Here is a 53,209-nt window from a genome sequence, read left to right as displayed (position 1 = left end):
GGCGGAGATGAAGGATATGAAGAAGGCGGAGATGAAGGATATGAAGAAGGCGGAGATGAAGGATATGAAGAAGGCGGAGATGAAGGATATGAAGAAGGCGGAGATGAAGGATATGAAGAAGGCGGAGATGAAGGATATGAATAAATAATAATAATATTACTATAAATAAAAAGAGACCTCTAGGGTCTTTTTTTATTGATAAAAAATATTATTTCTGTTATACTATTAGATATAATTATTTATATAAGGAAATTTTTATGATGAATCCTGAAGAACAAATGAAAATAATTAAAAAAGGAGTAGTAGACCTACTTCCTGAAACAGCTTTACTAGAAAAATTAAAAAAAAACATACCTCTCAAAATAAAATTAGGTGCAGATCCTTCTGCTCCAGATTTACATTTGGGTCACGCTGTTGTTCTTAGAAAATTGAAAAAATTACAAGAACTTGGACATGAAATAATTTTTCTTATTGGTGATTTTACAGCAATGATTGGAGATCCTAGTGGTAAAAGTGAAACTCGAAAACCGTTAACGCGTGAAGAGGTTCTTAAAAATTCAGAAACATATAAAAAACAGTTGTTTAAAATTTTAGATGCTGAAAAAACAACAGTAAAATTTAATTCGGTATGGTTAGATGAGTTGAATTTTCGAGATCTTCTAAAATTAACTTCTTGTGTAACAGTTGCTCAACTTTTGGAAAGAGATGATTTTTCCAAACGCTTTAATGAGCAACGCCCAATTTCTTTAGTTGAGTTTATGTATCCTTTAGCTCAAGCTTATGATTCTGTAGCGTTAGAATCAGATCTTGAAACAGGTGGTACTGATCAAAAATTCAATCTCTTATTTGGACGAACATTACAACACTCGTTAGGACAAGATCCACAATGTATCTTGACAATGCCTATTATTGAAGGTACTGATGGCGTTCAAAAAATGAGTAAATCTTTGAATAACTATATTGGTATTACAGAAACTCCTGAAAATATGTTTGGTAAAATTATGAGTATACCTGATACACTTATTCAGAAATATTTTGAATTACTTACAGATATAGATATTGACCTTGTTAAAACTCGTTTAACTAGTGGAGAAAATCCAAGAAATTTAAAAGTTGAATTAGGTCAAGATATTGTTACACAATATCATTCTAAAGAAGATGCAGATAGAGCTTTAGTACATTTTGAAAATCTTTTCAAAAAAGGTGGAATTCCAGATGAAATGCCCGAGTTCATCATTAATACTGAGATATCTATTGTAGATTGTCTATTAGAAGCTGGATTAGAAAAAAGTAAAGGGGCAATTCGTCGCCTTATTACTCAAAACGCTATTTCTGTAGATGGAGAAAAAATTCAAGAAGATTATATAATAAACAAAGAATGTGTTATTCGTATGGGCAAATTAAAATTTCTTAGAATTAAAAAATAACAATATTTAAATTTATCAATTAGAGGAAATTATGCAATTAACAAATTATGACAAACTAATGGATATGCTCTTAAAGGCAAATAATATTGTAGCTTTAACTGGTGCTGGAATATCTACATCTGCAGGAATTTCAGATTTTCGTAGTCCTAAAGGTATCTATGCTGACCCTTCTATTGATGGAGAAAGAGTCTTTGATATCAATGTATTTAAAGAAGATCCTACTATTTTTGGTCGTTTTTTTGCTAAATTATATCCTCAAATAAAAAACGCTCAACCAACTAAAGGGCATAGAATGCTTAAAAAATTGGAAGAAATGGGCAAATTAAAAAGTATTATTACTCAAAATATTGATGGTTTACATACTAAAACAGGTAATAAAAATATTATTGAAGTACATGGACATGTGAGAGAATATGTTTGTGTCAATACTATGCACCATCGTTTGAATACAGCTGATCTTTCTGATACAAAAATCGCTAGTGGAGAAGGCGTAATCTGTACAGAATGTCATGGCTTGATGAAGCCTGATGTGATTTTTTTTGGAGAGCATGTTAAAGATTTGGAAAAAGCATTAACAGAGGTTCAGCGTGCTGATCTTATTTTAGTGATGGGAACCTCATTAACTGTCTATCCTGTAGCAGGTTTGCCTGAATATTGTAAGGATAATACTAAATTAGTTATTATTAATGCTATGCCTACTAAATATGATAATTTAGCAGATCTTGTTTTAAGAGATGATATTGATATGATTGCTGAAAAATTAGGACTGATCTCCAAATAAATCTTAATTTTAAATAAGTTTATAATAAAAAATTAGAGCTAAAAGGCTCTGATTTTTTTTTGTTGTCTAAGACATAATTTTTGTACATCACAATAAGAACATTTCGTATCATTTTCTCTTGGAAATTTTTCTCCAAATTTGTCAATAAATAAATCTGTCAATTCAATACCAATATCTGAGTCTGAAGTAAAAGGAGAAAAGTTTCCTTCCTCTAATAAAGTAAGCAATCTTGTTATTTCTACACATTTGAAATGTTGCATATCATGGATAGATTCATAGACAGCTTTTTTAGAAGATCCTCCAGGAAATTCTTGGAAAACAGTTGATTTTTCTAAAAATATATAAGAAATAGCACTGATAGGTCCTTTATTATTGTTTCTTAATAGCTCACTATACAGAAATCCTTGAAAAAGATTGAAGGGTGTTTTTTGGTATGATTTATAAGATGATAGATCACTTTTTTTGTAATCAATAATAGAATAATTATTATTTAGTGTATTGAAATTCACTCTATCTATTCTACTAAAAACATTTAAAGATTTATTATTATTTAATGATACTGTTTGATAAGATAGTTCATTAGATCCTGATGATAACTCAAAATAAACAGGTTTTTCTTGATCTCTAAACGTAGGTTCTATAGAAATAATATATTCTTTTAAAATAGTATAAATATAATTATAATCAATTTTGAATACATTTTCTTGAGGTGTATCTACTATACATTGATCTAGATATTTGTGTAATAGAGACTCGTCAAAAATAGAAGAATCTATATTATCTATGTTTTTTTTGATGTATAATTCTAGCACATTATGGTATAAATTTCCATAATCAGCAGCTTCTGGTTTGTAAACAGGTAATTTGTGAGCTTTTAATTTCCAAAAATCTTGCCAAAGACCTTGATAACGACAGCGTCCTAGTTTTTCTAAACGAGTAGGCGAAACATAGACGATATCGGCTGAATATTTTTGGGTTACTTTTGTAACTGTAGGAATATATCCAAAATATGCTAATAAATGATTATCTGGTAATTTTTGAATATCAAAATTTTTATTAGCCTTATCGATATTTTGTGTATATTCAAAAGATGCTACTGTATCATGTGAGGAATTATTATTTGTCTTGAAGAGAGATAAGGATGTCAATTCAAAATATTCTTCAGCACTATGTTTTTTTGAAAAAATCATAGGATTTTGCCCTTTTATCATAGGGGTGATAGTTTTTGGTAAATGAGTGATCTGTATATTTTTTTCTAAAATACGGCGTAAAAAATGAGAAATATTAAAATAACTACCTCTTTCATTAACAGGAGTTCGAGAGAAAAATATTTTTTCTGTGGATCTTGTCAATGCCGTTGCAAAAGATAGTTGTTGTTCATCGAAATAGTCAGTATCTGTACGCCATAAAGAAAGTCCTAATATTTTGTGAGATAAAATATTTAGTTGATTTCTATCAAAATTATCAAATAATTCAAATTTAGGAATTACGGGAAATTCACCCTCATTTAATCCTAGAATAAAAATAGATTTAGCAAAGATACCACGACTATCTTTTGAATTAAGAATTCTAAGAATATTTTTTTGAGGAATTTCACTTCTATAACGAGTCTCCTCTGTAATAATTCCAAAGAAAAATAAAAATGATATAGAATTGAGTTCCTTATGTCCTATATTTTCAAGAGATTTTCGTAAATCTTGCAAAATTTCTTTTAATTTTAATAAGGCTGAATAATCCTTGGCTATAGAGATATCAATAATATTTTTGTGCTTTATTAAGGAGTGAGTTTGTGATAAGCTGGCTTGTACGCCTAAAAATTCTAATAAATCAATAAGGGTATTAATATGGGTAGTTATTGTGTAATTTTTATAAGGATCTAAAGAAAATAGCTTGTTACATAATGATAGAATAGTATTTTCTAAACATTCTAATTCATTTTTGGATATAGTGTTATCTTCATCCTTTAATAGATCTTTTTGACGTTGGAATCCATTTTTCCATGCCAATTCTTTTCCTTGAATTGCTAAAGGAATTAATTCTGGAGCTTTACCTAAGGTTATTCTAATAGAATTTTGGATATAGTTGGATTGTGCAAAAAATTCAATATATTCATGATCTAGTTCTTGAGTCATAATTTTGAGACAACGCTTGATAAAAATAATGAGAGGATTACTGGATAATTTGTCATCTTTTCCAAAGCCAAAAGGAATATTTGCTTTTCGAAGGGCGGAAGTGAGTAGAGGGGCATAAGTATCTTGTTGATCTGTTATAATTAAAATATCTTCTAATTTTTGAGAATTAATAAGACATAATTTTTTGATTTGATTTGTTACATATTCAATTTCTTTATTTTTACCAAAAGCTTGTATTTCGTAGATATCTAAAGAGTTTTTTGGTATTTGTGTATTTTCTAAAAAAGAATTTGCTAGAAGACTACTTTCTAATTTTTCTTCCAAATATATACATTCAGCGTAAGGAAAGATAGATTTGAAATGAAGAATAGTTTGTTGACAAATATGATGATTAATATTAGTCAAACTAATATTAATTTGTTTTTTATGAGTTTCTATAAATTGAGAGATGTGTTCAATTAATTTGAATTGAGTAGCTGTATAATCTACAAATCCATCAATAAATATATAATCTGCAAAAAAATCTGGAGAAATTTTTGAAATATTTTGACAAATAAGATCTATTTCAAATTTGTTATCACCCATATTTTTTTCTATTAAAATTTGTTGATATTGAGATAGAATTAATTGTATATCATGAATTTTGTCTGCTAATTCTAGAGATGATTTTAGTGTTTCAATATCTTTGTCTCTCAATGAATGAATCAGTCGATAAATCATTTTAATCATTTCTGGTCTTTGTTGAATATTTTGAAACTTTTGAAATTTATCAGTATTTTGAGTAATAATAGAAGAAATAATAAGAAATTTTTCAAAATTACTAATAGTTTGAGGCCTTTCAATAGGGATAGGAAATAAATGTTCTATTAGTTTTTTTTGAAATTCTGTTAAAGTGAAGATGGGTAAACCAATAAGACCAGATTTTTGTTTTAATAATTCTAAAAGTAATTGATCTTTATGTCTACGAGAAGGAACAATTATTAAGAATTGTTGATTCAATTCGATAAGATTAATAATTTGTTGGATAATAAGTGTTGTTTTTCCTGATCCAAAATTACCAAGGATAAATTGCATAAAAAAGTCCTTTAACTAGAAAAATTATTTAACAGAAATAGTAAAAGTTTTGGTGATCGTATCATAACTCGTTTTTGAACTAGGTTCTATACGAATTTTACGTAATTCTGTACGGAAGATACTATCTATACGAGGATCTCCTGAAGTTCTTAATAATTCTACAGCTGATACCCAACCTTGAGGACTGAAAGTGATTTTAGCAGTTATAGAGAACCCATAACCACGAGATTTATATTGTTGTGGTATACTAGCTATAAGATTTGGAAATAATAGAGTTTTTCTAGGAGTTCCAGACCATTGAGCATCTGCTAAAACATCAGAAGACGCTTTTTTCTGAGTTTTTTGATTTAATAAATTATCTAATGTATCACTTATATCTTTTGTTTTATCTACTAATTGTTGTGTTGGGTTAGGAATAGACTCCACAGTATCACTTTGTATAATTTGAACTAACTCAGGGGTGGGGACTTCAAGAACTGGAATTTGTGTTTGAACAGGAGTTTGAGCAACTTTTTTAGGAATGGTAGGTTTTGTTTGAATAGGAGTTTGAGCAACTTTTTTAGGAATGGTAGGTTTTGTTTGAACAGGAGTTTGAGCAACTTTTTTAGGAATGGTAGGTTTTGTTTGAGGAATAATAGGAGTTGGTATTTCTTGTAAAGGTGATGATATTTGGTTTTGTATATCATTAATTTGAATAGAAATATTAGTATTTTTTATTTTAATAAATTTTGGAGAAAAAACACTGAAAGTAACTAAAGCTATAAAATGAATACCTAAAGAGATCGTGAGAAATAATGATAATGGAGAATATTGTTGAGGGCGAGGCAAAGTCATGATTACTCCTATTTTTTTAGTATAGTAGCAAGACTTAGCTTGTTTAGACCAGCCCCACGAGCTTGATCCATAATCTCTATTAAATTACCATAAGAAATTCCCTCATCTCCTTGTATAACAAGTGTTGCGTCAGGATTTTGTTGTGATAATTCTAATAATTTTTGAGGAAGATCTGTAATAGATATTTCTTGTTCGTTCCATGTGATAGAGTTATTTTTGTATAGGGTAATAGTGTTTTGTTGATCTTGAATACTGTCAGAGGTTTTTGCTTCAGGAAGATCAATATTAAGAGAGGAAGTTTGGATAAAAGTAGAAGTAATCATAAAAAATGTTAATAATTGAAAAATAATATCAATCATAGGGGTCATACTTATATCAGCTGATATAGTGTGTTTTTTTTTATATTTAGAAAACATCTATATTCCTTCAATTTTATTTTTGATTATATATAATAAGATAAAATTGAATTTTTATCAAGAAATAGATTGAATATTATTTTAAAAAAATTGAATTGAAATTAAATATTAATCCACAACATGGGCTTGAATTATTTCGTATAACTCGTTGATATTATTAGTAGTTGCAAGAAATTCTTGAATGTTTTTGGAATGAGTAATTCCGTATTGAATATATTCAGTTTCAGAAATTCCAAGAGATGTATAAAAATCTTCTCTTTTTTTGTTCATATAGGCATTGACATCTTCATCTGTAGTGTTTTTTTTCTGAGAAATAATATAATAATTAGAGTTTTGTGATAATGTAAAGAGAATAGAGATTTGTAAGAACTTTTTTGGGCTATCAAGAGAAATTTCATCGCCGAGTTTAAAATCAATCAAATTAGAAATCATCATATCTATTTCTTGAGAGGAAGTCTTGGGAGTTCCAGTACTTGAAATAGATATACTATCAGTAAATGTAGGAATAGATGTGGAATCAGAATATTTTAGTATAGATTCATCTAAGGGGGTAGATTGTTTTTTGTCACAAAAAGTGGTCAATAGTAGTACAGTAAATATAATAATATAATGCATAGAAAAACTCCTGTCAGATAACATTAATAGTATAGTATATTTATAATTTTAATACTAGTGTTTTTTATTAAATAGTCGATAAAAATATTATATTTTAAAAGTTGACAGTATCATAGATATCTGATATTATATATAATACATTTGAATGTTAATGAGGATACATATGGAATACCCAAAAATTTCACTAGGTCAATATTTAAAAAATGAAAGAGAACAAAGAGGTCTCTCTATTGATGAAGCCGCTATAGAAACAAATATTGCAAAAAAATATATAGAAGCTTTAGAAAAAGATGAGTATGGTTTTTTTCCTGCAGAAATGTACGTTATAGGTTTTTTATCGTCTTATATTGAAATGCTTGAATTAGATAAAGAACTGGTACTTTCTATGTACAAAAGAGCTATTAGTAAAGAACAAGAAGCTCCTTTAGAGGTTTTTTATAATTTACATAGTACTACTCAAAATACAAAAAAATATATTAAATGGCTTGTGCTTGGTATACCTATAGTATTAATATTTTTTGTAATCTTGGTATTTCACACGAAATCAATATCTTCTTCTCAAAAAAATAATAATACACAGATTTCTGATTATAATACCAGACAAAATTCTACAATTATAAATATTTCTCTAATAGAATTAGCTCAAAATAATCAATTTTCTATAGGTGTGAAAGATACGATTGTACTTATGGATGAAGAACAAGAAATCGCAAAAATCGAGTTTTTTGGTATTGTACAGAAAAATAAAAAAATTAAATTTCATATCAAACAAAATCAGTATATTTATAAAAAAGGTGATGTTTTACATACAGATATTAGTGGAAATGGTGTGAATGATCTTTCTTTAGAAATTATTTCTATTACAGATAAAAAAATTGAATTGGTTATAAACTTTAAAAAAGATGTTATTCAAACAACATTCTTTGATACAACACCTTATATAAATTCTATTAGAAATACGGTACCACTAGCGGTAGTTAATAATAAAGCTATTTTTAATGTTACTATTACTGCTACAAGATCAATTTGGGTTGGATATCAAGCAGATACTGTTGAGGAACAACAAAAAATATTAAATGTTGGCGAGTCTGTAAAATTTAGTTTTATTGATGGAGCAAAAGTATCTCTTGGTAATGCAGGAGCTGCAGTAATTACATTTTCAGAATTTACTAATGTTATTCGTGGTGGTGCTATTGGTGAAAGTTCTCAATCGATTTTTTATAAAAAAACAAGTGGTGCTGATACTACATTATATAGAGCTCAACTTAAATAATATCTTGACTATCATAATAAAATATATTACACTAATACTCATACTATTTTAGTATGAGTATTTTTATTTTAAATTGAAAGGTTATATAATATATGAAAATATTCTTTGATGCCTTAGGGTGCCCCAAAGCTTTGGTAGATGCTGAAAAAATGTGTGCTCATTTATTTGATACAGGTGAACATCATGCTGTATTTGATCCAGAAGAGGCAGATGCTGTGATTGTTAACACTTGTGGATTTATTGAATCTGCAAAACAAGAATCTATAAACGCAATTCTTGATCATGCTGAATTAAAAAGAAAAAACCCTGATTTAATTTTAGTTGTTTCTGGATGTATGGTAGCTCGTTATCATGAGGAATTGAAAGAAGAAATACCAGAAATTGATGCGTTTATTGGGGTAAAAGATCCTTCTAAAATTAAAGATATTTTTATTCAGCGTAAAAATAAATCTATGCTAGATCAAGGTGAATATAAAGATACTGGTCAAAGTAAAAGATCTCTTTTGTTTTCAGGTTTTAAACATGCTTGGATTAAAATCGGAGAAGGTTGTAATAGAGCTTGTGGATTTTGTGCTATTCCTATTATGCGTGGGAAACAAAGAAGTCGTATTGAACAAGATATTCTGGATGAAGCAAAAATGCTTCTTGATCAAGGTATTAGAGAATTAATTGTAATTACTCAAGATCCTGTTAATTATGGAACAGATCTTAACAATACACGATCACTTATTCCATTATTACAAAAATTAGAAACAATAGGATTTGATTGGATTCGAGTACAGTATCTTTTTCCTGATCCTATGTTAATAGAATTAGCTGAATTATACAACAATTCTTCAATTTTTTGTAATTATATAGATGTGCCTTTGCAACATATTTCAGCTAATGTCTTAAAATCAATGAAAAGATACGGTGATTTTGATTCAATGGCACAATTATTTAGTGATATAAGAACTGCAAATTCAAATATTGCATTGAGAACTTCTTTTATTGCTGGATATCCAGGGGAAACAGATCAAGATGCCAATCAAATCTCTCAATTTCTTCAAGAAGTTCAGGCTGATAGAGTAGGTTTTTTTACTTATTCTCACGAAGAGGATACAAGTTCTTATACAATGGATAATCAAGTGCCAAATTCTGTAGCTCAGGATAGGGTGACTCAATGGGCTGCTATTCAACAACAAGTGTCTACCAAAAGATTAAAGAGGTTAGTTGGGAAGAATTTGATTTGTATTGGAGAAGGTATCTCAGAAGAAAAAGATGGAGAGTGTACAATGAGTATGCGTTCTGAATTTGATGCACCAGAAATTGATGGAATAGTTCGTGTAAAAGTTCCAAAAAATATAAATATAGAATTACTAGAAATGGCAGAAGTAAAAATAATAGGCTCTGATGATCATGATCTTGATGCTATTTTTGTGAAAGAGATTTAATATGCCTATATTTATATTAAATATTCCCAATACTATTACTATTTTTAGATTTTTGATGATTCCTATGGCTTGTATTCCTTTGTTACCTATCTTTGGAACACATAGTTTTAATACTTTATTAATGACAAGTTTTTTTTTTATTTTTGCAGCTAGTACTGATTTTTTGGATGGATATTTTGCTCGTAAATTAAATCAAATGACAGAATGGGGAGCCTACATGGATCCTCTTGTTGATAAATTTCTTATATGGGGCTTATATCTAGTTTTTATTTTTATACCTGATTTAAAAATTCCTGCGTGGACTTTTATGATAATTTTATTACGAGATTTTTTAGTCACTCAAATGAGAAATTATGCTTTACGATATAATATTTCTTTTAAAACATCCTTTTTAGCCAAAATAAAAACAGCAGGGCAAATGATAATTGGTGGATTTGTCTTACTTTTTTTATTAGTAAGCTATCATTTGAATAGTATTGCTAATATTCCTCAAGAGAATTATCTTACTTATTGGCAAAATAATTACTATTTAGCAAATCTTCCTTCTTTTTTAGTCATTTCAGTTACTATCTTTACAGGTATTACAGGAGTGGATTATGCGTATGCTCTTTATCGACAAATAAAATCTAATCACAAAAAACACCCTAAAAAATAGGGTGTTTTTTTTTGATTATATGTTATTTTTATTTTTGAATTCTACTTTGTACCTCTAGTGCTAACGGGAAATTAGGATTTACAGATAATACTGTAGAAAGCACTTTTTTTGCTTCTACATAATTTTTTTGATTTTCTAAAGCAATAGCCAAGTAAGTTTGGTACATAAGAGTAGTCGGGGTGTTTATGGGTGAATATGCAATGGCAGATTTGAATGCTACCTCTGCCTTGTTGTAGTATCCAATTTTTAACAAGGCTAGACCTAATCTATTAAAACTAGTAGCTGAACGAGGATTAAGGCTTACGGATGTTCTAAACGAATTTATAGCATTATTGAAATCTTTAGCTTCCATATAGGCATTTCCCATAGCTGTATGAATTTGAGAGCGAGATCCTAAGGCATTAAGAGCTTCTGTACCTATTTTCATGATTTGTTCTCGTGTTGTTGCTAATTGGATTAATTGGGAATAAGCTGAAATATTTTGTGGATTTTGTTGGATTTGTTTTCTTAGCTCATTTTCTGTATTTGCAAAAGTATTGCTAGAAAAAAATAACAAAGTAATAAGTAATAAAATATTCATAATAAATCCTTTTAATTATATATATTTTATTATAATATATATTATAATAAAACTCAAATTTTTATATAATATCTATCGTATTCTTGCATAAGATAGATATATGATTTATAATAAATAATATTATATATTAAAAGGAGAATTCTATATGCTCTATTCCAAATCATATATTTTCACTTTAAAAGAAACTCCACGAGACGCTGAAATCATTAGTCATCAATTGATGTTGAGAGCTGGATTGATTCGTAAATCTGCAGCTGGTTTATATACTTGGATGCCTCTAGGTAAGAGAGTTTTAGACAAAGTAATAGCTATTACAAAACAAGAAATGGATAAAGTTGGTGCCTTAGAAGTATTATTACCATTTGTAACACAAGGTGAACTTTGGCAAGAGTCTGGACGCTGGGATACTATGGGAAAAGAAATGCTTCGTTTTAAAGATAGACATGATCATGATTTTGTCTTAGGGCCAACACATGAAGAAGCTTTTACTCAAATTATTAGAGATACTGCCCAGTCTTATCAAGATTTACCAGTAAATTTATATCAAATAAATACTAAATTTCGAGATGAAATTCGACCTCGTTATGGAATGATTCGTTGTCGAGAATTTATTATGAAGGATGCGTATTCTTTTGATCTTGATAGCACTGGTTTAGATAATAGTTACCAAGCAATGAAACAAGCTTATCTTAATATTTTTCATAGAGTTGGATTGACAGTAGATCCTGTATTGGCTGATTCAGGCAATATTGGAGGTAGTGGCTCAGAAGAATTTATGGTACCCTCGGCTGTTGGCGATGATGATATTGTTAAATGCTCTTGTGGATATGTGGCAAATTCTGAAAAAGCAGAATCTATTATTCCTAAAAGAGAAATAAAATTAGAACAACAAATTGAAAAAATTCATACTCCTGGAGTTAAAACAATAGAAGATTTAGCAAAATTTTTTAATTGTGATACAAAAGATTTGGTGAAATCTTTTGTTATTGAAGCTGATGGAAAATTAGTGATGGCTTGTATTCGTGGAGATTTGCAAATTAATGAAACTAAATTACAAAATTTGTTGAATGCTATAGAGATGACTATGGCAGAAGCTGATGTGATCTATGATCAGACTAAATCTCCTATAGGATTTTTGGGAGCAAAAGATTGGCCTACAGATGTAGTATTAGACGAGTCTATTCTTGATATGCATGATACTGTGGTTGGAGCTAACGAAAAAGACATGCATTGGAAAGGTGTATCTGTACTTAGAGATTGTAAAAAGACGCTCACTGGTAATTTTCATAATGCAGAAGAAAATCATCTATGTATCTCTTGTCAAAAACCTCTTCAGACTTATAAAGGTATAGAAGTTGGGCATATTTTCAAATTAGGTACAAAATATGCAGAAGCAATGAAAGTAACAGTATTAGATAGAAATAATCAGGAAGTATATCCTGTCTGTGGTTGTTATGGAATAGGTATTGGTAGAGTAATTGCTGCCGTTGTAGAACAAGGATCAGATGCAAATGGTATTATTTTTCCAATATCTATTGCTCCTTATCATGTAATTATCACTCCAATACTTGTTGAAGGTGAATTATTTGAAGAAGCTAAGAATATCTATAAAATATTGCAGGACAAACAAATAGAAGTTATTCTAGATGATAGAAAAGAAAGAGTTGGTTCTAAATTCAAAGATGCAGATCTGATTGGAATTCCAATCAGAATCACGGTAGGTCGTTCTTGGCAAGACAAACAAGAGTTTGAAGTAAAAATTCGTCGTACTGGTGAATTGCTATCAATACCAAAAGATGTACTATTACAACAAATAGAAGAATTAATATCAAAAGAATATGAGGTTTTTAATAGATAAATGCAGCTAATTTTAAAAATTATTTTTTTTATTGTTCTTGGACTAAAATTGTCAATTCCTTCTTATTCTTTTTATGATATTTATGGAGATATACTGTATTTATATGATGTTGAGTTTACAGGCGAAGTAATTATATCTTCTAAGTATTTTAGTTATACTAATACGAATGCTCAATTTAATTTTGATTATTCATTATCGACTAGTTCTGAATTTACTGATACTCAACAAATAGTTATAGATTGGAAATTTTCTCCTTTAACTAGTTCAACATTACCATCTATTTTTATTGATCTATGGCAATCATATATAGATAGTAAAACAGATAATATTGCTTATATAGTAAAATTAGAATCAGATCATTTTTTAGTATTTGATAAAAATGGAAAAAGACATCCTTTAGGATATGTTTTTGAAGTTTTATTTCCTATTATTGATATGAAAAATAATCAATATAATCAAACATATTCTCTTAATGTTCCTAGTGAATTAGAAACAGATTTGATTTCTATGGTTGTTTCTGGATGGGATTTTTTCAAAATTTCTCGTGCATTAAATTCTGACCCTCTTATTCTTTTAGAAACAAATATTCAATTAATTAATGACATCTATTCTACTTATGCTTATAGAAATAATAATAATATACCAACTGTTTTTTGGATGCAAAATATTAATATTTTGCAGGCTAATAGATATAAACAAATAAAACATGAAGCAACACTTACAGGGATGTATTTTTTAGAATTAGATGAGAAAATATTATCTAAGTCTATAATTATAAGTAAAGTTTCTGTAGAATTACCATATCAATATCAAAATTTTAAAGTGCCTTTCAACTTAAAATTAGAAGGCAAGTTTGATATTAATTTAAAAAAAGAAGCAGATATAGCTACAGTAAATAATAAACACTATAGTAATAGTACTTCTTTGAATAATGATAAATTAATAAATGAAAATAATAATAGGAATACAAATCAATGAGAACTTTTATTTCATGGAATATAAATGGTATTAGAGCAGCTACTAAAAAAGGATTTTTGGATTGGTTATATGAATATGATGCTGATATTGTAGGGGTACAAGAAATTAAAGCTGAACCGCAACAATTAGAGTCGCCTATCAGGAATCCTCAAGATAGATTTACTTATTGGAATCCTAGTCGTACTAAAAAAGGATATTCAGGAACAGCTTTATTGAGTAAAGTTGAACCTAAAGTTGTTGATTTAGGGTGGGGTGAAGAAATATTTGATCAAGAAGGTCGTACAATTATGGCTGATTATGGTGATTTTGTTTTTTTTACTATTTATTTTCCTAATGGAGATAGTTCTCCAGAGCGTCTTCAATATAAATTAGATTTTTATGATTCATTTTTAGAATATATTATTAAACTCAAAAACGAAGGTCGTAGTATTATTTTTTCTGGAGATGTGAATACTGCTCATAAAGAAATTGACCTAGCTAGACCTAAAGAAAATAAAAATGCTTCAGGATTTCTTCCTATTGAAAGAGCTTGGATAGATAAAGTAGTCGAAGCTGGTTTTGTAGATACTTTTCGAATAATTAATCCTGATACAAAAGATCAATATTCATGGTGGAGTTATAGAGGTGGCTCAAGAGATCGTAATGTTGGGTGGAGAATTGATTATTTCTTTATCAGCGAAGATTTAGTTCCAAAATTGAAAAACGCTTTTATTCTTAGTGATGTACAAGGATCAGATCATTGTCCTGTTGGAATAACGATTGATTTATAATAATAAAAATATTTATCCTATAGATCAAGTATTATTAGCATTATTAACATCTAAGAATCAATATGTGTCTGGTGAAAAAATTGCTCAATCGCTTTTGATCTCTCGTGCTGCTATACATAAAAAAGTAGAAAAATTAAGATTAGATACTTATAATATAGAAGCTGAATCCAACAAAGGATTTATTTTAAAATATCCTTTACCCTACAAACTTATTCCTGAGAAAATTTTTCAAAATATTTCAATCCCAAATTGTCCAACAATATTATTTATGAAAAACACAACTTCTACAAATACTATTGCCAAGCAAATTATAAAAGAACAAAAAGAACCTTTTATTTTGTTAACAAGAGATCAGGTAATGGGTAGAGGTCGAATGAATAGACCTTGGCAGATGTCTGCAGATAAGGATATTGCTATGAGTTTTACGATACCTTGTAATATCTCGCATTCTTTATTATTTTCTATTATTAGATTGGTTTCTGTTGTTGTTTGTCAATTATTAAATAAGTACAGTGATAACAAATGTATGATAAAATGGCCTAATGATATTATTACAAAAGATAATAAAAAAATATGTGGTATTTTAACAGAAAGTGTACTAGAAGATAACGAAATTAAGTATATTATAATTGGAATAGGAATCAATATTAATAGTAGTGATTTACCCGATTATGCAGATTCTTTAAAAGAATTAACAGGTAAAGAATGTGATATTAATCAATTTTGTAGTGAACTAATTGAATCTTTGATAATTTTATGGGAAGATTTCCCAAGTAATGAAGAGACAATTGTAAAAAAATGGGAACAACTTTTTATTTGGAAAAATGAAGAAGTTTTGTTGATACATAATGATCAAGAATATAGAGGTATTTTACAGTCGGTTCTTCTGGATGGATCACTAATTTTGGAAATTAATAAAGAACAAAAAACATTTTTATCTGGTGATTTATCTAAGATAAAATTGAATAAAATATAGAAATATATTAAATAAAAAAAGTATTAGATATTATCTAATACTTTTTTTATTTAATATATTATTGATTTTTAATAGTACTACGATGTTGGTGACGATTTGACAAAGCAATAGCACTTCTAATATTATACACATCTTTAGACATAAGTTTGTTATTTTCGACACTTAATGCAGAATCATTTGCAATAATATAATCTATATATTTTTTCCCTATTATAGGATCTAATCCTATAAATTGAATAATATCAGTAGGTGACATTTCAAAAGAATATGCTAATCCTTTTTTGATAGGAACACGATTGTTTAACAGTAGTGTTTGTAAAGCATCGTAAATTTTTGTAATAGGATCTATAATTAATTGATTTGCTAATCGTTTATAAATAAGCCAAATTCTATCTGATAATAATTGAATAATACGACGAGCAATTTCTGGATGAGTACGAATATATAATTCAAAATTTTGTTTATTAATGCGTAATAGAGTTACTTTGGTGACAGCAATAGCAGATGCCGAACGAGGGCTATTTTCTAATATTGCCATTTCTCCAAAAATATCTTTTTCTTTAAGCATAGCTAATAAAACTATCTGATTATTAGTGAATTTTGTGATTTTTACAAATCCTTCTAAAATAATATATAAATCAGCACCTTGTTCATACTCGAGAAATATAGGATTACCGGCTTCGTAAGTTTCTTGAATTCCTTGTTGAATTGGTAAATGAGATTTCTCATCATAGTTAAGAATTTTAAGATAATTTTGTACTTCTAAAACAGAACTATCGTTAGGATAGTTTTTTATAAAATTAGAAAAAGCATATCCTGCAATATTATTTTGTCCAAGACTTTGATAATATTCTCCCAATTTGATTAAACTAGTGAGAGTATTTGATTCTATTTTTGATGTAGATCCTTGTGTCAACTGAGCTAATGTTGTATTATATTTTCTAAGTCTTTGTGAGAAGTACCTAATGATTTTTATTGCAACAGGAGCCATTTGAGTAATTAAAGTTTCAAATTGATCAAATCTTACAACAATTAATACAGTATCTTCAAGAGCTCGAATACTAGATAATCTAGCTCTTCTACTCATACAATCTAAAACACCAAAAAAATCACCTGTTTTGATGATTAAATTACTTTCTTGAGTTAGATTATTAAGAGGACTTTCTTCTATTAATGATCCTTGTCTTACAATATAAAAAGCTGCACTATCTGTTTGTTCTTCAACATATACATATGTTCCAGTTCTAAAACTTACAGTTTTAAATTTGATAGGTTCCATTTTGATCCTCGACTAATACTCTTTTTTTTATGAATGATAGATATGAAAATGTGTGCATAGTTCTAAAATTTCTTGTTTGATTTCTTTTTGAATATTTTGATTGTCTTTGTTTTTAATTAACTTATCAAGCCATTGTGCTATTTGTATCATTTCTTGTTCTTTCATACCTCGTGAAGTAATTGCTGGTGTACCAATTCTAATGCCAGAAGGTTTCATAGGAGAAGCTGGATCGAAAGGAATGGAATTTTTGTTTAAAGTGATATTTATGGTATCACATAATGTTGATATTTCATTACCATTAGTATTATGTGTACGAAGATCTACAATAAATAAATGATTATCTGTTCCATTACTAATAATAGAATGCCCTAAATCTGCTAATGTTTGTGATAATGTCTGAGCATTAGTAATTACTTGTTGTTGATATATTTTAAATTTAGGTTGTAAGGCTTCTTTAAAAGCTACAGCTTTAGCTGCAATAACATGCATTAAAGGCCCGCCTTGAATACCTGGAAAAACAGTCTTATCAATAGCTTTAGCAAATTCTTGTTTGCAGAGAATCAATCCACCACGAGGACCTCGTAATGTTTTGTGAGTTGTAGATGTTACGACATCAGCTACTGTAACAGGGTTTGGATGTAAGCCTACAGCTACTAATCCAGCTATATGTGCCATATCTACCATGAGATAAGCACCAACCTCATCAGCAATTTTTCTAAATTCATTAAAATCAATAATTCTTGAATAAGCAGAAGCTCCAGCTATAATAAGTTTGGGTTTTATCTCTAAGGCTTGTTTTCTGATTTCATCATAATCTAAAAGATATGTTTGAGGATCTACTGTATAACTATGAGCTTCGTATAATTGACCAGAAAAATTCAAATGAAATCCATGTGTTAAATGTCCACCAGCACTTAGTCCCATTCCGAGAATTTTGTCACCAGGTTGTAGTAAAGCCATAAAGACAGCCATGTTAGCTTGAGATCCTGAGTGAGTTTGCACATTAGCATGTTCGGCATTAAATAGTTTTTTTGCTCTGTCTATAGCGAGTTGTTCAGAAATATCAACATATTCACAACCACCATAGTAACGCTTGGCTGGATATCCTTCCGCATACTTGTTAGTGAGAATACTGCCTTGTGCTACTAATACAGCTTTGGAAACGATATTTTCAGAGGCAATTAATTCGATAGTATTTTGTTGACGGAGAAGTTCATTTGAGATAGTATTATATATTTCAGTATCAAAATCTTGTAATTCTTGTGGTAAAAAAGGAAATATCATAAATCCCTCCATAATATAAAAGTGTGAGTATATTATATATTATATTTGATATAAAATCAATGATCTTTTATCAAATATAATATATAAATTTACAAAAAATTAAATTAAAAGTATTGACAAATATATTTTAAATGATATATAATATATTATATGCTCCGGTGGTGGAACTGGTAGACACGCTAGCTTGAGGGGCTGGTGGCCTTTTTGGCCGTGCAGGTTCAAGTCCTGTTCTGAGCAATGACTTTATAAGTCAAAAATTCGTACAAGCTTTGATATTTTCAAGGCTTGTTTCTTTTTTAAAAACTTCATAATCCCAACTGTGTATAGATTGTGTATGAATTGTGTATATGGTTTAGGACGTGAATTATGGGATTATATCAAAGAGAAAACGGAATTTTTTATTTACAGATTAAAATCAATGAAAACAATAAATCTCAGTATAAACGCATATCTTTAAATACTCGTGATATTCGTTTAGCTCAAAGAATGTATGATAATTATCTATTATCAGAAATTAATCAAAAATTACACCCTACAAAATCCACTCATACAGAATTAACTCAATCAACTGTCAAAAGCTCATCTAATAAAAAAGAAATCAAGAAATATAGTATAGACAAATCTTATACGGAATATCTTGATTTATGCGAGAGTCAAAAACTAAGTAAAGGAGTGATACGATTTAAACAATCTCTCTTCACCCACCTTAAAAAAGAGAATATTAAATATGTTTGTGATATTACTCAAGAAGTTATTAATCATATTACAAAGACTTTTAAAAAAGACTATTCTAATAAGCATATACGAAATTTAAAGGCTTTTCTAAATTTCTGTATTAAGAAGAAATATTATAAACGTGAAGACTATGAAAGTTTGACGTTTTTGATGACTAAGGATTCAACAAGAGATATTATTATAGAAGAAAATGATTATAAGTACATGCGTACGGCAATAACAGATAAAGATTTTCTTCTATACATAGATACATTATGGGAAACAGGTTGTAGACCTAATGAGATAACTCAATTAAAAAAAAGTAATATTGACTTTAATAAAGGAACTGCTAAGATTTATCAGAATAAAACCAAGAAATACAAAACGGTGTATTTAACCGATGAGCTTTTAACTATCTTCGATAGGATTCAAAACAATTATATCTTTATAGGATGTGATAAAAATGATACACATTATTCAAGAAAATTCAAAAAGTTAAAAGATGAGCTTGAATTAAATAAAGAATATTGTTTGTATGCTTTTAGACATAGTTTTGGCACAAGGATGTTAAATAAAACAAAAGATATTCATCTTGTATCAAAGTTACTTGGACATAGTGATATAAGTATAACGGCAAAACATTATATTAATCGTAGTGATAGTGAAATAAGAGAAAAATTGATAAATTAAAAAATATCCCCCTGTAAAAATACAAGGGGATATGGTATTAGATAGTCTTATTTAAGACTAATCTGTTAGGATTTGGCCAATACAGTATTTATTTGTTGATAATTATAGATATAGGGCAAAGCCCTTCCCTCTATAGGTGTTGAGTAAGTATAGAGGGATAGCAGTTTGTATAATTTTAGTCGTCGTAGTATAAAAAAAACTCATGACAAACTGTCATGAGAATAATTATTGAATCTAAAACAATAAAGCTCATAACAGCTGTATTGCTTAATATCCTAATAAACAAAGTTTTAAACATTTCTATCTAAACCAATTGCACGGATATACAACTGCTATGAGCAATATATATAAATTTACCGTGCAATCGGCAAATAGGAAAATATAGTATCACTAGTAATAATGATACATAGGTATTCATACTTTAAAAATAAAAAAGAATTGTATATAAACAACTCTCATCTTTATTTTAAAGTATGAGATAGAAAATAAACTATTTCTAGTTTATTAGGATATTAAGCACTTATATTATAGCATATTTGAATTTAGTTGTCAATCAGTTTTATAAAAAAGTGGATCAAACGGCACGTTTGTAGGTAAAGAACAATGAATAAGAAAACAAAATATAGAAAAGAATTTGAAAAATTGATATATGAGTGTATAGTAGATAAGTTTATGTACTTAAAAGATATAGCAAAAGTCATGAATGTCAATTATGATACTCTTAATGAATGGTTAAAAGTAGATAGTAAATATTTTAAATCCGAGTTATCCGAGTCTTATCATAGGGCTTTGAAAGACAAACAACAAAGAATTATAGAGAAAACACAAGAACAACTTTATAAATCGGCATGGGGATATGAATACAAAGAAGTCAAACAAGATAGTCAAGGGGATATTATTTATACGGTAACCAAACAAGCTCATCCTAATGCAAAGGCTTGTCTTGATATTTTAGCAAGATTGAACCCAAAAGAATGGGATAATAGTATTAAGATTATTGAAGTTGAGAAAAATAATTATGACAATATGACAGAAGAAGAAATTGACAGAGAATTACAACAATTCAAAGATGAAGAACTATTACAAATGCTTAGAGATGAGATAGAAAAAGAAAAAAATATTCAACGAAGTTGATTGAAAAGAGGCGAATGCCTCCCGATATATTTATTTACGATATTATCGGAGTTGATTTATGAATGATGTTATTGAAAATAAAATATCTATAATAAGATATAGAATATATAACTTATTAGAAAATAATAATCTTATCGAAATTAAAGGATTAAATTTTATCAATGATGAGCAAAAGAAAAAAGATTATATTGATTTTATTTTACTAACATTATATAAAGATTTAGATCATTTTCAAACACAACGTTATACATATAAGCAATTTATGACAAATAAACCTATTACAAAAAAAGAAATTAGTAAATTAATAAAGCAAATGGAATATATAGAAAGTAATCTATTACATTATATGCCTGCTATTGTATTGAATACAGAAAGACAAGAAAATCAAATGCTTTCTAATGTTGCTCATAAAGTAAAACAAGAACTCGATATATATCTGAATAAAACAAAAGAAATTATCCAACATTTTAATAACTATGAAAATGTACTTAATTCTAAAAAACACACTCATTTTTGTAATTTTTATACAAGAGAAATAGATCAAGAATATGTGATTAGAAATCTGATTTTAAGATATTTAAGTTTGATTACTCAAATTTGTTTTGGAGAAAATTGTAAAAACAAGCATAAGTTATTTTATGATTTATTAGTACAAATCACAGGTCAAGAATGGGATAATTTTATCCCTGAAGAAGTGAAAAATATTGTAAAGAATATTAGTATTACTAAAGATATTGATAAATTGAAAATTTGTTTTGATAGTGTACATCTATCATTACCTATTACAGATAACACGAATAAAGAAGTTTTTAATAAGTTAGTAAATGGGATAGATATTTATAACAATGAAACAACGAAATACTATGAGCGTTTTATTTTTCATAATCAATTTTTTAAGAGCTATGTATTATTTAAAGAAAAAATAGGATTGGCTTTTTTAGATAGGTAAATTGAATTTAAAAAATAATTTTGAGTTTACCAAGATTAAAAATTAAAAACCTGTGATAATATTGTGTAATTACAATAAAAATCACAGGTTTAATTTTATGGGTATATATAAACGTGAAAACGGTATCTATTATCTCAACAAAACAATAAATAAACGCACTTATCGATTGTCTTTAGAAACAAAAAACTATCATGAAGCAAAAGAACGCTATGAGATGTTTTGTAGTAAGCTATTTTATAACAAAGTACATAATATGTCTGAAATCCCTTTAATCATGCGAGAAAGTGCCTTTAAATCGTCAAAAGATCATCTCGGGTCTATGCAGACAGCACAAACTAAAAACATCAATCGGGTATATCAAGATTACTTAAAAATAGCTAAATATAATGGAATTACAGAAGAAACAATCAAAGTTAAAGAAGTAGGTTTAATAGTATTAAAACAATATAATCTCGAATGGAATACAATTAATAATGATACGATGTTAGAAATACAAACAGATTTAAGACAAAAGTATTCTAAACACTATGCTTATAAAATTACAAAGAATATCAGAGCTTTTTTGAATTATGCAATCAAGCAAGGGTATTATGATTATAACGAATACAAAAAACTAGAGTTTTTTCAAGCTCCAAAACCACAAAAACGAAAAGTGATTATTTCGATGGATGATTTTAAAGATATGTTATTATATTGTGATAGGGTAGGGAACTTAGATTTTAAGTATTATTTAATGACATTGTTTTTCACAGGCTCACGACCTCGAGAAATTGTCAATTTGACTTACAAAGATATAGACTTAAAAAACAATCGTATCTCTATATGGATGAATAAAACTAAGAAATTCAAAACTGTCCCTTTAAATCCTATGTTCGCAAGGGAATTAGTAAATATTATAAAATTTAATGAATTGACAAACGGATGTCTATTCATAGGGTCGATTAAAAGTGATAAAGGCTTTTATTCAAGACAATTCAAAATCATGAAAGAAGAACTAAATCTTAATAGTGATTATAGTCTATACTTATTCAGGCATACATCAGGAAGTTTAGCACTTGAAATATCAAAAGACATCCACAAAGTAAAAGCTTTACTCGGACATGAGAGTATCAAAACCACCGATCAATACTATATGCTTGAAAATCCTGAATCTTTACGAGATACACAGGATGAGCTTGTTCATATGGTGTATAAATAAATAGTGTTTATTCTTGAAAATTGTGTACATATTGTGTATAATGTCAAAGAATTTTATCTAAAATAGAGGGTATATGTTTAAATTCATACAAAAAATACGATGTTATTTATCTAAATCTAATCCAACAAACATTGTAAAATTTTCTTTTGAGTGTCGTAGCTGTAAAAATCCAATTAATTTTCCTAATGCAAATGCTTTTTTTATTATTTTAGGTGTACTAGCTAATAATAAATATACTAAGGTTATTTATGAAAAAAATCAAAAGCAAGGTGCTAGAGGTAATCAGTATAGAATTGAAATTTATACCATGAATGTGTATTTAAAACAATATTTGCAGATCAACTTCACTGCTGGATTAGGAAATCAAATTTTATGTCGCGTGTCTTGTAAAGAATATATTGAATATCTAATAAATAATTTTCATGTTAATGCTCCTAGTACATATAACTTAAGCCCTATTATAAGTACTCAAGATAAAAATCTGATTAGAAATACTATACAAACAAAATATCCTCAATATTTAACATGTTTTGATTTAGGATTTAATTCATAAAAGGTTATAAAATGTCAACTAAACTTACTTACATTTCTCTCTTTAGCAGTGCTGGTATTGGTTGTTATGGATTCAAACAACAAGGTTTTGAATGTATAGCGACTAATGAATTACTAGAAAAAAGAATGTCGATTCAAAAATATAATCACAAATGTAAATATGAAACAGGGTATATTATTGGAGATATAGAAAATTCAGATACACAAGATCGTATTTTATCTGAGTTGGATTTTTGGTATAAAAATGAAAATATAAAAGAATTAGATATTCTAGTAGCTACCCCACCTTGTCAAGGAATGTCTGTTGCAAATCATAAAAAAACAGATAATGAGATTAAAAGAAATTCTCTAATATTACAATCAATTCTCTTAACTAAAAAAATTCAACCTAAATATTTTGTCTTCGAAAATGTTAGGGCTTTTCTTAAAACTCTATGTGCTGATATAGATGGAGTTGATAAAAGTATAGAAGTTGTTATTAAAACACATTTAGAGAGTATCTATAATATAGAGTACAAAATTATAAACTTTAAAGAATATGGAGTACCATCAAGTAGAACTCGAACTCTTATAGTCGGTGTACGTAAAAATATATACGATATTTCACCTTTAGACTTGTTTCCTAAAGAAGAATCTCAAAAAATATTAAAAGAAGTAATAGGAGATTTTCCATCATTAAAAAATATGGGGGATATTTCAGATAAGGATATCTATCATTTTTATCGTTCTTATGATCGTAGAATGTTACCATGGATAGAAAAAACCAAAGAGGGATATTCAGCTTTTGATAATGAATTATTGGAGTATAAACCTCATAAAATTGGTAAAGATGGAGAAATTATTTTAAATCAAAATAAGAATGGTGATAAATACAAAAGAAACTCATGGGATGCTATTGCTCCATGCATACATACAAGAAATGATATACTAGCTAGTCAATCTACAATACACCCATCAGATTCAAGGGTATTTAGTATACGTGAATTAATGATAATAATGAGCATACCTAATTCTTTTCAATGGTCAGATATATCAGAGAATCGGCTGAATAATTTTTCATTAATAGAAAAACGAGCATATTTAAAAACTAATGAATTAAACATCAGACATTCAATAGGTGAAGCTGTACCTACATATATTTTTAACCAAATTGCAAAAAACATTATTAACGTTACAAATGAATCTAGTATTAATAACGTAAAGAAAATCATAAATGAAAATGAATTAGATAAATCTTTTAAAACATTAAAAGATTTTGTTTTACGTTCATTAGATATATATTCTTTTAAGACACTATCAAAAATTATTGAGTTTTCTAATGCTCAACGTACTCTCTTGTCAGCTTATTATACGCCCTCAAATATAGTTCACAATATCGTATCTCATTTGCCGAAATTAAAAACAAAAAAAGAAATCTATGTATTAGAGCCGTCAGTTGGTATAGGTAATTTTTTACCAAGTATTATTGACAAATATGCAAATCAAAATCTAATAATTGATGTTATCGATATTGATTCTGATATGATAGAATTATTATCAATTTTATTTGATCATTTTTATCCTAATGTAAAAATAAACTATATCAATTCTAATTTTTTATTATTTAATTCTGATAACAAATATGATATTGTGATAGGGAATCCACCTTATGGAAAATCAGATAAAGATAATTTGTTTTTCAAGAAAAACATGTATAACACGATGAGTTGTAATATATTTACTTTTTTTATTGAAAAAGCAAAATCTTTAGGAAAACATGTAGCTTTTGTTATACCTAAAAGCTTTCTATCATCGCCTGAATACGATAAAACAAGAGAATTACTTGAACGAGATACAAGCATTCTTAGTATATGCGATTATGGAGAAAAATCTTTTTATAATGTTAAGATAGAAACTATTGGATTGATCTTTTATACAGAAAAAAAAGAAAACACTATAGTGATTGATAGTTTTGTTAATAAATCATTAAATATAAAGCACTATTCTAAAATTTTTGATAAAGAGTTTAATATGTGGTTATTATATACTGATGACTTCTTTTACTTAGTTAAACAAAAATTAGAATTTGATATTTTTAATTTTTATAGAGATAGACAAATTACAAAAAAACATACTAAAAATTTAGGTAAATATAGAATTTTAAAATCTAGAAATATTGATAATTTATCTATTAAAGATATACCTGATTATGATTCATATACAGACGAAATCGAAAATTTATCTGTAAAAAAATATTTAAATACTAATTCTGTACTTATTCCAAATTTATCTTATAATCCTAGAGCTTGTTTTTTACCTAAAAATATGATTACTGATGGCTCAGTGGCAATACTAACTCCTGTAGTTGATATTACAGAAAAAGATTTAGAATATTTTTCAACTGATGAATTTAAAACATTTTATATGATTGGTAGAAACCACTCTAAAAGAAGTTTAAATATAGATCGTAATTCTATACGTTTATGGGGTAAATATGTTAGACTATAATCTAGTTCCAAAAATCATTACAGATCATTTTGATAGAATTAATTTAGACATACGAAAAACACCTGACAAATCATTACGCTTTTCAGATCAAAAAATTACTCCTGATGTTGTATCTTTTATAGCTGATTGTATAGTAAATTTCATTGATTCTAATACTAATACATTTACAAGAAAAAATATCGAAGAAAATAACTATTTTAAAGCGAACCTTAAACTTATATTTAATAAAGCATTATCATATAATGAACTAGATAAATTTATTAGTCAACCTTTAGCAATGTTAACATATTCAGGTATTTTATCACGTCAAAGAATTGGTAAAAAATTTCATTATTCTATACAAAACAATGAATTACTAGAGTACATTGCTTTAAAAGATTCAAATACATATTTGTTTTTAATTGTTTATTTTTATAAATTTTTTATTGATTCAAATTTTAAAGGGTTTAAAATTTTTATTGAAATAAAAGATAAAACAAATAATGATTATGATTTATTAAAGAAAAATTTTGTTAAATTTATGGTTGCATATACTAATATTGGTCAAAAAGGCTCGTCTAACCCTGAAATAGAAATCTATCGTATATTTACTAAGATTATTAACATATTCTCATGTTATTATACTACTTTAGGTTCAGTAAAAGGAAATTTATCTAAATACAATATTACATACAGAGATTTAATGTATAATGAGCTTAATTTCAGAGATATTGCAAGTGGTAAAGAAAAAGGGATGTCTCGACAAGAACACGCTCAAAAAAAATCAGACGAGGGTACCACTCACGAATATACAGATAACCTAATACAACGTGCAATTAAACAAATTAAAAAGATTCATCCATACAGTGAGGTAAATGATAAGTTAGCTGGAAATACAGAGCATATACACCATATTTTTCCTAAATCACTTTATCCATCTATTAGTTATTATTTAGAAAACCTTATAGGTTTAACAAGTGGTCAGCATTTATCTAAAGCTCATATTAACGGAGCTACAAGAAAAATAGACAAATCCTATCAATTAACTTGTCTATATGCAAAATGCGAAAATATTTTTAAACATCCACAATATTATACGATTCCTAATTTTATACATGTTATCAATACAGGATTAGAATCTAGTGATTTTCATACTACTATGAACCAAGAAGATATCAAAACGCAATTACGTATAACATATCAACTATTAGCTTAGTATAAAAAACCCATCCTAAGCGATGGGTTTTATTTTTATAAGATGAGCCTTGATATTTTCAGAAAACTATGTTACAATAAATACAGAAATAACCAATAAATAAAGCTCATCAAAAGAGTTTATTTTGAGGTTGAAAAATACAAAAAACAGCCTGTGTATAGATTGTGTATAATTTGTGTATGGTGGTTAGAAGTTTTTGAAGCAGTTAAATTCGTTTAAGTGTAGACTATATCGAAAGATTGTAAATTTATCTAAGAAAAAATCAAAGTATGTTCTGAGCAATGACCTTAGGGTCTAAATATTTGGACAAATCTTTATTATATATGGATTTGTCCTTTTTTAATCAAAAATAATACTTTCATAAAAAAATTCCCTATAATGGGGGTTTTAATAAATTTATTAGATATATAGGTATTAAGAGACAAAATCTAAGGTGTTTTTTAATTATTTAATGGAAACATCAGTTTTATCATCAGGATGTATGTTATTAGTAAATAATTCAGATTTGTCACTTGATATATAGATAAATGATGTCTTACCGCCATAATAAATATTTAAAAAATTATCGAAACCATCAATTTTACTTTTATATATGCCTTTTGTTTGGATATACTTTCAATAAAAATTGCTATCTTGTGTTCATCTATATTTATCTTTTTTCCATCAGAAGAAAAATCATAATATTTTATACCATCTCCAAAAATAAATTGATCCCCCTCGTCTATGCTCTCTACGGACTTAGTGATGAATGAATTCCAAATAGTAGAGGTAAGTAATGATGGTATTACAGGAAACATCAAGGTATACAATATACTTGATAAAATTCCATATATTGACTACTTTAGTAATAATACTATATCAAATTAAGGAAACATTAATATGAAAAAAATGTTAATACTTTTAACACTAATAACAAGCCCGTTAACAGGACAAGAAGAGAAGAATTTTCTATATATTAATCACTCATTAAAACTTTATGCAGCTTTAGGATTACCTACTGGAATAGGTTTTTTATATGCTCCTGAGATTCGAAGCTCTATTGATGATAATGTGCTTCATGTTTTAAATTTCGATCTAAAATGGTTAGGAATAGAAAGAACAGGGAATTTAAGTGGTGGAAGTTTTAATAAACAAATATCCGTAGGATTTGCATCTAGTTTCCAATATAGTGTAGGGTCTATTTTATCTGATGGTTCACGTTTTTATATTGATCTTATCGGAGTTGGATATCAAAGTGGTTTGATAGATACAGGTAGCTTTGTATCTATTTATTTATTAGGGTATCAAAACACCTTATTTAATGGTTTTTACTGGGGAATAAGAACAAAAATGAATTTAATACGTGATCCAAATCAACAACTTATCGTTGGTTTTGGAGGATATATTGCGATGGGGTATGATTTTGGTAAAAAATTAAATCCTAAAGACTATGATTCAAGAATGAAATAAATAAATATCAAATGATTAGCCTTATAACTTTAAACGAAGAATATGCATTTGATATTTTTTCTATTTTAAATGATAGGGGGTTAAGCTTATCTCTTACAGATATAATTTTATCTAAAGTAAATAAGGATAAAAAAGTTGATTGTACTCTGTATAGACTCACACTTGAGGAGATTAGAATTGTAGAGAATGGGCTAGTGAATAAAATATATAGTGAATTATAGAAAAAATTTGTAAAATATGGTATAATATCAAGATATATAATGTTAAGGAGTTTTAATGATTTCCCATATTACTAAGTATTACAAATCCATAGACAAAGAAAAACAACAAGGTGCTAATAACGAACAGAATCTCAGACCACATTTTTATGAATTACTAAAACATTATCTTAATAGCGAAGGATTACATCTTCAGTATGAGCAGAAAGAGAGAAATGGCTTGTTCAACAATTATCCCGATGCCAAAATTAGTCGTGAACAAATCCCCGTCGGACATATAGAAAACAAAGATACCAAAGATGATTTCGATCTGGAGATACGCCACAAACTCGAAGACAGGGGTTACCCTAGCTTTAATATTCTGTTTGAAAATACTGAGAGAGTAGTCTTGTATCAAGCTGGTAAAAAAGTTGTTGATATAGATATGACTGATGCCGAGGAACTTAATAGAGTGCTTTTGAAGTTTGTGCAGTATCAGACTGACGACCAAAAAAAATTCCTCGATGCCAAACAAACTCTCAAAATCCAAGTCCCCCTCCTCGCCGATGAGATGCGTAGGGATTTTGCGGAGGAAGAGACCACCAACAAAGCCTTCGAAAGCAAATTAAATGAATTTCTGGAATTATGTCAACAATCAATAAACAAAAATCTTGAGAAAGAAGATGTCCTCGAAATCGTTATTCAACATATTTTGACAGAAGATATTTTTATTCAATTTTTCTCAGATAATGATTTTCACAAAGAAAACACCATATCCCGTACCGTAGATGAATTGATGAATACTTTGGGTGACAAAAAACGCGACATAAAAGCACGCATTCATGACTCCATTATTTCCATGAAAAATTACATACACCAAATGAGTAAAGAAGACAAAAAAGATGTCCTCAAAATATTTTATGAAGATTTTTATACGGCACTCAACAACAAAAAAGCCGATATCCAAGGGGTAGTCTATACGCCTTTGTCTATAGTTCGTTTTATGATAGAAGCTACCAATGATCTCTTGTATACGCATTTTACCAAAAACCTCAGCAGTAAGGGAGTCAAGATTCTTGATCCTTGTACAGGGACGGGGATTTTTATGTCTGAGTTAATAGAAAAACTTCCCAAAAAAGATCTTGAGTACAAATATGAGAATGAGCTCTTCGTGAATGAGATAGATATTTTGCCTTATTATATTGCGAATCTTAATATAGAGTATAGCTATAGAGAAATGACGAACACTTACAAATCTTTTGAGAATATTTGTCTTATTGACACTTTGGAATTTCAGTCCAAACAAGAAGATGGACACCTATACGGCATAGCGAATTTAAATGATGAGAATTTGGAGAGAGCGATACGCCAGTACGAGCAAGAGATCTCCGTCGTGATCGGCAACCCTCCCTATAACGCCAACCAACAAAGCGAAAACCACAATAACAAAAACAAAATCTACACCACCGTCGATGCTCGTATCAAAGATACCTACATCAAACAAAGCACAGCACAAAAAACAAAACAATTCGATATGTACAAGCGATTTATACGCTGGGCTAGTGATAGGATCAAAGATCATGGGATGATCTCCTTCATTACGAACAACGCCTATCTGGACGCAAGACAAGACGACGGCTTCCGCAAATGTCTCCAAAAAGAATTTGATTATGTCTATGTCATCGATCTCAAAGGTAATGCTCGAAAAAATGACAGAAAAGAAGGACAAAGCGTCTTTAATATTATGGTGGGAACGGCTATTATATTTTTGATAAGAGATTCGGCGATCAAAGACAAAAAAGCAAAGATCCAATACTACACGATGAAAGATTTCGCTACGAGAGCAAACAAATTATTCAAGCTCACGGAGCTTACTGAGAATTTCAACAAAATACCTTTTGAACAGATCCTGCCCAAGGATAATGGACAATGGCTAGGACAGACGGATAATGATTTTGACAGCCACCCAGAATTGATTAATAAAACTGTCAAAAACAAAGGGATACTCATTAAAGACGGAGCCGATCATAAAGCAATTTTCAAACTATTCAGTCTAGGGGTAGCTACTAATAGAGATCAATGGGCTTATGATAAAAATCCTACACAATTAGCTAACAAAGTACAAAAACTCATCACCGTCTATGATGTAGAAAGATCCAAACACAAGGGTAAAAAATTAGACGATTACCATATGAAAAAAGAGCTTGACTATTCTATAAAATGGGTAGGTGATACTATCGATTATATGTGTAAAAATAAAGAAATACTCTTTGATGAGAAAAAAATTAGAAAAAGTCTCTATAGACCTTTTTGTCAATCTTATGTCTATTTTGAATATCCTTATGTACAACGATTATATAAAAATCCCAAGATCTTTCCTGAGGGCACGGATGCCCGAAACACAGCGAGCACAGGAGGTGCAGGAGCGATGTCAGGCACGGATGCCCGAAACACAGCGAGCACAGGAGGTGCAGGAGCGATGTCAGGCACGGATGCCCGAAACACAGCGAGCACAGGAGGTGCAGGAGCGATGTCAGGCATAGCAGGTGAGAATCTGTGTATTAATATGCCTGTACCAATTTCTAGAAGACCCCAAGAGGTCATTGCTAGTAAAATGGTTTCAAATCTTGATATCTTTGGAAATGCTAGTGCTATATCAATCCCACTATATGTGTATGATGAGCATGGGGCGAAGAGCTCGAACATCACCGACTGGGGACTCAATCTCTTCAGAGAGAAGTACGGGGATCAGCTGTCACCCCTAGACATCATGCAGTATTGCTATGCTGTGCTATCCTCGCCTGCCTACCAGTCCAAATACACCGACAACCTCAAAACCGACTACCCGCGTATACCTATGTACGACAGTCATTCGGCTGGTTTCTCATCGATTAGTAGCCTTAGCGAAAATCAGCAGGATAAAGATCAAATAAATACTGATAGTATGGTCGCTGATAGTATGGTCGCTGATAGTATGGTCGCTGACTGCATGGTCGCCGACCGCATGGTCTTTGAGTTTTATAGATCTCGTGGCGAGAGATTGATTGTGTTACATGCAGATTATATGAATATAGTTCCATTGGCAGATCTTAAAATTACGAGAGATGATGATTATTTGCCTACTGGGATAGACAATCCTAACAAAAATCATGTTACTCATCCTATGAAAATTGACAAAAAGAGTGGGGTGCTTATCCTTGATAATCATAACAAAATCGAGAATATCCCCCTAGAAGTATTCAACTACAAAATCGGATCTCGTTCGGCATTGGATTGGATCGTAAAATACCACAAATTCAAAAAGCTAAATCCTGAGAAAGAGCTTCATCATGCTACTCTCATCAACGAGGGACTAGATACCTACGATTGGCAAACTATACGAGCGGGGCTTTTTGATCTCATTCCGAGAATAGTGCGTGTGAGTTTGGAGACCTTGGAGATTTGTAGGGAGTTGGATAGTAAGATAGCAAGTAAGTAAATAAATAAGATTAGAGATTTATAGAATAATAGCAAAAACACCCCATTAATTAAGTGGGGTGTTTTTGGGTATACTTATTTGAAAGAACTAACAAGCTAAATAAGATTTCCTTTAACATAAATAGATTTGAGATTTAAATCATTATCTAAAATTAAAAAATCTGCGTAGTTATCTGGCATTAAATAGCCTATAGACTTTTCCATTCCTAAAGAATTCGCAGGAGCGCTAGTATAGGAAATCAATGCTTCTTCCAAAGAAAATTCACAATAGTTTACAAGATTTTGGAGACATTCAATCGGAGTTATCATCGATCCTGCTAATCCTCCGTAATCTCCTATACAATGATTTTTTTCGTTAATATGAACATTTTGAAAACCTAATTTGAATGTTGTCATATCTGTTCCCATAGCAACAATTCCGTCGGTAATTGTAATCAAGCGTTCTCCTAAGCACTTGTGAGCCATAATAATAGAGTTAAAATCCGAGTGAATACCATCTGGAATAATAGATGAGAAGGAGTTTTTACTGGTTAATAAAGCTCCAACAACATTGGGTTCTCTAGAAGAAAATCTACTCATACCATTATATAAATGTGTACCCATAGTCGATCCAAAAGACTCTGCAATCCGTACTTGATCTAAAGTTGAATTTGTATGAGCAATAGATACCTTAATACCTGCATCTGTTAATCTTCTGATATATTCTAATGGAGCAACTTCTGGAGACAAAGAAACTATTTTCACTTTAGATTTACAAATTTTATCAATTAATTCTGGAGAGAGAACTCTAATTAATTCTGGATTATGTGCACCTTTATGTTCTTGAGAAAACATAGGACCTTCAATATGTAATCCCAATACTCCTATGGTATCTAAATCGGAAATACTATTAATCAAATCCAAAGCTGTATTAATATCTTTATCAGAGCTAGTAATCAGTGTTGGACAAAAAGATGTACATCCGTATTTATTTAAAGTTTGAGCCATAATTGTTAGATTTTCTAAAGTGAGTCCTTCTCCATAGAAATTTGCACCACCAGCTCCATTTACTTGTATATCTACAAAGCCAGGAACAATGATATTAGGTGTGGAAATAATATTATGTTTTTCAATATTATATAGAGATAGAATACTTTGATTACCAATATTAACAATACGATTGTTATTCCATACTATAACAGCATCATGAATAAAGATACTACCATTAAAAATTTTACTTGCTTTAATACCTTTCATTGATATATCCTATAATAATTTATAATATTTTTAAGAAAGAAAGTACCAAGCTAATAGCAATAACAAACCAAATAATTGTTGTAGGAGTAAATCCTTTTTTAGCAATCAAATGATAAATTCCTAATGTAACAAGCAAAGGTAACAAATTAGGCATAATAGCATCTATAATTTCTGTTTGAACATTAACTATTTTTTCACCAACATTAAATTCAAGAGCCAACTGTATACGGACAAAAGAAGCTATTAACGCACCAACAACAGTTACACCAATAATACTAGCAGCTTTTTGAACATGAACAGTTATGTTCTTTAAAGTATCAAAAGCTTTTAATCCAAAAGCATAGAAATAATGTATAAGTCCAAAGCGTAATGGAAGATGAACCAAATTAAAAAGAATAATAAATAAAAATGGTCCTAAAATATTTCCTTGTAATGCTAATCCTGCTCCCAAAGAAGCTGTTATTGGAATTAAAGTAAACCAAAAAATAGCATCTCCAATCCCACCTAAAGGACCCATCATTGCAATTTTCAATCCTCGTATGAGTTCAGGATCTTCATTTTTTTCTTCCATAGCTAATACCAATCCCATAATAGAGGTTACTAAAAAAGGGTGCGTATTAAAAAATTCCATATGACGTTTCAAAGCATTTTGAAAATCTTGTGGCTGGTTTTTATATATTTTTTTTAATCCTGGAAGAATAGCAAAAGACCATCCACAAGCCTGCATTCTTTCATAGTTAAAGGATGCTTGCAAAAACATAGAACGAAATGCTATTGTATTTAAATCATGTTTGTTTAATAATTGTTTAGATTCCATCATTATCTCCTGGTGTTTGATTTGTATTTCTTTGATTGCCAATTTCTTGAGCAAGGTAAAATTCGATAAATGCAATAATTATAGCAATTCCTGCAACAGGTAGAATTTGTGCATTAAAAAATGTAACTAAGATAAAACCTAATGCTAAATAAATAGCATATCTAGTAGAAAACATTATTTTTAACAAAATAGCAAGTCCAACAGCTGTCAATATACCACCACCAACAGACAATCCATGGGTAATCCATTCTGGTAATTTAGTGACTAAATCAGCTGTTTTTGTACCACCGATAGTAAGAATAGTCGTAACAAAAGCATATAATACAAACAATATAAACATTCCGAAATAATTAGCAGAAATAATAGCAGATTCACCATTTCCTGCTTCAATCTCAGAATCTACTTTATGCATAACAGGAACAAAAGATGTAAAATATAGAGTAATAAGACTTTGCATAAATACTGCAAAAGGAATTGCTATACCAACAGCTGCTTGAGGCTCTAATCCCGAAGTAATTGCTAATACAACACCTGATACACCACCTATAACTACGTTAGGAGGTTGTGCTCCACCAACAGGCATAGCTCCTAATAAAATTAATTCTAAAGTAGCTCCTGTTATAAGACCAGTCGGTAAATCTCCTAAAATTAATCCAATAACCATTCCTGAAAATAACGGTCTATGAATATGAAGTAATCCATCAAAAAGATCTACTCCAGCAATCCCTGTCCATACCGCAATTAATATAATTTGTAATATTGTAGGTTCCATATAATATCCTCCCTATAATTTAAATTTTTTGAATGATTTCATTAAGATGATCTATAGAATCAACTGGTAATTGTTGAAAATCTACAATAACACCTAATGATACTAATTCTTTTAGAGCTTGTATTTCTTCTTCTGAAGCGTAAGCAGCCTTAGCTAGTGATTTTTTACCATCACCACCATGCATATTTCCAATATTAATATATTCTATAGGAACTCCATTGTTCTTCAACCATAAAGCATCTATGGGACTTTCTAGAATTAGAAAAATATGTTGAGAATCTGTAGCTTTATGAATAACATCTGCTGTTTTTTGGAGTGAAAAATATCTTGTCTGTACATGTCCTGGCACAATGGTATTCATAAGATCCTGACGCATGGTATTAGTTGATACTTCATCATTAGCTACTAGTACTAAATTTGCTTTAGTATGTTGAATCCATGATGTTGCGACTTGTCCATGAATTAATCTATTATCTATACGAATTAAGTTAATATTTGGCATAATATATCCTTTTATTTTTTATTTGATTTATTTATTAAATGGGTAAATAATCACCCCTTGAACAACTCTGTTAATAGTACCTGAAGTACTAGGAACATCTGGTGATAATCCTAAATATAAACTCTTAAAGAACCCTAGCATTTGTACAATTACTATAGAAGGTAGAAGTCTAAAAAAGTTATCACATTCTCCTGTAGAATATGATACTAAATTCAACAATTCTACTTCATTAGGATTATTTCCAATAACAATATAAGCATAACCCTGATTTTTAGATTTTAATTCTCTAAGCATGTCTATTTCATATTTTCTTACATAAGGATCTATGGACAATATGGCAACAACTACAGTATTTTTATTAACAAATACTTGTGGACCATGTCTTAATCCTAGAAAAGAATCTATTCTTGTAGCAATACGCCCATCTGTCATTTCTAACATTTTCAAATGACCTTCTGTAAGCAACCCATAAGCATCTGATGACCCCAAGTATTGAATACGCTCAATATTTGGATTTTTCATTATTAGTTCTAATTGCTCAACAACATTAGTAAAAATAGTATCTGTATATTGACAAACCTGCTCGATAGCTCTATATGCATATTCTTTATCAGTAAAATAACTACATAATACAGCAGCTAATATCATAGAAGAAAAAGAACTAGTCATAACAAGAGATTGATCATTTGTTTCTTCTGGTAAAATAATACAAAATGTGTTCTCATTTTTCATTTTTGCTAATGCACCATCTTTATTACAAGTAATAATAAGATGTTTAGTTGTAGGACACACCTGTTTCACTAATTCTACAGATGCTACAGATTCTGGACTATTTCCAGAACGCGCAAAAGAAATCATCAATGCAGGTTCATTGGGGATAGCAAATTTCTCAGGATTTATAACAATATCTGTGCTAGCAGCATTAAGTACTCTTCTATTGAATCTTGTACTTAAGGTGTCTAAAATACTTTTCGCAGCAAATTCAGACGATCCAGCTCCAGATACTATAATAGGTCTAAATTCATCTTTTAATGCTTCTGTTAAAAATTTTTCTAGTGATTTATTTTCTAAAATTAATTGACCTGTTTTTTTCCAACACTCTGGTTGTTGAAGAATTTCTTTTAAAGTATGAACATACTTTACATCTGTTGGATTATTTATAATATCATTCCACATAATTTCCCTCTAATTATTTTAGTTATTTATTGCATTGAAATATTTCTGAATAACTTTTTCTACGCTCCAGCGTAAAATTTTTTGAACTGAAAATTCTGAACAATTATATTTTTCATTATATTCTAATACCCAAGGTAAATATTGAGATACTAGTGCATAATTCAATGCCTTTTCAAGATTTGGATAACTATCTTGTATTTTTTTTGCAATTTTAGGACTATTCCAATAGTAACGAATTCTATCACTTAAACTATACACTCTTTTAAATGCTAATTCCTCAGTACTACCATTGTAATAATATTTCCAGTATTCAGGATGAGCAAGCATTTCTGTTTCGATAAATTCTCTAATATTAGATTTAGGAGTAATATTTGGATTTTCTTGTTCAATCTTATCTAGAGCAAATAAAGCTTCTCTCCAAGAAAAAGTTAATTCTGGTCCTACTTTAAGAATAGCAAAATGATCATGAACTAATCCTGATAAAGCTTGAGTAGTTTGATAATCTGTAGAATGAGCTTCATATACTAAATGATTATAATCTGTAATTGCTAATTTAAGCTCTTTTGCTTGACCTTGAATGTAAGGAAAAACAAAATCATCTCCAAATTCTACTCCAGGTTGAACAACAACTCCTTTAACTTTTGACCATATATGTTGTAAGTTATATTTTCCTAAATATTCTTTAATCACCTTTATAGTGTATTCCACTTCTTGTAATGGAGTCACAGAAACATGATCTTCGTGTTCTTGAGAACCTCCAGGAACAGGAACTTCTGTACCTACAATATAAAATAGATGATCAGAAGATCCTAGGTGATCTATAGCTGTTTTTTCAGCTCTTTGTATTAGTATAGCAGTTCTGTCCGCAATTACTTCTATTGATAGAGGGCTATTATCATCGTTACAAGACATGCTAGGATCAATATGTAATTTTGTATATCCTGCCTTTACATACTCTTCCACTAATACTAAACTTTTCCCCATAGCCTTTGAAGAAGATAGACTTTTCCAGGCATTTGGACCAAGATGATCTCCTGCAAGTACATACTGATCTGAAGATATATTATATATTTTAGCAATATCACGAACTTTATCACTAAAATCTTGAGGTGTCATTCCTGTATATCCACCATCTTGATTAACTTGTTGAACAGTACTTTCTATAGAAATTTTCACTTCTGGATTTTGTGATAAAAAATCAAAGGATGCATGAATAACATCTTCATGTGCAGAACAAATACAAATTAAACCTCCTTTATTTTGTATGCGATTTTGAGATATAATTGTTTCGATCATATAAAATCTCCTTTATTTTTCATTGTATTTCTGTTTATATTATATCATATGAAATAAAATAAACAATATTTATATTATTTCATATGAAAAAGTATTTATTTGTTTATTATATATGTATTTATAAAATAATATAAAATATTAATATTATTATTGATTTTTTTTATTGATATTTTTAATAGATAAGTGTATAATATGAAAAATAAAAAAGAGTTTTCAATGCCAAAAAAAATAAAAAATGTTGATAAAGAAATATTAGAACTGTTATATCAAAAAAAATCTTTAACTTCTTCAGAATTAGCAATATTATTTAATTATAGTGTTCCTGTTGTTCGTAATATTTGTCAGAATATTGCTAAAAAACATGGATTATCTTATAAAAGAGGAGTCTTAAAACATTCTTATTCAGAAAAATTTACTAATATAGAAAAATTGTTAATTGCTCACAAATCTTGTTCTTTTATTAATGATGGTGATACTATTTTTATAGGAACAGGAACTACAACCTTATATATGTGTCAACATCTCTATCAATTTACGAGATTAACAGTTGTTACTAATTCTATTCCTATATTAACAGAATTATTAAAATACCCTCAAATTACTACAATCTGTGTAGGTGGTGTTCTACAACATCAAGATCAAGCATTAGTAGGAGAATTTTCAGATATTTTTATTAAAAATTTTCATATTAATAAATTGTTTTTAGGAACAGAAGGCATTGATGCTGTTAGAGGTGCCTCGAGAGCAATTATTCAAAAAAATATGGCTGAACACAATATAACAAATTTAGCAAGTGAAATATATCTTCTTACTGACTCTAGTAAATTCGGGAAATTATTTACATGGATATGGCTATCTATTGAACAGATTAGTACTATAATTACTGATAGTAATATTTCAAAAGAACAAGTATTAGAATTTAAAAATTCAAATATTGATTTAGTGATTGTTGATAAACAATATTAATTAGGAGTTAATTATGGTTACGATTATTATTACAGGACATGGAAACTTTGCCACAGGTATTAAATCCATGCTAGATCTAGTGATAGGACAATGTGATAACTTATATTTTATTAATTTTACTGAAGAAATGTCTTCTCAAAATTTGCAAGATAGATTTCAAGAAGTTTTTACAAATCATCAAGGAAATGTAATATTTTTATGTGATATTGCTGGAGGCACTCCTTTTAATCAAGCAGCTATACTTATGTACGAAAATAATAAAAATTATGGTGTAGTCGGTGGTATTAATATTCCTCTTATATTAGAAATATTAGATCAAAGAGAAATCTTAATAGATCCTCAAGAATTATTACGTCAAGGAAAATCTGAAGCTTGTATGAATATTAAAATTTTTGGGGATGAAACTAGCTCTAAAAATCAAGAGATTTCTAATGACGGTATTTAAAATAAAAAAGCTATCTCGTTAAGAGATAGCTTTTTTATTTTACTAATATATTTATAAGGTTGTTACTATTTTATTTAATTGACTATGTATGACACTGGAACTTGCAATAATAGAAAAATTATCTAGAGAAAAATCTGTGCTATTTATATTATTGATATTTCCTCCAGCTTCTGTAACTAATAATACCCCTCCAGCCATATCCCATGGTGATAACTTGAAATAAACAGCACCATTCATACGGCCAGAAGCTACATAAGCAAGTGCAAGTGCTGCTGATCCAGGATTACGGATTGACTGGAATTGTTGGATCAGCTCATGGTAGATACTTACATATTTTTCTTTATAAGTACCAAAAGCAAGATAACAGTGTTCTATTTCATTACAAATACTTACTTGTATTTTGTTATCATTTAAATAAGCACCTTGTCCTTTTACTGCCCAGAAATATTCTTCTAAAATAGGATTTGATACCACGGAAATAATAATTTCATCTTGATATAAAAGTGCTAAACTATAAGCAACAAATGGTATCCCTCTAATATAATTAATTGTACCATCAATAGGATCTATAATCCATTTAAAATCAGAATTATTATTATATAATCCATCTTCTTCACCTAAAATAACATGATCTGGGTAATGATCTAAAATAAATTTCCGAGAAATTTGTTCTATTTTTTTATCATATTCTGTTACAGGATCTTTTTCTGATTTCCATTCAATACTATTTTGACTATAAAAGCCTTCCTTAAATACTATTGAAATTTGTTTTGCACATGCTAGAGCTACAGATAGATAGTTTTGATAATCCATAGAATACTCCTATTTTATATTTTTTCGATTCATATAATAGAGAGATATTATTCTCCAAAAAAGTATACTTTTACTTTAATATTAGAGAGGATGCTTTTAGTGAAGTTGTTAGACATCGACATTTATACTTGTGAGCGATCTAATTTCTTCTTTATTATTTGATATAATATTATAACATTTTTAACTCAAATAGCAACTAATATATTATTTTAGGCTTAATAATATATCTACAATACATTAGCATGAACTTAGGTATTTTGATTATTATATCTATCAAATATAGTTCATTAATCTTGACATATATAAAATTTTATGTTAATATATTTATAATTAATATTTATTATAAATATATAGCCAAGGGCTTGGAGGATCGTATCTATGAGATATTTTCATTATTTTATATTACCAGTAGTTATACTGGCAGGGTGTTCAGCAATAGAAGACCAGAATTCTACAGAAAACATGTCTTGGGGGGCATCTTCAAGAAGCTCATCTAGGGGTGAATTTTCAAAAAACGGGGGTACAGTTTCTGAAAATGGTAAGTATCCTGTTTTAGATTTCTACAAAGGGAGAAAATTACTAGTTCAATTAAATATTTACGCTAGGGATTTATTCGAGTTGCAGTTATTAAATCCTAAAGATGGTAGAACAAAAGCTCGTCGTATATATTTAGACAGTGGTGACTATGAGGGAAATTATACATTTGTAAAAAAGTGGGAAACTGATACTAGTAATGTTTTTGATGTTTTTGTAGATAAAGAGTATCCAAATCAAATGGTTGTTTATATTCCAGATGGCCATGATAATGGTAAGAAATATCTATTGATTGCAGATTTTGATAGCAAAAATGGAAAGTTCAGCGAAAATCCTTCAGTTACTTTTTTGGATGAAGTTGAATTTTTTGATAATAGAAGCCAATTGATACAAAAGGGTTTAGTGGTATCAGAAAGAGGAAGAGCAAATTTTCCTGACAATTTATATAGATTTGACGGTTTTGATTCTAGAGGGTTTGTTTTCGATCGTGAAGTGAATGATAACCCATATGATAAAGAAGCTCCAATCTTAGATTTCTTTAAAGGAAAGAAAGTACTAATTCCACTAGATAATACTGGAAGGAACTTCTATGAACTTCAATTACAAAATCCTAAAGATAATAGAACAAAAGCTCGTCATATAACTATGTCCGGTGGTTATTATGGAGATAAAATATCTTCTGTGAAAGAAGTTTGGGGAACTGATACTATCAATAATTTTGATGTTTATTTAACCTTAAAGCATCAAGGAAAAATGATTGTTAGAATTCCAGCTGGACATCCTACTGGTTTGAGGTATCTAATGATTTGGGATGGAAGTACAGTTAATCCTAACTTCAGTGGCAGTCCTTTAGTTACTTTTATTGATCAGCCTAAGTTTTACACTCGATCAGAATTGGATAGTAAGGGTTTCTTTAGTACATCTGGACGTGAGGCAACTGAGCTTCCTCAAGATTTATATAGATTTGATAATTTTGATACAGCAGGTCGTGTTCTTTTTGTAGATTAGTTTAATACAAATATTTTATAACAATCAAAAACACCCTAGTATATATACTAGGGTGTTTTTGATTGTTATAAAATATAGTAATCTTGAAGAATATTAAGAAACATAGTATAATATTATTATATATTTTATAATAAAGAGGTATCTATGGTTTTATTTTTTCCAGGACAAGGTTCACAATTTGTAGGTATGGGTAAAGAACTTGTTGAAAAATATAAGTTAGCTCAAGATATTTATACTCAGGCAAATGATATTCTAGGCTTTAATATTCAAAATCTATCATTCGAAGGTCCTGAAGATGATCTTATAAATACCAAAAATGCACAGCCAGCGATTTTGACTTATCAATATATTTTGATAAGTTTGTTAAAAGTACAAAATATTGTCCCAACAGCATTAGCAGGTCATTCTTTAGGGGAATTCTCAGCACTACTAGCAAGTGAGATGCTTAGCTTCGAAGATACATTAAAATTAGTCCAAAAAAGAGGACAATTAATGGCTGAAGCGGATCCTCATCAAAAGGGTGGGATGGCTGTTGTCTTGGGCTTGGATGATAATAGTGTTATTAATATTTGTAAAGAAGTTTCAAATACATATTATGTAGAGCCAGTTAATTTTAATACACCAGGTCAAGTTGTAATTTCAGGACTCAAAGAAGGAATTACTCTTGCATCAGAAAAATTATCAAATGCAGGTGCTAAAAGAGTACTAGCATTAGCTGTCAGTGGTGCTTTTCATTCCAAATTAATGGAAGAGGCATCAATACATTTTGAAGAATTTGTCAATCAACTAAATTTTAGTGCACCACTTTATCCTATTGTCTCTAATGTAACAGCAGAATTCTATGATGAATCTACAGTCAAACAATTATTAGCTCTTCAGATGAAAAGTCCTGTGCAATGGGTTAGCACAGTAAATTATCTTGTCGATAAAGGATTTGATACAGGTATTGAAATGAGTACAGGTACTATTATTCAAGGAATGGTAAAAAAAATAAATAAAGAATTTGCTTTTATAGATCTTATGTCACTTATATCATAATAATCTTACTATTGATTAATAAATCCAAATAAAAAAAAGAGCCTTAAGGCTCTTTTTTTTATTTTAACAAATTGAAAATTAAGCAATACTACCTTCTTTTGGAGTAAGCATAGCGTTCATGGTACATTCACATACTAATTGATTATCCACATAAGCTTTAGCTTCAAAGCTATTAATCACACGGCTAAATGTAGTACCATCTTCAGATACAGATTCACGACGCTTGGTAACAGTGACTTTATAGTCCAAACGATCTCCAGGGACAACAGGTTTACGAAATTTGACTCCATCGATACCCATAAAGAACATCAAAATATCTTCTGTGTTGATTTTGGGATAACGATTTTTTAATTGTGTCAATGCAATAAATCCTGCACATTGAGCAAGTCCTTCTACTTGGAGTACACCAGGCATAATAGGCGTTCCGGGGAAATGACCATTGAAGAAATCTTCGTTTATAGTGACATTTTTGTATCCAGCTCCATCGTTTTCATTCACTTCTAATACCCTATCGACTAATAACATAGGGAAACGATGAGGGAGTAATTGGGTAATATCTTTGATATCAAAATAATTTTTCATAAAAATTCCTAAACTAAAAATTGATTGTATAATTATAGTAGAATAGTATTTTTTTGTCAATATACAATATCAGTTGCTTGTACATTTCATCATAATAAGCTATAATATAAAAAATTTTTTATAGGTAGTATATGACAAAAAGTTATACAGAATTAAAAAAAGAAGGTATTAAATTTGTAGAATTTCTCAATCAATTAGGAATTATAGCTTATGTAGATGAGAGTAGTTTTAGAGATTATAATGTACAAATAAAAAATATTCTTGGGGCAACAGCGATTTTGTATCACAAAGCTTCTAAAAACTCATTTTCTATAGGAACTCATAATATTTCAGATTCTACCTTAAAAGTGCAAATAGAAGAATTATGGCATCGATATCAATGCCCTAATATTCAAAACATACAAGGCATCTGCGCTTATGTAGATGGGTCTTTTTATAATAATAAAATTGGATGGGGCTTGGTTATTGTACAAGATAATCAAATTCTTTTAGAAGATAGTGGGATAGTGAATCTTTCTCCAGAAGAGGGATCTCGTCAAATTGCAGGAGAAGTTCAAGGCGTTTTAGAAGCTTTATCTTATGCTGAAAATCATAAATTCTCGTCTATTACTATTTTTTATGATTATATAGGCCTTCAAAAATGGGCTTGTGGTGAATGGAAAGCAAATAGTAGTATTGCTCAGTATTATTCTGCTAAAATGATGCAAAATCGTATTAGAATTACTTGGGAAAAAGTCAAAGCTCATACAGGAAATCGATTTAATGAACTAGTAGATCAATTAGCAAAAAGTAAATTAAGTTAACTTTAAATTAATAAAAAATATAAATGGAGGGATTGTTATGTACCAATCAAAATTAAATCTTATAGATACTGAGATTGCAATCAAAATACTCAAAATGACATTTGAATCTTCTCTTACAGATCAATTAAATTTATTAAGAGTATCAGCTCCAGTTTTTTTAGAAGCAAATACAGGATTAAATGATGACTTATATGGAAATGAAAATCCTATTAGCTTTACAGTATCTAATCAACAAATAGAGTTAGTTCATTCTCTCGCAAAATGGAAAAGATTTGCTCTTTATAAATATGAGATTCAACAAAATTTAGGTATTTATACAGATATGAATGCTGTTCGATCTTGTGAAAAAAGAGATAATACACATTCTTTTTATGTAGATTTGTGGGATTGGGAAAAAGTGATTTCTATGGAAGATAGAAATATAGATACTTTGATCTCAGCAGTTGAAAAAGTATATAATTGTATCTTGGATACAGAACAAGTTATTTGTAAAAAATATCCCCAATTAAAATTGAAACTACCTACAGAAATCACTATTGTATCCACACAAGAGTTAGAAGATATGTTTCCATCACTGACTCCTGACGAAAGAGAGTATGAAATTACGACAATGCATAAAGCAGTATTTATTACTCAGATTGGTGGACTACTTAAATCTGGAAATATGCATCGTTATAAAGCTCCAGATTATGATGATTGGTCTTTGAATGGAACAATGCTTTTTTATCATGAACCTTTAGATCAAGTATTATCTATTTCTTCAATGGGTATTAGAGTTGACATTAATGTTTTGAATCAACAACTAATCGCTACTGATACAGTCGTAAGATCAGAATTAAATTTTCATAAAATGATCTTTAATGAGCTTTTACCTTTGTCTATAGGTGGTGGGGTAGGACAATCTCGATTAAGTATGTTTTTGTTAGAAAAAATACATATAGGGGAAGTTCAAGTTTCTGTTTGGAGTGAAGATACCATAAAAAATTGTGCTGGAGAAAGAATATTTTTATTATAAAAATATATTTAGATAAAAAACTCTAATATATGTTGAATTATGTATGTTTTATATCAAATGGAAGTACAATTCAAGAGTAAAAACATTTATGGTATAATATCTTATCTTGTTTTTGGAGAAGTAATGAATAACAATACACAATGGTTTATTTATTTTGGCTTTGTACTTGGTTTTGTTTTAAGAGAAAAATTTGATAAGGATTCATGGGAATTTATATTTCAATTAATTCAAGCTGTCGGTGCTATTGCTATGCCTGTTTTATTAGCCATATGGGTTTGGTATAATCAAAAACAAAAAGAACAAAAACAAATATTTGAAAAATAAAGATATTCTATGAGTATTAATAAATCTAAATTTATACAGACAAAACTCAAAGAAAATCAATTAAAAATAAACAGGGTATAAATGATCTGAAAAATATAAATAAAAGTACTCCAAAAAATAGAGTTATTAATGTATCTTTAGCTGGGGGGATTGTTAGACTTTTTATTTCTCCGAGACAAAGGGTAGAAAATAAAGTAAATAATATGAATGCACAAGGTTATAAATTTGTGTATAGTTTGGGAGCTAATTCAAATATTGTAATTTCTTAGCTTTGCCATCTTTGTTTTATTTATAACATGTTTTATCTATATGTCTTTACCTTCTTATATGCTCGTGTTTGAAAAAGTAGAAAGATAATTTTTATCAAATAATATCAAAAAAGCCCCTATTAATAGGGGCTTTTTATTTTACATTTACAATTTATTTATTAATCATAGCCATGATTGCTGGTGCTTTGCCTGCAGAATTAAGAACATTAATACATTTATCTTTGTACATAATTACCATTGCATCACGAGCTGGTCCAAGATATTTACGAGGATCAAATTCACCAGGATTTTCAGCAAGTACTTTTCTCAAATGAGCTGTTAATACAAGACGAGAATCTGAATCAATATTGATTTTACATACGGCAGAATGAGCTGCTTCAAATAATTGTTCTTCAGGAATACCAATAGAGTCTTCTAGTTTTCCACCATATTTGTTGATCATTGCAACTGCATCTTGTGGTACAGAAGAAGATCCATGTAATACAATAGGAAATCCAGGAATTTTTTGTTCAATTTCTCTAAGGATATCCATACGAATTTGTGGTTTTTGTCCAGGTTTGAATTTGAATGCTCCATGAGAAGTACCAATAGCAATAGCTAAAGAGTCTACACCTGTTTTTGATACAAATTCTTGTACTTCTTCAGGTTGTGTATATACATGATCTTCTGCAACGACATCATCTTCTACTCCTGCAAGAACACCCAATTCACCTTCAACAGTTACATCAAATTGATGAGCAAATTCAACAACTTTTTTTGATAATGTAATATTATCTTCAAAAGAATGATGAGATCCATCAATCATAACAGAAGAAAATCCAGATTCAATACATTCTTTACAAGTTTCAAATGAATCGCCATGATCTAAATGAAGAACCATAGGAATTTCACCGACACCTTTATCTTTTGCGTAAGCTCTCATCATTTCAACTGCACCACGACCCATCCAAGAAAGAAGAACAGGATTAGCATAAGCACGAGCTCCTTTGGATACTTGAAGAATTACTGGTGATTGTGCTTCAACACAAGCCATAACTATGGCTTGAATTTGCTCCATATTGTTAAAATTGAAAGCTGGAACTGCAAATTTATCTTTGACAGCGACTTCAAACATTATTTTAGAATTAACAAAACCAAGTTCTGTATAATGCATAGAAAACTCCTAATATTTTATTTATATTTAAGTATACTATGGTAATGATTTCTTGTCAAAGAAATCATTACCGTTTATTAAAAAATGATAATATTCTAATAAAGATTCAAATAGTTCATTAGAAATATTGTGAATATATATTTCATTTTCACTAACACTATTAGGAGATGTCTCTAATCCGTAATAACCCCAAATAGTCGTATTTATAGCGATAGGAACAGCAGTATCTATTTTTAATGTATAGTTAGTTCTTGTAATATTAGTAATATTTGATATTTTTAAAGTATTTATTATAAACAAACTTTGTATAGTATCCCAAAATAACAGAGTATACTGAATTATAGTAAATATTTCTTGCATATTTTGATCTACTAATAGTAGTATAGAATTATTTTTTTGTTGAATAATAATATTATGAGTATGAGATAAGTCTTGTAAAAGTTGTTGATTTATTTCTATGGAATCATTTATAAATATAGTAATTTGCTTATCAGTATGAGTTAATTTTTGGATATTTTTTGAACCTTGTAATAAATTTATTAATTCAAGTGTAAAAGTATTATTTAACGCTTTATAGAGTAAATTTAATTGAAAAGCAAGTTGAGAACTTATCTTACCGTAAATTAGATGTATAAAATTATCTTCTCGAATAATACCTTGAGTGTTTAATAAAAGAAAACTTTTATCACATGCTAATAGAGAAGGATTTACTACTTCTATTCTAATTCTACTCATACAGTTACTTATCTTAGTAATATTATAATAACCTAAAGCCATGGCTAATTTGTTGAGAATTTTTTTTTGAGATATAGAAATAAGGTTTTGATATAACATATTGAGAGTCCTTTAAATATAAATATAAATATATTATAGTGTGAAAAGAGATGTGAGTCAATAGACATAAATATAAATATTGTATAAAAAATAAAAATATAATTATCGAATCTATTTATTTTATAATAGACTTATAATAGTACACCCCTTGTAATATAGATATACTATTTATATACTTTATATTATCCCCTATACTAAATTTCCCCCCAATATATAATATTGGGGGGAAATTTAGTATAGGGATTTTTTATTTTATTAAAAAGGTGCGGCAAACATTCTTGGACCACTTCCGCCAAGAGGTAAAGGTGTGTCTGAATAGTTATCAGGATTTCCATGAATCATAAAACTCTTACCTTTAATATCTGTTAATTGAATTTTTTTATTAGTAATTATAGAATTAATAGTACCATTGTCATCAACAGAAAGTTGGGGTAAATCTCCTCTATGGCCATTACCTTCTGGTCCTGCATGGATACCTGTGTTATCTGGATCCCAGTGACCTTTAGCCATACCACCTATTATCATTTGTGAACCATCAGCATGGATAGATGGTGTTAAAATATTGGTTTCATGGATATGAAATCCATAATTACCTGGAGTAAGATTAGTTGCAGTAACATGGATAATAATACCTTCTTTAGCCAATGATTTAACAGTAATAGTACCAAAAATCTGGTCTATACCCTTCTCTGTAAGATTATACAAGGAACCTTCTAGTTCTTTTGGTGATATACCACAATAAGTTAATAATAAACTTAAAATTATAATAACTAATTTCATTCTATCCTCCAATTTAATATAAATATTTACTTAGGTTTAACAACTCTAGTAACTTTAGGTCTTCTATTTGTTTGTACTACTTTTGTAGGAGCAGGTTTTTTAGCAGCAGGAGTTGCAGGTTTTTTAGCTGGAGGAGTTGCAGGTTTTTTAGCAGCAGCTGGAGGAGTTGCAGGTTTTTTAGCAGCAGCTGGAGGAGTTGCAGGTTTTTTAGCAGCAGCTGGAGGAGTTGCAGGTTTTTTAGCAGCAGCTGGAGGAGTTGCAGGTTTTTTAGCTGGAGGAATTGCAGATTTTTTAGCAGTAGGCTTTTTAACAGCATTAGTATTAGTGTTTTTAACACTATTGATATAATTTGGATCAATAAGACGTTGATATAAATCTATTGTACTGACAAAGACATCTCCTAAAGAATCAACTTGAGACCCAGATAATGTTGTATCTAAATAACCTTTATCACTATAAGCTCTAACTTTAAAGCTTGTTAAAGGACGAGCAAAGAAAGTACGAAGTTGCATAGCTTCTTTTTGAGAAGGACTGGATTTTAACCAATAGTTATAGTTAATATCATAGTCACTTAAACTTAATTCTGTTTCTTGATTTCTAGTTTGTAGGAGTAAATCTGCTTCAAATCCTTCTGATACAAATTTTAATTTGATGAAATTCATTTTCTCTTTTTCTAATTGAAGAAGAGAGGTAGGAGAAAAACTAGGTCTAGTTCTCACACCACGAACAGGTGATACGCGTGATATATTATAAAGAATAGCTATAGATAAAGAACTAGTACCTTTATCAAAATTGAAAATATGTGGGTAAAAAGATATTTTACCGATATTAACACGGATTTGAGACCAAGCAAAAGAGCCCGTTAATGATGGAAACGCAAATAAAGTCGCATTAAACATCATTCCTCTATTACCAGCAAGAGAAGATGAGTTTTGTGCCAGTTGATGGTATAAAATACGACCTCTATCAATCCCATCTTCTAAAGATAAAAATTTTGGATCTCCAGTATATGTAATCCATTTGTATTGTGCTTGAGATATTGTAGGAATGATTGTGAAAATTGTAAGTAAGAGTGTTTGATAAAAAAGATTTAGTATTTTCATAAAAAATACTCCTAAGTAAATTAATTATAATATATTATAAATATAAGAAAGAGGGCTTTCTTTGCTCTAGTTAAAATATACTACTACTACTATTTTAATTGATTTATATTTATATTAAATTTGAATAATAAGTTGGATATATTACTTGCACTTTTTCTAATATGTATATTATACTATTAATTAGTTTGTCGGTACATAGTATTTAATAATTAGCAAATATATTATTTATTTACATATAAAAAATAAGGAGTGTAAAATTTTAAAACTTATTTATTTTATAGTGTTGTTTATCTGTGTAATAGAAATAAGAGCAAATAATTATAATTATACCTTATTTTCTCAAAATGTCAATAAAACAGAAAATGAATTAATATCTTCAAATTATTTGTATCCAGAAACAAGTCAATCTTCTACAATAATCCCTTGCGATTACAATCGTTTTTATGATGATTTAGATGCGAATAAAGATTATATATTAAATAATAAAGAATTTTCTTTATTACATTTAGCTGTTGCTACTCAAGATATATCCATGATAAAAACAACATTAACTTATGATAGATTGTTGATCAATATGCAAGATATGAATGGATGCACTCCTCTTCATATAGCTGTATTAACAGAAAATCAGGCTATTATTGAGATATTAATTCGCTTAGGAGCAGATGTTAATAGATCTAATAATGAAGGTGAAACACCTATTTTTAATGCTGTAAGAAATAATTCTAACAAAATATTAATTGATTATTTGATCTCAGAGGGTGCAATCATTGATTTGAGTAACAAGAGAAATCAATCATTAACTCAAATTGCGGAATTATATAATAATAACTATTTTAATAATACACTATAAAAGATAATAGTATATTGAAAAGTAAATTGTCAAGTCTTTAATATTTTTTTTCAAATACAAATCAAATTTTTATATTGAAATTTACAACAAATTAATTTATAATAATAGTTACAATTACATAATAGCTTAGGAGTAATAAATGTTTAATTTTGTGTTTGAAATTCTTATCGAAGAAATTCCACATGGAGTATTACCAAATACATCTCAACATATAAAAGATCAATTACCTATATTATTATCAAAATATGGTGTCAATTATAAATCTATTACTTATTTTATGACTCCGCGTCGTTTAGCTTTTTATATAGAAGAGTGCCCTCCAAAAGGAAATGATAGGATCATAGAACAAAAAGGACCTTCTAGTAAGGCTGCTTATGATGAACAAGGAAATCCTACCAAAGCATTGCAAGGATTTTTTAATTCTTATAATGTTACTTTATCAGATATAGAAGAAAGAGAAATAAAAGGACAAAAATATCTTTTTATTCAAAAAACAGAAATTGGGGAAGATTTAGAAAAAATATTACCTACTATTCTAAAAGAACTTATTCAAGGAATCAAATTTCCTCAACCAATGCGTTGGAATTACAATAATGAAGTTTATGAATTTATTCGTCCTGTCCGTGGTATTATGGCTCTTCTTAATGACAAAATATTACCAGTAAATTTTTTTGGATTAGAATCTAGTAATAGTACTTATGGGCATAGACAATTATTTCCACAAGCGATAGTGCTTCCTAATGCTAAAAAATATGAAGAGATACTCAAAATGCATGGCTGTATTCCAAAATTTGAAGAAAGAGAACAAATTATTCAAGATTATGTAACTGCAATAGTTTCTTCAATGAATGGAATTGCTTTGTTGGATGATGAGTTATTAAGTATTTTAGCATCACTCACAGAATATCCACATCCTCTTCTTGCTACTTTTGATCCTGAATTTTTGTGTTTACCAAAAGAAGTATTAATTTCAGAGATGAAAGTACATCAAAAATATATACCGATTATTGATCAAAAAGGTGTTTTATTACCAAATTATATTATTACTGCTAATATTTCCTATCAGGATGAAAGTACTAAAAAAAATATTTTAGCTGGGAATGATAGAGTATTAAGAGCTCGTTTTGCAGATGGTCAATTTTTCTTTGAAGAAGATAGCAAAAAAGGATTAACTTATTATGCCGATCAGTTATCATCTATAGCATTTATAGATGGTGCTGGAAGTATTGCTGATAAAATAGAAAGAATGAAAATTATTGCTACTTATCTTAAAAATATATTAGAGCCTAGTATAGATCAAAAGGATTTAATGCAGGCAGTTTCTTTTTCAAAGGCAGATTTAAGTTCATTAATGGTAGGTGAATTTCCAGAATTACAAGGGATTATCGGAGCATACTACGCTAAGAATCAGGGCATGTCCGATGATGTTGCTTTGGCAATAAGAGAACATTATTATCCTATGAATATAGATGGGGAGCTACATGTTCCTACTCAGAAGCTGTCAGCTTTATTAGGATTGACGGATCGTTTGGATAATTTATTTACTTTATATGCTGTTGGTAAAACTGTTACAGGTTCAAGAGATCCTTATGCCTTGAGAAGACAAACAATAGCAATTATTAATATTTTACTTCAGTACAAGTGGGAAGTATTTTCTATTATTGATATTTTTAAAAATATTTCTTCTTTATATATTCCTATGTTGACAATAGATCAACAAGAATGGCAAAAAATGATATTAGATTTTGTTCAAGTAAGATTAGAGGGGATTTTAAAAAATACTCCTTATAATTATCAAGCAGATACACTGAATGCTATATTTTCTCAAAATATAGATATAATACTTCATGATATAGATAGAGCTGGAGCGTTGCAACAAATAAGAACCAAAAATCATGCTAGTTTTACTAATTTGATAGAATTAGCTAAGAGAATTTCTAATATTTTGAAAGATCAAAAAGTGCAAACTTTACGAGAGTCATTATTAAGTGAAGATATAGAAAAAAAATTGTATTTACAGTACCAACAAGTGACAAAACAGATAAATGTACTATCCTATGAAGATAGATTATTAGAATTATTAAAAATGGAACAAGTAATTGTACAATTTTTTAATACTATTTTGGTAAAAACTGGGGATGAAAAAGAGATTAATAGAATAGCCTTATTACATTTGATTGATAAATTATTTATGAATCAAGCTGATTTTAGTAAGCTATCATAAGGAAGAAAATTAATGAGTTTATTTGACAATGTACTATATTCAGGAATACTATTTATGGGAATAAGTTTTATTTCTGGTAGTGTCCCTTACGGCTTGTTATATGGTTTTGCAAGAGGTATTGATATTAGAAAATTGGGCTCTGGTAATATAGGTGCTACTAATATTAATCGTCAATTTGGTTTTTGGCAAGGTTTTGTTCCTATACTTATCTTGGATGCAATGAAAGGAAGTATTCCTATTGTTCTTTTTCGAATATGTG

48 protein-coding genes and 1 tRNA gene (1 of these 49 only partly in view) are annotated in these 53,209 nt (G+C 29.0%); 29 read left to right on the top strand and 20 right to left on the bottom strand.

Features of this window, described 5'->3' with window-relative positions:
* The first annotated feature begins 257 nt into the window (after positions 1–257).
* The gene (locus KFW21_04805) at positions 258–1,427 is read left to right on the top strand and encodes a tyrosine--tRNA ligase (GenBank protein ID MDK2818750.1); all 1,170 of its coding nucleotides are present in this window, start codon (positions 258–260) and stop codon (positions 1,425–1,427) included.
* A gap of 31 nt (positions 1,428–1,458) precedes the next feature.
* On the top strand, positions 1,459–2,208 hold the full coding sequence (locus tag KFW21_04800) for a Sir2 family NAD-dependent protein deacetylase (protein MDK2818749.1): 750 nt from the start codon (positions 1,459–1,461) through the stop codon (positions 2,206–2,208).
* A 38-nt stretch (positions 2,209–2,246) separates the two neighbouring features.
* On the opposite strand, the gene KFW21_04795 is transcribed toward KFW21_04800, so the two are convergent.
* The 4 genes from KFW21_04795 to KFW21_04780 all read right to left on the bottom strand — a co-directional run bounded on the left by KFW21_04795 (position 2,247) and on the right by KFW21_04780 (position 7,279).
* Positions 2,247–5,414, bottom strand: a complete 3,168-nt coding sequence (locus KFW21_04795) for a PD-(D/E)XK nuclease family protein (GenBank protein MDK2818748.1) — start codon at positions 5,412–5,414, stop codon at positions 2,247–2,249.
* A 24-nt stretch (positions 5,415–5,438) separates the two neighbouring features.
* Positions 5,439–6,248: a hypothetical protein gene (locus KFW21_04790; GenBank protein MDK2818747.1), complete on the bottom strand. Its 810-nt coding sequence runs from the start codon at positions 6,246–6,248 to the stop codon at positions 5,439–5,441.
* A gap of 8 nt (positions 6,249–6,256) precedes the next feature.
* Positions 6,257–6,664: a biopolymer transporter ExbD gene (locus KFW21_04785; protein MDK2818746.1), complete on the bottom strand. Its 408-nt coding sequence runs from the start codon at positions 6,662–6,664 to the stop codon at positions 6,257–6,259.
* A 108-nt stretch (positions 6,665–6,772) separates the two neighbouring features.
* Positions 6,773–7,279, bottom strand: a complete 507-nt coding sequence (locus KFW21_04780) for a hypothetical protein (GenBank protein MDK2818745.1) — start codon at positions 7,277–7,279, stop codon at positions 6,773–6,775.
* A gap of 163 nt (positions 7,280–7,442) precedes the next feature.
* Between KFW21_04780 and KFW21_04775 the strand changes: the two genes are divergently transcribed.
* The 3 genes from KFW21_04775 to pgsA all read left to right on the top strand — a co-directional run bounded on the left by KFW21_04775 (position 7,443) and on the right by pgsA (position 10,640).
* Positions 7,443–8,552 carry a helix-turn-helix domain-containing protein gene (locus tag KFW21_04775; protein ID MDK2818744.1) on the top strand — a complete coding sequence of 370 codons (1,110 nt, stop codon included), beginning with the start codon at positions 7,443–7,445 and terminating at the stop codon, positions 8,550–8,552.
* 92 nt (positions 8,553–8,644) lie between these two features.
* On the top strand, positions 8,645–9,985 hold the full coding sequence (gene rimO / locus KFW21_04770) for a 30S ribosomal protein S12 methylthiotransferase RimO (protein ID MDK2818743.1): 1,341 nt from the start codon (positions 8,645–8,647) through the stop codon (positions 9,983–9,985).
* A 1-nt stretch (position 9,986) separates the two neighbouring features.
* Positions 9,987–10,640, top strand: coding sequence for a CDP-diacylglycerol--glycerol-3-phosphate 3-phosphatidyltransferase (pgsA, locus tag KFW21_04765; GenBank protein ID MDK2818742.1), 654 nt, complete (start codon positions 9,987–9,989; stop codon positions 10,638–10,640).
* Between the two features lie 28 nt (positions 10,641–10,668).
* On the opposite strand, the gene KFW21_04760 is transcribed toward pgsA, so the two are convergent.
* Positions 10,669–11,220: a tetratricopeptide repeat protein gene (locus tag KFW21_04760; GenBank protein MDK2818741.1), complete on the bottom strand. Its 552-nt coding sequence runs from the start codon at positions 11,218–11,220 to the stop codon at positions 10,669–10,671.
* 145 nt (positions 11,221–11,365) lie between these two features.
* Between KFW21_04760 and KFW21_04755 the strand changes: the two genes are divergently transcribed.
* From KFW21_04755 to KFW21_04740, 4 genes are read left to right on the top strand one after another with little or no spacing between them, the layout of a single operon-like run.
* Complete coding sequence (locus KFW21_04755) at positions 11,366–13,078, top strand: proline--tRNA ligase (GenBank protein MDK2818740.1); 1,713 nt, start codon at positions 11,366–11,368, stop codon at positions 13,076–13,078.
* Positions 13,079–14,056: a hypothetical protein gene (locus KFW21_04750; GenBank protein MDK2818739.1), complete on the top strand. Its 978-nt coding sequence runs from the start codon at positions 13,079–13,081 to the stop codon at positions 14,054–14,056.
* Positions 14,053–14,826 (top strand): exodeoxyribonuclease III, encoded by a 774-nt coding sequence (gene xth / locus KFW21_04745; protein MDK2818738.1) that lies wholly within the window; start codon positions 14,053–14,055, stop codon positions 14,824–14,826. Before KFW21_04750 ends, xth begins: the two co-directional genes overlap by 4 nt.
* Complete coding sequence (locus KFW21_04740) at positions 14,816–15,802, top strand: biotin--[acetyl-CoA-carboxylase] ligase (GenBank protein MDK2818737.1); 987 nt, start codon at positions 14,816–14,818, stop codon at positions 15,800–15,802. The genes xth and KFW21_04740 overlap by 11 nt, the downstream gene beginning before the upstream one ends.
* A 58-nt stretch (positions 15,803–15,860) precedes the next feature.
* Here KFW21_04740 and KFW21_04735 read toward each other — a convergent pair whose 3' ends face one another.
* Positions 15,861–17,081 carry a cyclic nucleotide-binding domain-containing protein gene (locus tag KFW21_04735; protein ID MDK2818736.1) on the bottom strand — a complete coding sequence of 407 codons (1,221 nt, stop codon included), beginning with the start codon at positions 17,079–17,081 and terminating at the stop codon, positions 15,861–15,863.
* 27 nt (positions 17,082–17,108) lie between these two features.
* A complete protein-coding gene (locus tag KFW21_04730) occupies positions 17,109–18,365 on the bottom strand; it encodes a serine hydroxymethyltransferase (protein MDK2818735.1) in 1,257 nt (418 codons plus the stop codon).
* A 152-nt stretch (positions 18,366–18,517) separates the two neighbouring features.
* Between KFW21_04730 and KFW21_04725 the strand changes: the two genes are divergently transcribed.
* The 8 genes from KFW21_04725 to KFW21_04690 all read left to right on the top strand — a co-directional run bounded on the left by KFW21_04725 (position 18,518) and on the right by KFW21_04690 (position 27,284).
* Positions 18,518–18,602, top strand: a tRNA-Leu gene (locus tag KFW21_04725).
* Positions 18,603–18,731: 129 nt separating this feature from the next.
* Positions 18,732–19,769 (top strand): site-specific integrase, encoded by a 1,038-nt coding sequence (locus KFW21_04720; GenBank protein MDK2818734.1) that lies wholly within the window; start codon positions 18,732–18,734, stop codon positions 19,767–19,769.
* Positions 19,770–20,372: 603 nt separating this feature from the next.
* Positions 20,373–20,903 carry a hypothetical protein gene (locus tag KFW21_04715; GenBank protein MDK2818733.1) on the top strand — a complete coding sequence of 177 codons (531 nt, stop codon included), beginning with the start codon at positions 20,373–20,375 and terminating at the stop codon, positions 20,901–20,903.
* Positions 20,904–20,961: 58 nt separating this feature from the next.
* A complete protein-coding gene (locus KFW21_04710; protein MDK2818732.1) occupies positions 20,962–21,852 on the top strand; it encodes a hypothetical protein in 891 nt (296 codons plus the stop codon).
* A gap of 97 nt (positions 21,853–21,949) precedes the next feature.
* Complete coding sequence (locus KFW21_04705; GenBank protein MDK2818731.1) at positions 21,950–23,050, top strand: site-specific integrase; 1,101 nt, start codon at positions 21,950–21,952, stop codon at positions 23,048–23,050.
* 73 nt (positions 23,051–23,123) lie between these two features.
* Positions 23,124–23,603 carry a hypothetical protein gene (locus tag KFW21_04700; GenBank protein MDK2818730.1) on the top strand — a complete coding sequence of 160 codons (480 nt, stop codon included), beginning with the start codon at positions 23,124–23,126 and terminating at the stop codon, positions 23,601–23,603.
* 11 nt (positions 23,604–23,614) lie between these two features.
* Positions 23,615–26,089, top strand: a complete 2,475-nt coding sequence (gene dcm, locus KFW21_04695) for a DNA (cytosine-5-)-methyltransferase (GenBank protein ID MDK2818729.1) — start codon at positions 23,615–23,617, stop codon at positions 26,087–26,089.
* Entirely contained in the window at positions 26,076–27,284 is a 1,209-nt protein-coding gene (locus tag KFW21_04690) for a hypothetical protein (protein MDK2818728.1), read from the top strand. The genes dcm and KFW21_04690 overlap by 14 nt, the downstream gene beginning before the upstream one ends.
* A gap of 554 nt (positions 27,285–27,838) precedes the next feature.
* On the opposite strand, the gene KFW21_04685 is transcribed toward KFW21_04690, so the two are convergent.
* Positions 27,839–28,081, bottom strand: a complete 243-nt coding sequence (locus KFW21_04685; GenBank protein ID MDK2818727.1) for a hypothetical protein — start codon at positions 28,079–28,081, stop codon at positions 27,839–27,841.
* An 82-nt stretch (positions 28,082–28,163) separates the two neighbouring features.
* Between KFW21_04685 and KFW21_04680 the strand changes: the two genes are divergently transcribed.
* On the top strand, positions 28,164–28,733 hold the full coding sequence (locus tag KFW21_04680) for a hypothetical protein (protein MDK2818726.1): 570 nt from the start codon (positions 28,164–28,166) through the stop codon (positions 28,731–28,733).
* 276 nt (positions 28,734–29,009) lie between these two features.
* A complete protein-coding gene (locus KFW21_04675; protein MDK2818725.1) occupies positions 29,010–32,408 on the top strand; it encodes an N-6 DNA methylase in 3,399 nt (1,132 codons plus the stop codon).
* 95 nt (positions 32,409–32,503) lie between these two features.
* Here the strand turns inward: KFW21_04675 and nagA are convergent, their stop codons facing one another.
* Genes nagA through KFW21_04645 form a run of 6 tightly spaced genes read right to left on the bottom strand, consistent with a single transcriptional unit; the run spans position 32,504 to position 38,206 of the window.
* On the bottom strand, positions 32,504–33,643 hold the full coding sequence (nagA, locus tag KFW21_04670; protein MDK2818724.1) for an N-acetylglucosamine-6-phosphate deacetylase: 1,140 nt from the start codon (positions 33,641–33,643) through the stop codon (positions 32,504–32,506).
* A 19-nt stretch (positions 33,644–33,662) separates the two neighbouring features.
* On the bottom strand, positions 33,663–34,463 hold the full coding sequence (locus KFW21_04665; GenBank protein ID MDK2818723.1) for a PTS system mannose/fructose/sorbose family transporter subunit IID: 801 nt from the start codon (positions 34,461–34,463) through the stop codon (positions 33,663–33,665).
* Positions 34,450–35,232, bottom strand: coding sequence for a PTS sugar transporter subunit IIC (locus tag KFW21_04660; protein MDK2818722.1), 783 nt, complete (start codon positions 35,230–35,232; stop codon positions 34,450–34,452). Before KFW21_04660 ends, KFW21_04665 begins: the two co-directional genes overlap by 14 nt.
* A 19-nt stretch (positions 35,233–35,251) precedes the next feature.
* Positions 35,252–35,734 (bottom strand): PTS sugar transporter subunit IIB, encoded by a 483-nt coding sequence (locus KFW21_04655; GenBank protein ID MDK2818721.1) that lies wholly within the window; start codon positions 35,732–35,734, stop codon positions 35,252–35,254.
* Between the two features lie 27 nt (positions 35,735–35,761).
* Positions 35,762–36,910, bottom strand: coding sequence for an SIS domain-containing protein (locus KFW21_04650; GenBank protein MDK2818720.1), 1,149 nt, complete (start codon positions 36,908–36,910; stop codon positions 35,762–35,764).
* Between the two features lie 18 nt (positions 36,911–36,928).
* Complete coding sequence (locus KFW21_04645) at positions 36,929–38,206, bottom strand: class II D-tagatose-bisphosphate aldolase, non-catalytic subunit (GenBank protein MDK2818719.1); 1,278 nt, start codon at positions 38,204–38,206, stop codon at positions 36,929–36,931.
* A gap of 216 nt (positions 38,207–38,422) precedes the next feature.
* On the opposite strand from KFW21_04645, the gene KFW21_04640 reads away from it, so the two are divergent.
* Positions 38,423–39,172, top strand: a complete 750-nt coding sequence (locus tag KFW21_04640) for a DeoR/GlpR transcriptional regulator (protein MDK2818718.1) — start codon at positions 38,423–38,425, stop codon at positions 39,170–39,172.
* A gap of 13 nt (positions 39,173–39,185) precedes the next feature.
* Complete coding sequence (locus tag KFW21_04635) at positions 39,186–39,617, top strand: PTS mannose transporter subunit IIAB (protein MDK2818717.1); 432 nt, start codon at positions 39,186–39,188, stop codon at positions 39,615–39,617.
* A 51-nt stretch (positions 39,618–39,668) separates the two neighbouring features.
* Here the strand turns inward: KFW21_04635 and KFW21_04630 are convergent, their stop codons facing one another.
* Complete coding sequence (locus tag KFW21_04630; protein MDK2818716.1) at positions 39,669–40,430, bottom strand: inositol monophosphatase; 762 nt, start codon at positions 40,428–40,430, stop codon at positions 39,669–39,671.
* 462 nt (positions 40,431–40,892) lie between these two features.
* Between KFW21_04630 and KFW21_04625 the strand changes: the two genes are divergently transcribed.
* Positions 40,893–41,972 (top strand): hypothetical protein, encoded by a 1,080-nt coding sequence (locus KFW21_04625; GenBank protein MDK2818715.1) that lies wholly within the window; start codon positions 40,893–40,895, stop codon positions 41,970–41,972.
* Positions 41,973–42,116: 144 nt separating this feature from the next.
* On the top strand, positions 42,117–43,010 hold the full coding sequence (gene fabD, locus KFW21_04620; protein MDK2818714.1) for an ACP S-malonyltransferase: 894 nt from the start codon (positions 42,117–42,119) through the stop codon (positions 43,008–43,010).
* A 78-nt stretch (positions 43,011–43,088) separates the two neighbouring features.
* Here the strand turns inward: fabD and fabZ are convergent, their stop codons facing one another.
* Positions 43,089–43,592, bottom strand: coding sequence for a 3-hydroxyacyl-ACP dehydratase FabZ (fabZ, locus tag KFW21_04615; protein ID MDK2818713.1), 504 nt, complete (start codon positions 43,590–43,592; stop codon positions 43,089–43,091).
* 131 nt (positions 43,593–43,723) lie between these two features.
* Between fabZ and KFW21_04610 the strand changes: the two genes are divergently transcribed.
* The 3 genes from KFW21_04610 to KFW21_04600 all read left to right on the top strand — a co-directional run bounded on the left by KFW21_04610 (position 43,724) and on the right by KFW21_04600 (position 45,734).
* A complete protein-coding gene (locus tag KFW21_04610) occupies positions 43,724–44,395 on the top strand; it encodes a reverse transcriptase-like protein (protein ID MDK2818712.1) in 672 nt (223 codons plus the stop codon).
* 37 nt (positions 44,396–44,432) lie between these two features.
* Positions 44,433–45,410 (top strand): aspartate--ammonia ligase, encoded by a 978-nt coding sequence (locus tag KFW21_04605; GenBank protein MDK2818711.1) that lies wholly within the window; start codon positions 44,433–44,435, stop codon positions 45,408–45,410.
* Between the two features lie 123 nt (positions 45,411–45,533).
* The gene (locus KFW21_04600) at positions 45,534–45,734 is read left to right on the top strand and encodes a hypothetical protein (GenBank protein ID MDK2818710.1); all 201 of its coding nucleotides are present in this window, start codon (positions 45,534–45,536) and stop codon (positions 45,732–45,734) included.
* A 420-nt stretch (positions 45,735–46,154) separates the two neighbouring features.
* Here KFW21_04600 and KFW21_04595 read toward each other — a convergent pair whose 3' ends face one another.
* The 4 genes from KFW21_04595 to KFW21_04580 form a co-directional block, all read right to left on the bottom strand.
* On the bottom strand, positions 46,155–47,156 hold the full coding sequence (locus KFW21_04595) for a class II fructose-1,6-bisphosphate aldolase (GenBank protein MDK2818709.1): 1,002 nt from the start codon (positions 47,154–47,156) through the stop codon (positions 46,155–46,157).
* Between the two features lie 36 nt (positions 47,157–47,192).
* Positions 47,193–47,990 (bottom strand): PTS transporter subunit EIIB, encoded by a 798-nt coding sequence (locus KFW21_04590; protein ID MDK2818708.1) that lies wholly within the window; start codon positions 47,988–47,990, stop codon positions 47,193–47,195.
* A gap of 255 nt (positions 47,991–48,245) precedes the next feature.
* Positions 48,246–48,770, bottom strand: coding sequence for a superoxide dismutase family protein (locus KFW21_04585; GenBank protein MDK2818707.1), 525 nt, complete (start codon positions 48,768–48,770; stop codon positions 48,246–48,248).
* Between the two features lie 26 nt (positions 48,771–48,796).
* Positions 48,797–49,873 carry a hypothetical protein gene (locus KFW21_04580; GenBank protein MDK2818706.1) on the bottom strand — a complete coding sequence of 359 codons (1,077 nt, stop codon included), beginning with the start codon at positions 49,871–49,873 and terminating at the stop codon, positions 48,797–48,799.
* A gap of 280 nt (positions 49,874–50,153) precedes the next feature.
* On the opposite strand from KFW21_04580, the gene KFW21_04575 reads away from it, so the two are divergent.
* From KFW21_04575 to KFW21_04565, 3 genes are all read left to right on the top strand, one after another.
* Positions 50,154–50,726, top strand: a complete 573-nt coding sequence (locus tag KFW21_04575) for an ankyrin repeat domain-containing protein (protein MDK2818705.1) — start codon at positions 50,154–50,156, stop codon at positions 50,724–50,726.
* A gap of 139 nt (positions 50,727–50,865) precedes the next feature.
* Positions 50,866–52,950 carry a glycine--tRNA ligase subunit beta gene (gene glyS, locus KFW21_04570; GenBank protein ID MDK2818704.1) on the top strand — a complete coding sequence of 695 codons (2,085 nt, stop codon included), beginning with the start codon at positions 50,866–50,868 and terminating at the stop codon, positions 52,948–52,950.
* 12 nt (positions 52,951–52,962) lie between these two features.
* A protein-coding gene (locus tag KFW21_04565) for a glycerol-3-phosphate acyltransferase (GenBank protein MDK2818703.1) crosses the window boundary here: on the top strand, positions 52,963–53,209 show its beginning. Its footprint extends 410 nt past the window's final position; 247 of the gene's 657 nt are visible here — the first part of the coding sequence; its start codon is at positions 52,963–52,965; its stop codon lies off the right edge, out of view.

The sequence above is a fragment of the Spirochaetota bacterium genome, assembly GCA_030154445.1.
Taxonomy (GTDB): domain Bacteria; phylum Spirochaetota; class Brevinematia; order Brevinematales; family Brevinemataceae; genus Brevinema_A.
This window is presented reverse-complemented; position numbering and strand designations above follow the sequence as displayed.

Bases quoted from the DNA above. Each gene is read 5' to 3' on its own strand.
- KFW21_04625 (MDK2818715.1), top strand. From the start codon at position 40,893: ATGTCTTGGGGGGCATCTTCAAGAAGCTCATCTAGGGGTGAATTTTCA.
- KFW21_04595 (MDK2818709.1), bottom strand. From the start codon at position 47,156: ATGCATTATACAGAACTTGGTTTTGTTAATTCTAAAATAATGTTTGAA.
- rimO (MDK2818743.1), top strand. From the start codon at position 8,645: ATGAAAATATTCTTTGATGCCTTAGGGTGCCCCAAAGCTTTGGTAGAT.
- KFW21_04675 (MDK2818725.1), top strand. From the start codon at position 29,010: ATGATTTCCCATATTACTAAGTATTACAAATCCATAGACAAAGAAAAA.
- KFW21_04780 (MDK2818745.1), bottom strand. From the start codon at position 7,279: ATGCATTATATTATTATATTTACTGTACTACTATTGACCACTTTTTGT.
- KFW21_04710 (MDK2818732.1), top strand. From the start codon at position 20,962: ATGAATGATGTTATTGAAAATAAAATATCTATAATAAGATATAGAATA.
- KFW21_04605 (MDK2818711.1), top strand. From the start codon at position 44,433: ATGTACCAATCAAAATTAAATCTTATAGATACTGAGATTGCAATCAAA.
- KFW21_04790 (MDK2818747.1), bottom strand. From the start codon at position 6,248: ATGACTTTGCCTCGCCCTCAACAATATTCTCCATTATCATTATTTCTC.
- KFW21_04690 (MDK2818728.1), top strand. From the start codon at position 26,076: ATGTTAGACTATAATCTAGTTCCAAAAATCATTACAGATCATTTTGAT.
- KFW21_04755 (MDK2818740.1), top strand. From the start codon at position 11,366: ATGCTCTATTCCAAATCATATATTTTCACTTTAAAAGAAACTCCACGA.
- KFW21_04805 (MDK2818750.1), top strand. From the start codon at position 258: ATGATGAATCCTGAAGAACAAATGAAAATAATTAAAAAAGGAGTAGTA.
- KFW21_04650 (MDK2818720.1), bottom strand. From the start codon at position 36,910: ATGTGGAATGATATTATAAATAATCCAACAGATGTAAAGTATGTTCAT.
- KFW21_04660 (MDK2818722.1), bottom strand. From the start codon at position 35,232: ATGGAACCTACAATATTACAAATTATATTAATTGCGGTATGGACAGGG.
- KFW21_04655 (MDK2818721.1), bottom strand. From the start codon at position 35,734: ATGCCAAATATTAACTTAATTCGTATAGATAATAGATTAATTCATGGA.
- KFW21_04735 (MDK2818736.1), bottom strand. From the start codon at position 17,081: ATGGAACCTATCAAATTTAAAACTGTAAGTTTTAGAACTGGAACATAT.
- KFW21_04665 (MDK2818723.1), bottom strand. From the start codon at position 34,463: ATGATGGAATCTAAACAATTATTAAACAAACATGATTTAAATACAATA.
- KFW21_04585 (MDK2818707.1), bottom strand. From the start codon at position 48,770: ATGAAATTAGTTATTATAATTTTAAGTTTATTATTAACTTATTGTGGT.
- pgsA (MDK2818742.1), top strand. From the start codon at position 9,987: ATGCCTATATTTATATTAAATATTCCCAATACTATTACTATTTTTAGA.
- KFW21_04685 (MDK2818727.1), bottom strand. From the start codon at position 28,081: ATGTTTCCTGTAATACCATCATTACTTACCTCTACTATTTGGAATTCA.
- glyS (MDK2818704.1), top strand. From the start codon at position 50,866: ATGTTTAATTTTGTGTTTGAAATTCTTATCGAAGAAATTCCACATGGA.
- fabD (MDK2818714.1), top strand. From the start codon at position 42,117: ATGGTTTTATTTTTTCCAGGACAAGGTTCACAATTTGTAGGTATGGGT.
- KFW21_04720 (MDK2818734.1), top strand. From the start codon at position 18,732: ATGGGATTATATCAAAGAGAAAACGGAATTTTTTATTTACAGATTAAA.
- xth (MDK2818738.1), top strand. From the start codon at position 14,053: ATGAGAACTTTTATTTCATGGAATATAAATGGTATTAGAGCAGCTACT.
- KFW21_04635 (MDK2818717.1), top strand. From the start codon at position 39,186: ATGGTTACGATTATTATTACAGGACATGGAAACTTTGCCACAGGTATT.
- KFW21_04795 (MDK2818748.1), bottom strand. From the start codon at position 5,414: ATGCAATTTATCCTTGGTAATTTTGGATCAGGAAAAACAACACTTATT.
- KFW21_04610 (MDK2818712.1), top strand. From the start codon at position 43,724: ATGACAAAAAGTTATACAGAATTAAAAAAAGAAGGTATTAAATTTGTA.
- KFW21_04680 (MDK2818726.1), top strand. From the start codon at position 28,164: ATGAAAAAAATGTTAATACTTTTAACACTAATAACAAGCCCGTTAACA.
- KFW21_04645 (MDK2818719.1), bottom strand. From the start codon at position 38,206: ATGATCGAAACAATTATATCTCAAAATCGCATACAAAATAAAGGAGGT.
- KFW21_04590 (MDK2818708.1), bottom strand. From the start codon at position 47,990: ATGTTATATCAAAACCTTATTTCTATATCTCAAAAAAAAATTCTCAAC.
- KFW21_04760 (MDK2818741.1), bottom strand. From the start codon at position 11,220: ATGAATATTTTATTACTTATTACTTTGTTATTTTTTTCTAGCAATACT.
- KFW21_04730 (MDK2818735.1), bottom strand. From the start codon at position 18,365: ATGATATTTCCTTTTTTACCACAAGAATTACAAGATTTTGATACTGAA.
- KFW21_04600 (MDK2818710.1), top strand. From the start codon at position 45,534: ATGAATAACAATACACAATGGTTTATTTATTTTGGCTTTGTACTTGGT.
- KFW21_04705 (MDK2818731.1), top strand. From the start codon at position 21,950: ATGGGTATATATAAACGTGAAAACGGTATCTATTATCTCAACAAAACA.
- nagA (MDK2818724.1), bottom strand. From the start codon at position 33,643: ATGAAAGGTATTAAAGCAAGTAAAATTTTTAATGGTAGTATCTTTATT.
- KFW21_04750 (MDK2818739.1), top strand. From the start codon at position 13,079: ATGCAGCTAATTTTAAAAATTATTTTTTTTATTGTTCTTGGACTAAAA.
- KFW21_04630 (MDK2818716.1), bottom strand. From the start codon at position 40,430: ATGGATTATCAAAACTATCTATCTGTAGCTCTAGCATGTGCAAAACAA.
- KFW21_04785 (MDK2818746.1), bottom strand. From the start codon at position 6,664: ATGTTTTCTAAATATAAAAAAAAACACACTATATCAGCTGATATAAGT.
- fabZ (MDK2818713.1), bottom strand. From the start codon at position 43,592: ATGAAAAATTATTTTGATATCAAAGATATTACCCAATTACTCCCTCAT.
- dcm (MDK2818729.1), top strand. From the start codon at position 23,615: ATGTCAACTAAACTTACTTACATTTCTCTCTTTAGCAGTGCTGGTATT.
- KFW21_04800 (MDK2818749.1), top strand. From the start codon at position 1,459: ATGCAATTAACAAATTATGACAAACTAATGGATATGCTCTTAAAGGCA.
- KFW21_04580 (MDK2818706.1), bottom strand. From the start codon at position 49,873: ATGAAAATACTAAATCTTTTTTATCAAACACTCTTACTTACAATTTTC.
- KFW21_04640 (MDK2818718.1), top strand. From the start codon at position 38,423: ATGCCAAAAAAAATAAAAAATGTTGATAAAGAAATATTAGAACTGTTA.
- KFW21_04700 (MDK2818730.1), top strand. From the start codon at position 23,124: ATGTTTAAATTCATACAAAAAATACGATGTTATTTATCTAAATCTAAT.
- KFW21_04715 (MDK2818733.1), top strand. From the start codon at position 20,373: ATGAATAAGAAAACAAAATATAGAAAAGAATTTGAAAAATTGATATAT.
- KFW21_04775 (MDK2818744.1), top strand. From the start codon at position 7,443: ATGGAATACCCAAAAATTTCACTAGGTCAATATTTAAAAAATGAAAGA.